This window comes from Hymenobacter ginkgonis, from assembly GCF_009755225.1.
GTDB classification, from domain to species: domain Bacteria; phylum Bacteroidota; class Bacteroidia; order Cytophagales; family Hymenobacteraceae; genus Hymenobacter; species Hymenobacter ginkgonis.
Genome location: NZ_WQKZ01000001.1, coordinates 1380827 through 1437149, shown reverse-complemented (window position 1 = coordinate 1437149; position 56323 = coordinate 1380827). Strand labels below are relative to the sequence as shown.

Genomic DNA, 56323 nt, shown 5'->3' with positions numbered 1-56323 from the left:
CCGCGCCAGCTGGTACCGCTGTGAGGCGGGCCGCCCCACCATTGGCTACGGCCACGTGATTCAAAAAGGGGAGGAGCGCTACTACACCGTCAAAATTTCGGAAGCGGAGGCCAGCACCCTGCTGCGCCAGGACGTGGATAAGCAGTACGGGGCGCACGTGGCCAGCCGCGTGCACCGCGATGTGACGCAGCACCAGTTCGACGCGATGGTATCGCTCTGCTACAACATCGGTACCGGGGGCTTTGATAAGTCGAGCGTGCTGGCCCTGGCCAACGCCGGTGCCTCGTCTCCCACGGTCATTAAAACGGCCTTCGGGCTCTGGAACAAAGTCACTGACCCTAACACCAAGCTTAAGCGCGTGAGCCCGGGCCTGACCGCCCGCCGCAGCCGCGAAGCTGCTTTATACCTGCAACCATGAGAACTAGAATACTTTACCTGGTAGGTGTGGCGAGCTTGGCCCTGGCCAGCTGCGCCACCACGCACACTCCCTCAGCCGACGTGCTGCCCTCGGTCACCCAGGTGCAGCCCCCGGACTCGCTAGCCCTGCGTGTGGTGCTGCCCATCGACCTGCTGGCCCTGGGCTTGCCCCCCTACCTGGTACCGGCCCCGGCCGGCTCGACCCCGCGCCAGCGCCGCCAGTGGCAGAAAGCCCAGGCCCAGAACCTGGCTCACGCCGGCGTGCTGCCGGCCAAAATCAAAAACAGCAGCGTAGCCACGGCCCCGGGCGCGGTGGCTATCACGCGGCCGGCCTCGATGGTGGCCACCGGCGCCAGTACAGCGACCGATGCCCGCAAGGCCGGCACCCGGGGCGGCTCCGTAGCGGTCGGGGCGGGGGCGGTGGCCACGAGCACCCGTGCCGGCGCGTCGTGGTGGTGGTACCTGGTCGCCGTTATCGCCGGCGCGGTCGGCTGGGAGGTGCTCACCTCGCAGGTTACCCCCCTGCGGCTGCTGCTGAAGTGGCGAAAATTAACTTAAAAGGTAAGTTTTAGGCAGGCCCCTACCCCCTACAGGTAGGGGTTTTCTGCTAGCTATCTTAAAAAAACCCTACATTTAGCCTTATGCAGAAAGTGGAATTCATTGTAGAGCGCACAGGAACAGGCTTTTCAGCCTATGCTATTGACTATGAGGTGTACACCGTAGGTGAAACGCTGGAGGAGCTAAATGCGAACATGGTAGATGCGATGAACCTGCACCTAGAGGAAAAAGGGCTGGTCGTAACCGAAGAAGACCTGGTGGTGAATTTGAAGTAGTCTCCGCTACTTCAGCTAGTGGTGCTGGCCAGTATCCCACAAGCAACTACTATACTGTCATAAGCAGTATGGCATTTTACATATTGTAAACGGTGATTTGCAATATGTAAAAGCCCCCTATCTCTTCCCCCTAATTGTTTGGTGCAGGCCTCTATACTTACTTTGCTACATGAGCTTTCTTTCAACTCGTCCCCTCTATTGGCTGGTAGGTTTTGCTGGGCTAACAGCTTGTCAAGAAAAAACAGGTGAGACGACCCAAGTTACCGCTAAACAGGAGCCTACAACCAGCCTAGTAGTCCAACCTACGGTTAATAAAGTGTCGGTTACTTCCCTGAATGATTCAGCCAATCAGCAGTTGGTGCTGGGACTAGGTGGGGCCTGGATAAACACGACGTACGCCGCGTATTTACGCAAAACCCATTCCCCTCGTCAAGCGGATGGGCACTGGGGAAGTAGTGGTATCACCGAGCTACTCTTAGACTCCCGGTCCTACAAAGGCGATAGTATGGCCCTATCGCTGGGGGCCGCCAATCATGAGGGTCTACCCCTGCGTTACGTCCACCTGCGTCTAGAACCCGGGCTTACCGCTTGGCCAACCACTACTGAGGAGTCGGAGAGCGAGGCTGACCTACTCGAAACGAGCCTACGCTATCACGTAAATCAGGGAGATACGCTCCTCTATCTCGACCAACGTCAGAGGACTACGCACCGGGTTACGACCACCGCTTTTCGGAAGCTACGCAGTAGTTTAAACACGAGCCGCCCCTTCGATGACGGATTAGCTCCTTTCATCAATGGGCTGACCTTCGCGGGCTCGCAGCTAGTAACGGACTCTACGGGGCATACCTACCCCGTGCGTTTGCTGGCTACCGGCCAGGTACAGGGCTGGCCAGGGTATAGCCGGTACGAAGTCAATACTGATTTCGTTGGCCCTTTCCACGAGCTAGACACTGTATTCTTCGATATCAACCAGAAAACGCAACAAGAATGGGCTTTTACTAAGCAGGGCGATACCGTTCGGCTGTATGCGGTGCATGACGACACCGTGACCTATAAGCGTCAGCGTGGCCGCCTCTGCTACACCTTAGTTCGGCAGAGCAAATGAGGCCATAAAAGTGGTAACTAATTCGATAAATAAAAGTAACCTTGTCTCAGAAAAGTGCTAGCTAATATCGTAAAACTAGCAGGGTTAAAAACCGCACTGATTCCAAGGATTGTCCGGTATGTAATGTTATGTTAAGTGGCTTTGCTAAGGAAACAAGATTTACCAAATAATAGACAAATCCTTTATTTTATCTAATTTAGCTTGCTATTTATATTCAACAACTAATGAAAATAGAGGTAATTATCATTCTGTCAAAAGCCTACTACCAAGAAGTATACGAAGAATGGTTGCGCTTCCGCAGCAAAGGGAAGCGCTGGCAACTGCAAGTCGGTTTGCTCTTATTTGGAGTAGCGTTCTTGCTAGCAATGATGTGTGGACCTCGGCTAGCCGACCTATGGTTCATCCCTTTCTGCTTTGTATTAGCAGGTATTTACGAAATAGGCTCCTTCTTTTACACGCGTCGGCAATGGCTACACAGTAGAAATGAGAGTAGCTTAGTTAATCAACGGGTAACATTATTGTTTGAGCCCCAAGTGATTACGCATAATGGGCCATTTGCTCAAGGGCAATTGCTATGGACTGGCATACGGGAAGTAAAAGAGACGGCACGCGGGCTCTTCCTAATTCCAGAGAATGGCAGCAGCATCTACTTACCAAAAACGGCCTTTGCCTCGCCTGAGCAATTTCAAACCCTGCTCCAGCATGCTAAGACAAAAGGGGCGAGCTTGTAACGTTTCTTAAACCAACGTTTAGGTAAGGTGACAAGCTCGGCGAACTGGCATAGCGTTTAATGCAAAGTTAACTATACTTTGAGCTTGTAGCGCCCACTACGATAAGTGCTGCTTTTTCGTCCTACTCCTGCTTGCCTCATGCTGCCATCTTGGGAACATGGCAGACTACCAAGATGAGTTTAAGCGCATCCTCGACGAGGAAGTGGGCAGCTACGCCGCTAAGGCCTTGCAGCTGCTAGCCGCGGCCGTGCAGGCCAAGGGGCTCGTGCTCACGGAGGAGCTACTTAACTCCCTGCGCACGGAGGTAGTGGGCGCGACCGCGCAGCACGTGGCCGTGATGGGGGTGCTCTTCGAGCAGTACGGCCGCATCAAGGATATGAAGGGCCTCAACCGCACGAAGGCCCCGCCCATCGAAGAGATTGAGGCCTACGTCAAGAAGGTGGGCCTGAGTCACTTCGATTATATCCCCGGCTACACCGACCGCTCCAAAGTGTCACCCGTGAGCAGCCGGGCCATCAACCGCATCGCCTGGGGCATTGCCCGGGCCAAGCTGCGCGATAACGCCCAGGTCAGGCCCAAGTCCTGGTTCAGCAAAACTTTTTACAAATCCATCAACGGCTTCATCGACGCGGTAACTACCCGCTACAAAGCCGCGACTGGCACCCACCTAGCGGCTACGCTCAAAGTTTGATATGGCACAAGTTAGACAGGATAACGTCCAGATAAAACTGGAAATAGACGGGTCGCAGTCCAAAACGGAACTCGACAACCTCACCCGCAAAGCCGACTTGCTCCAGCAGGGCTTGAAGGAAATGAAGCGCGGTACCAGCGAGTACATCGCGGCCAATAAAGAATTGTGGGAGGTGAACACCCGCATGACGGAACTGCGCAATGAAATCGGCTTATCGGGCTTGTCTATCAATCAGCTAGGTAAGCTGAGTAACCAGCTCAACCGCGAGATAAAAGACCTGGTACCGGGCACGCAGGCGTTTATCAATAAGAGCAAAGAATTGGTTGAGGTAGGCAATCAGCTCGACAAGGTGCGCGCCGACGCCAAGGGCGTGAAGGAAGAAATGGGCAGCGCCGGTGGGGGAGTAGGGGACTTCATCAAAAAGGCGGTGGGCTTCGCGGGTATTTCGCTGGGGGTCGATGCCGTGGTGGATAGCGTGAAGGAAATTGGCAAGGAGATTTTTGCCACCACCGCCAAGTTTGAAACCTTTGAGGCGGTGCTCACCACGGCCCTGGGCGACAAGTCGGCCGCGCAGTATGCCATGAGTCAGATTGCCGACCTGGCGGCTAAAACGCCATTCTCGGTCGATGAGCTAACGGCCAGCTACGTCAAGTTTGTGAACCGCGGCATCGTGCCCAGCACGGCCGAGATGCAGAAGCTGGCCGACGTAGCCGCTTCGCAGGGCAAGAGTTTCGACCAGCTCACGGAGGCCGTGCTCGATGCCGGCACCGGCGAGTTCGAGCGCCTCAAAGAATTCGGCATCCAGGCCAGCAAGTCCGGCGACCAGGTGGAGTTGTCGTTCAAGGGCGTGACCAAAACCGTAGCCAACACGCCCACGGCCATCAACGCGGCCCTGGTGGGCTTCGGGGAGCTAAACGGGGTGATGGGCTCCACGGCCTCTATCTCGGCCACGCTGGACGGGCAAACCTCGAACCTGGGTGATACGGTAGACCAGCTGGAGGTGCAGATTGGCCAGGGCCTACGCCCGGCCTTCGTGCTGCTGCTCACCGCGGCCGGGCAGTTTCTGGATTTTCTCAAAAACTCGAAGGGGCCGCTCACTTCGTTTATTAATTACTTCCTCGACCTCTACAACCAGTCGCTGGCCGTGCGCGTGGTGGTGCAGGGCCTGGGGCTGGGCTTTCAGAACGCCTACGCCCTGATTAAGGGCGTACTGGGCTTTTTGGTAACCGACCTGGTGGCAGCTGGCAAGGTGATAAAGGGCACGTTTACCCTCGACTTCGGCCTGATTAAGCAGGGGTTGACCGAGGGGGCCCAGGGCCTGGTGGATGCCGTGAAAAAGACGGGCACCAGCATGGGCCAGAACTTCAAAGGGGCACTCACGCAGGCCGCCAGCACCGACAAGGTGGCCCTGCTCGGCGTGTCGGACGCCGATGCCAAGGCGGCGGCTGATTCCTTTGATAAGGCAGCTGCCCGCGTAGGGGCCGGGGCCAAGCAAAAAGCGGCAGCGGATGCGGCTAAGAAGCTGAGCCTGGAGCAGCTCAAAGACCGGGAAGCGGATATTCGGGCGGCCCTGGCCCTGGTGGCTAGTGGCTCCGCCGAGGAGCTGCGCCTCAAAAAGCTCGATGTGGCGGCCAAGCGCGACATTGAGCTAGCTGATGAGAAGGTCACGGCCTCGGAGCGCAAAGTGATTCGGGCCGATGCGGTAGCCGCCCTGCGCAAGCTCGACGAGGAGTACCAGAAAAAGCAGCTCGACCAGGCCAAAAAAGCGGCTGCCGAGCAGGCTGACGTCGAAAAGAAGATTGCCGACCTCAAGGCCGGGCTGCTCACGGACGAAACCGAAAAGCGTATCCAGCAGCTGACGGCTGCTGCCGAAAAGGAGAAGGCGTCAGCGAAGGGCACGGCCGAGCAAATCGCCGAGCAGCGCCAGCTCATCGAGCAGAAGCTGGCGGTGGATGTGGCGGCGGAGCGGCAGAAGCTGGCGCTCAAGCAAGGCGAGGAAGCGCTTGATATAGAGAAGCGTAACAACGAGCTTATCAAAGATGAGTGGGAGCGCCGGGCGGCCGAACTGCGCACGGCAGCTGCCAGCGAGGCGCTCAAAATTCTCGATACCGATACCCGGGCGGCCGAGAAGCGCCGGCTCATTCAGGCCAAGCTCCAGCAGGACTTGGTAGCCCTGGAGCGCGACCGGGTGGCCCAGCAGCAGGAAATTGCCGAGCGCATCGCGGCCATCGACGACAACATTGCCCTGGCCCGCATCAACCGGCGCCGGCAGCAGTCAGCGGACTTCAGCCTGGAGCGCGCCAAGGCCGATGCCGACGAGCAGGCCGTGCGCAAAGCGGCCCTCGACCGGCAGTATGCAGAGGATTTCTTTCAGGAAGGACTGAACACGGAGCAGAAGCTGGCCGTTACCCGCCAGTACCTGCAAAACAAGGAAGACCTCGAAAACGAGTTTGCTGACCGGGCCCAGGAGCGCACCAAAGCGGGGATAGCAACTGGGCTGGAGATGCAGGCCACGGCCCTGCAAACGGTGGCCGATTTCCAGAAAATTGCCAGCGATAAGGAGCTAGCCAAACTCGATAAGGATAAAAAGCAGCGCCTCGCCAAGCTGGATGCCGAGTACAAGGCGGGTACGGTCAGCAAAGACCAGTACGAGGCGCAAAAGGCGGATATTGAGGCCAACTACGACGCCAAAACCCGGCAAATCAAAAAGGAAGCGGCCGAGAAGGAAAAGGAACTCAACATTGCCCAGGCCGTGATTCAGACTGCCCTTTCCATCGTAAAGGCTTCGCCCAACGTGCCGCTCATGGTTGCGGCGGGCGTGACGGGCGCGGCCAGCGTAGCTAAAATTATTGCGACCCCCATTCCTGAGTTTGCAAAGGGTGGGGTAGTGGGCGGCCCCCAGCCCACCTGGCGCGAAAAGGTGCGACAGTTTGCTGCTGGGGGGCGCATCAACTCGCGCGCCGGCGTGGCCGACGTGGGCCAGCGCCACTCGGGCGGGGGCATTCGCATGGTCGATGGAGCCACCGGCGAGCACCTGGGCGAGTGGGAAAAGGGCGAGCCCTACATGATTCTGAGCCGCGACACCTACGCCAACAACAAGTACCTGGTCGATGAGCTGATAGATACCAGTCTCTACCGGGGCGGGGCCCCGGTGCGTCCGCGGCCCGGCTACTTCGAGGATGGCGGGGTTTCCGGTGGCGCACTCCCGGCCGCGCCGGCTGGCGGCAACGCGGCCGGCCAGGAGCTGGTGCAGGCGGTGAACCGGGTAGAAGAGGCCGTGCGCGCCTTGCCGAGCCGGCAATACATTGCCTGGGGGCAGCAGGATACGGCCAGCGTGGAGGAGGCGCTTAATGACCGCGCCGACGACCGGCAGCGCGCCCAAATTAAGTAAGGGCTTGCCACCCTTTTTGCCACCCTTTTCAGTTTAGACAAAGAAAAAGGCCCTTCTTGCTACCAAGAAGGGCCTTTTTGCTAAACGATTGCGGTCTGGACGGGACTCGAACCCGCGACCTCCGCCGTGACAGGGCGGCATTCTAACCAACTGAACTACCAAACCGTTTACCAAGCCGGGGAGCGATGTGCTTTTCCGTTTTGGTGATACAAAGGTAGGGCAAAGAATCCGGGCCCCGCAAGCTTCGGTCCAAAAAAAGGGCCAAAAAACCAGTTTGCGGGAGCTTGAGGGTTGTTTTTCAGGCTGATTAATTTTCTGCCGGGCGGGCAGCAGGTTTGGCTTTACCTTTGCCGCCCGGCATTTTAGCGACTTCTACAAGCAAAATTTATTTGCGGAGCCACTTGCCTACTACCCCGTAACCAGCAAACCCACCTTATGCTGCTCGATTTTGAACAACCCATCGCGGCCCTTGAAGATAAGCTGCGCCAAATGCAACAGCTCGCCCAGGACAGCGACGTAGAAGTGACCGAGGCCGTAGCGGCCTTAGAAACCAAAATCCAGACTCTTAAAAAAGAAACGTACGCCAACCTCACCCGTTGGCAGCGCGTGCAGCTTTCGCGCCATCCCGAGCGCCCCTATACCCTCGACTATATCGCGGGTATGGCTACCAAATTTGTGGAATTGCACGGCGACCGTACTGTGGGCGACGACAAGGCGATGGTCGGCGGCTTTGGCGAAATTGATGGCCAGCCCGTGATGTTTATTGGGCAGCAAAAGGGGCATAACACCAAGCAGCGGCAGTTTCGCAACTTTGGTATGCCCAACCCGGAGGGCTACCGCAAGGCCTTGCGCCTGATGAAGTTGGCTGAGAAGTTCAACGTGCCCATTGTCACGCTTATTGATACGCCCGGCGCATTTCCGGGCCTGGAGGCCGAGGAACGCGGGCAGGGCGAGGCAATTGCGCGTAACCTTAAGGAGATGTTTATGCTCAAAGTGCCGGTCGTCTGCATCATCATTGGCGAAGGCGCCAGCGGCGGGGCCTTGGGTATTGCCATTGGCGACCGGGTGCTGATGCTAGAAAATACTTGGTATTCAGTGATTTCGCCTGAGTCGTGCAGCAGTATTTTGTGGCGCTCGTGGGATTATAAAGAGCAGGCCGCCGAAGCCCTCAAACTCACGGCTACCGATATGCAAACGGCGGGCCTCGTGGATGGCATTGTTAAGGAGCCGCTGGGCGGGGCGCATACCGATGCACCCCAGATGATAGACACCCTGAAAAAAACGCTGCTGGAGACGCTGCGAGAACTCGCCGCAGTCCCCGCTGCCGAGCGTATTTCGCAACGCATCGACAAGTTTTCGGCGATGGGGGTAGTGGTAGAATAGAAAGTAAAAGTGAACTGGGCAGCCTTGGCTTGCTGCCAGCTATAGTGTCAAACCTTCACTTTTGAATTCTAAAGATGACCATCCATCCCTTGGATACCGGCCTTTTTAAGCTCGACGGCGGCGCTATGTTTGGCGTGGTGCCCCGCAGCCTATGGCAGAAACTGAATCCGCCCGACGCCAACAACATGTGCACCTGGGCCATGCGCTGCCTGCTGGTAGAAGAGGGGGGTAGGCTCTTGCTCATCGACAATGGCATTGGCGAGAAGCAAGACGAGAAGTTTCGCGGGCACTTCTATTTGCATGGCGATGATTCGCTCGAAAAGTCTTTGCGCAAGCTAGGGTTGACGAGCGCCGACATTACGGACGTGTTTCTGACGCACTTGCACTTCGACCATTGCGGGGGTTCGGTGGTGCGGCGGCCTGATGGCACCCTGCAAACGGCCTTCGCTAATGCTACTTATTGGAGCAACGAGGCGCACTGGCAGTGGGCTACCCAGCCCAACGCCCGCGAGAAAGCCAGCTTCCTGCGCGAAAACATCTTGCCGATTCAGGAAAGCGGCCAGTTGCAGTTTGTGGACCCCACCGCGGGCGTGCCGGCGGCGCTGCCACAGTTCAGCGAGATTCTTTTTGCTAATGGCCACACCGAGAAAATGATGGTGCCGGTGCTGCAATATAAGGGCCGCACTTTGGCGTACATGGCCGATTTGCTGCCGAGCGCGGCCCACCTGCCCCTGCCCTACGTGATGAGCTACGACGTGCGACCGCTCCTCACGCTCGAAGAAAAAGAAGCGGTGCTGCGTCGCGCTGCCGAGGAAAATTGGGTGCTGCTCCTAGAGCACGACCCCTTGCACGAAGCCTGCACCGTACAGCTCACCGACAAAGGCGTGCGCCTGGCCGAAACGCTGCGGGTCGCCGATTTATAAAAGAAAAACCTTGCTGACTGGTTTTGGGCGGGGTAGGGGCAGCGAGCTTCTCTACCCCGCTAGGCTGGCGGTATTTACTTAATGTTGACCCCTAATAACGAGTCCCTACCCCCTGCGCTGGCCCTGGCCCTGTCGGGCGGCGGTGCCCGCGGCATTGCGCACCTGGGCGTGCTAGCGGCGCTCGACGAGCTGGCGCTGCCCGTGGTGCGGCTGGCGGGCGCCAGTTCGGGCGCCATTGCGGCTACGTTTTACGCGGCGGGATTTGCCCCGCGCGAGATTTTGCGGTTGCTGCTGGGTACCAATTTTATGGGGCTGACGCGGCCGGCCTTTAGCCGGCTAGGGCTGCTGGGGCTAGAAGCAGTGGAGCAACTGCTAGCGCGGCACCTGGGCACCAGCCTGGATTTCGAGTCCTTGCGGCTGCCGCTAACGCTGGTAGCCACCGATTTGGTGGCGGGCGAGTCGGTTTATTTCGCCACCGGGCCGCTGCTACCCCCGCTGCTGGCCTCGGCGGCGGTGCCCATTGTGTACCGAGCGGTGCAGTACCAGGGTCGGCAGCTAGTAGATGGCGGCCTGCTCAACAACTTGCCCGTGGAGCCGCTGCTGGGCCGCGCCGCCGAGCGCGTAGTAGGCGTGCACTGCAACCCGCTCAATACCGATGTGCGCGTTTCTAACCTGCGGCGCCTAGTGGAGCGCACCCTGCAACTGGCGCTGAGCACCAACGTGGCAGCTCGCAAAACGCAGTGCGACTTGCTACTCGAGCCACCTGCCTTGCGCACTTACCGCCCGCTTGACTACCGCAAGGCCGACGAGTTATTTGAAGTCGGCTACCGCTATACCCTGAGCCGCGCTGCCGACCTGCGTGCCCTCGTAGCTAGCCGCAACTAGGCGCCGTGCTAGCCGTTATTGGCTAGCTTTGGAAGTTAATTTTTGTTTTTTAAGTGAATGGCTGCCCGCAAAACCTCTACGTTCTGGTACTACATCGCTAAAACCATTTTTGGCGTAGCCGGCTGGAAGCAAACCGGCCAAGTGCCGCCCAGCATCAAGAAGTGCATGATGATTGCGGCCCCGCATACCAGCAATTGGGACCTCATTATGGCCCGCGCCGCCTTCTACATCATGGATTTGGACGTGCGCTTCACCGTGAAAAGTGAGTGGACCGAAAACCCACTGCTGGGCTGGCTTGTGAAAGCCATCGGCGCGCTGCCCGTCAACCGCAGCCGCAACAATAGCTTGGTCGATGGCATGGTGCAGCTCTTCAAGCAGTACGAAGAGCTCGTCATCCTCATCACGCCCGAGGGCACTCGCGCCTACCAGCCTAAGTGGCGCAAAGGCTTTTACTACGCTGCCCTAGAAGCGGGCGTACCCATCTTGCTTGGCTTTCTCGACTACCAGAAGCGCGAAGCGGGGGTAGGGCCCGTGTTCTGGCCCACCGGCGACTACGAGAAGGATTTGGAAGAAATCAAAGCTTTCTACCGCACCAAAAAGGGCCGCTTCCCCGAGCGCGGCGTGCGCTAGGGCTGTACTAGTCCCACAAACTAGAACGTCCTGCTGAGCCTGCCGAAGCATCTCGCTTGTGCCGCTAGGGTTATAATCCTAACAACTCGAGCGTTATGCTTCGGCAGGCTCAGCATAACGTTCTGTTTTAACTGCTTATGATAAGTAGAAGTGGTTTGGCTTAATCTTGCGTGAGCGCGTATGCTACTAGGTTGGCGCCCATGCGCAAGGCCGCGTCGTGCACGGCGGGCGTGTCTTCGGGGTAGGTTCCTACGTCTTCCCAGCCGTTGCCGAGGTCGCATTCGTAGGTATAAAAGCATACGAGTCGGCCTTTATAGACCAAGCCAAAGCCCTGCGGGCGCTTGCCATCGTGCTCGTGTACCTTAGGCAAGCCCTTCGGAAAAGGATACTTCTGGTGGTAGATGGGGTGCGAGAAGGGCAATTCCACGAACTCCAGTTCGGGAAAAACCTTCTTCATCTCGGGGCGGATAAACTTATCAAGCCCGTAGTTATCATCAATGTGCAGAAAGCCACCGCCAATGAGGTAGCGGCGCAGGTTTTGGGCCTCGGCGGTGGAGAAACTCACGTTGCCGTGCCCCGTCATGTGTAGGAAGGGGTAGGAAAGCAGTTCGGGCGCATCCAGCTCCACGGTGGCTTCGTCGGGGGCAATGTTGGTGTGCAGCGCCTGGTTGCAAAAGCTAATGAGGTTGGGCAGGCTCGTTTTGTTGGCGTACCAGTCGCCCCCACCGCCGTAGTGCAGCTTGGCAATCTGGTAGCTGGGCGCTACGAGAGGGGTAGCGGCAGTGGTAGTGAAAAGGAGAACGAGAATTGACAATTTTTTTAGCATATCGAAGAAATTAGCCAGTAAAATAGCTCAATTGCTAATTAGGTTTGCAGTATGAGGCGCTGCTTGGGCCTTAAGCTGCCCGGTAAAGCAAAGACATTTTACCGAAAATGGTGGTTCAGGTCCGCTAAGATTCCTAATGCTTACCCATGTCCGATGAGTACTAAACTCGAAAAGCTGCTAGCCGCTTACGAAGCGGAACGCGTTAGCCTTACCGCTGAAATGGAAGAATGCGTGGCCGAGATGGAGTATGGGAAAGCGCATTTATTCTTCAAAGGTTTGGCAAGAATGAATCAGCAGTTGCAGACGCTATACAATATGCAGGATAAAGGGTATGACGAAAAAGAAGACTTAGCGAATACGATTAAATTTTTGGAAGAGGGAATGACTGGTGAAGAGGCCTATATGCGCCAACGCTTCGCTGAGCTACTCGTCGAAAAAAAGGTAAGACTGGCTGAACTGAGTCAAGTGCCCGCTCAAAAGCCAACGGCCGGATATGCCGTGCGTGACGTTTTGAGTAAGGTTCTAGCCGGAAAAATCACAGGTTTTACGTTGGTATTTCATGAATCGCAATGCCTTAATTGCCACATTAAGCTGGTGCGCAGAACGCTTATTCTGACAATTCCTGAGATTCGCCGCCATAAGGAGAATTATACGTTGGAGAAGCGGCACATCAGAAAGCTCAAGCGCTTAGGATTTAAGGCGTATGATAATAAAGACAAGCTAATACTATTTGCGCCTTATTCTACTATGGAAGATGTACAGGCAATCCAGCGTATCCTAGCATGCATCACCTTTGAAGTTTTCTATTTTAAAGAACTGGAAGGCGAGACATTCATTAAATATAACCCATGACCAACGGCAAAGACCTCCTCGACCTCGGCTTCAAATCAGGCAAATGGTTTAAGGAAGCAATTGAGCACATCAACACCCACGAACTGAGCGGCGACGCCCTGCTGGCGTACCTACGCGCCGTAGGCCCGCCGCCCGAGATTCCGCTGCTGCCCACGCCGCTGCCTTTCTACGAGAATATCCGGGCCGACACGGCGGTGGAGCAGCAAAATATCGACTACGTGCGGCTATCGATGCAGCAGCTTATGCGCACGCCCACCGTGGTAACGGGCGCCGTGATGCCCGACGCTTGCCCAGCCGGGCCGTTGGGCACCATTCCGGTGGGCGGCGTGGTGGTGACGCGCAACGCCATCCACCCCGGCATGCACTCGGCCGATATTTGCTGCTCGGTGATGCTGACCAACTTAGGAAAAATCGACCCCAAAACGGTGCTCGACGTGGCCCAGCAGGTGACGCACTTCGGGCCGGGCGGCCGCCCGGCCGAGCGGCGGTACGCGCTGCCCGCCGACATCCTGGCCGAGTTTCGGGAGAATTCCTTTCTAAGCACCGAGAAAAGTATCAGCCTGGCGCAGGAGCACCTGGGTACGCAGGGCGATGGCAACCACTTTCTGTACGTGGGCACGTCGCGGGCTACCGGCGACACGATGCTCGTGACGCACCACGGTTCGCGGGGGGTAGGGGCCCGGCTCTACTCGGCGGGCATGAAAGTAGCCGAGCGCTTCCGCCAACAGCTTTCGCCCGCCACGGCTCCGGTTAATGCTTGGCTGCCCGCCGACTCGCCGGAGGGCCAGGCCTACTGGGCCGCGCTGCAAACCGTGCGTCGCTGGACTAAGCAAAACCATCTCTGCCTGCACGACGACATTGTGCAGCGCTTGAAAGCTGCCGTGCAGCAGCGCTATTGGAACGAGCACAATTTTGTGTTCAAGGCCGGCGACTTGTACTATCACGCCAAAGGTGCTACGCCGCTCGACCCGCAGTTTATGCCCGATATCACCGGCCCGCGCATTATCCCGCTGAACATGGCCGAGCCCATCCTTATTGTGGAAGGTGAAACCACTGCCAACAACCTGGGCTTTGCGCCGCATGGCGCGGGGCGCAACCTTAGCCGCACGCGCCACAAGTACAGCAAGGCCGCCAAAACCAACGAGGAATGGTTTGCAGAAGAAACGCAAGGCATCGACGCCCGCTTTTTCTTCAACGAAATCGACATTTCGGAGCTGCCCAGCGCCTACAAAAACGCAGCGGAAGTGAAGCGCCAAATCACAGAGTTCAAGCTAGCTCGCACCATAGACGAAATTAAGCCCTACGGCTGCATCATGGCCGGCGACTGGGAAAAAAACGCGCCGTGGCGGGTAAAAAAGCGGCAGGAAAAGTGATGAAATATATTATACCAATTCATTTTCGTGAAGATGGGTATTTGACTGAGCTTATTCAGCAAAAATTCTCTACTTCACTTATGAGTAATTGCAAGTGGGTGAAGCTCATTGCCGCCTTGGTTGGTAATTGGTGCGAGATAAAGCAATGTTTGGTCAAGCCAATATGGGACGAGGAAAATCCAACTCGGCAATTACTTATTGCTAAGCATACAACCTATGGCTTTGATTATTACGCCAGTGCAATAGAATCGATGGTTCTAGGTAATCCAAGAGGCTGGTATGCTTACAAAGAAATTGAATGGCTCGACTTTCCTCGATTGGTGATACTGGATGAAGGGGCACCTCCCATCGTGCAGGATTTAGTAGCTAGTAAAACTATTATTGACAAAGCAGGCCAGTATACTATTGAGTTAACGCAAGATAACTTGCGGCTTTATGCTTACTTAAAATAATACTGTATACACAAGCTATTCGCGCGCAATGTGTGCGGTGAATACTGCTGCCAATGCCGCCGTTTCGGTGCGCAGGCGCGAAGCGCCGAGCGTGACGGGACGGATGCCGCGGCTAAGCGCCAGCTCAATTTCGGCTGGCGAAAAATCGCCTTCGGGGCCAATGAGTACGCAACAGCCAGGTCCTACCCCCGCTACCTGAGATAGGGCCGTGCGCTCGCCGGCTTCGAGGTGAGCGATGAAAGTAGTTTCGGGCGTTAAGCCCGGCACAAACTTCTCAAAATCAATTAATTCATCGAGTTGCGGCAAGTAAGCTTGGCCCGACTGCTTAAGGGCACTGATGGCGATTTTCTCCAGGCGCTCTAGCTTCAGTTCGCGGCGCTCGGAGCGGGCGCAGCGCAGAAAGGTGAGGCGCTCGATGCCGACTTCAACGGCTTTTTCGACCAGCCACTCCATGCGGTCGAGGTTTTTGGTCGGTGCCACGGCCACGTGCGTGTAGTAGGGGCGAGGCGCGATAAACAGTTGGCTCTGAATAAGTAAAGCGCAGCGCTTCGGATTGGCATCGGCAATAGTGGCGGCGTACACGGTGCCCCGGCCATCTACTAGGGTTACGGGCGCGCCGGGGGGTAGACGCAGCACCCGAACGGCGTGCTTGCTTTCTTCTTCGGAAAGCGTGAAGGTGGGCTGGCCAGAGAACAGCGTGGAAGCAAAACAGGTGAGCATAGCAGGCAAAAACGAATCTGCGAAGGTAACTGTGCTGGCCATTGCTAAAATAAGTGCCGAACTAGTATAAATATTTTGTTAAAATATGGAACTATCACGCGGCAATAGTAAGTTTGCTGAAAATCTAGTAGAATTCTAAGACTAGATATGCGCTTACCTAGACCACCTATGAAAAGCAATTTGTACACCGCTCTTTCTCTGCTAGTTAGCAGTGGCCTAAGCCAAACAACTTGGGCGCAAACTGCGCCGCCAGCCCAAAATGCTACGGAGCTGACGCGCGAAATGAGCAACCGCCTGCACCTCAACGAAGGCGAATACGTGAAGCTCTACACGCTGAACCGTACGCGGTTGACCTTGCAGGATGAAATAGAGCGCAATACCAAGAATGATTCGGCAGCTCGCACGGCCCAACTGGCGGAGCTACAGTCACAGTACGAGCAAGAGTGTGGCCGCATTATGTCGCCCACGCAGCTTAGCCAATTGCTACAGCAGGAGACCAGCCAATTGGTTGACGGCAGCAGCACGTAGAACCCGCGCTTCTTTTCCCTCGCTATGATAACACTTATAAGAAGAGTCCGCTGGTTTATCCGGCGGGCTCTTTTTTTGGGGCAGTATGTAGCTATTGCGCGGCAGTGGGGGTAGGCACTGGGTCAACCATAAACTCGGTGACGGTGCCCAGCGGCCCAAAATGCAGCGTGAGGCGCGGTGCCCCGGAGCGGGGGTGGCGCGGGCCACACTGCGTGCCGGGGGTAAGGTAGTAGTAGTATACTTTTTCGGTTTGCACCTGCAATTCTTCCTCGTCGGGCTGGCCGAGCAGTGCCGTTACATCGTCGGCCCGTGCTTCGTAGAGGGTAGCGCGGGCGGCCAGTAGGGGCGGCAACAAGGCTACTCGCTGGCCTCGGCAGGCGTAGGGGTCGGCGCGCCAAGCGGCGGCAGCAAAGCCGGGTATATTGGGCAGGGCGTGGCCGCAGCTGGCTAGCAATAGGCTGGCCCCCAAGGCGCTAGCCAACCGGCCAGCAGCCTGAAATAGGAACGTAGAAGGCACCATAAAAGGAGGTTTGGTGGTGGCAAAAGCGGCTACCACCTTTACGAAGCTACTGCCCAAAGCAATTTGCGGCTAGGCCATGCGGCTGTGTAAGGGTAGGTCGCTGGCCGGCCTCTGTGATAACCCGGCCGGCGCTGGCCCGTTTATAGAGCCGCATTTTGCGTTGGAGCTTGCTCCATGCCACCCGCCTCTTTTTCACTACCCCCATGCGCCTAAATTTTCGCTTCATTATCGCCTTAGTTATTGCGGCCGTCACGCTGTTTGGCTATTTTTTCAATACTTCAACCAACCCGGTGACGGGTGAAAAGCAGCACGTGAATATGACGGCTGCCCAAGAAATAGCCTTAGGCGTGCAGGCCGCGCCCGAAATGGAACAGCAATACGGCGGCGAAAGCGCTGACCCTCGCGCCACGGCGGCCGTGCAGCAGGTGGGCCAGCAAATAGTAAAAGCCAATGGCCTCGACCAGAAAACGGAGTACCGCTACCAGTTTCACCTCTTGGCAGATGACCAGACTATCAACGCTTTTGCCCTGCCCGGCGGGCAAGTGTTTATTACCCAGGGGCTGCTTAAAAACCTGACTACCGAAGCCCAACTGGCTGGGGTGCTGGCCCACGAGGTAGGCCACGTGGTGGGCCGGCACTCGGCCGAGCAAGTGGCCCAAAGCCAGCTAACGCAGGGCCTGACTGGCGCCGCTGCCATTGCTTCTTACGACCCCAATAACCCTGGTAGCAGCGTAGCTCGTGCCGCCGCCGCCGCCATGATTGCCAAGCTGGTAACCCTGCGCTACGGCCGCAACGATGAGCTGGAAGCCGATGACTTTGCTGTGAAGCTTACCCCCCGCGCCGGCTACGACCCCAGCGCCATGATTAACGTGATGCAAATGCTAGACCGGCAAGGGGGCGGCAGCCGCCAGCCCGAGTTTCTGAGCACCCACCCTAACCCCGGCAACCGCATTGAAGAACTGCAAAAAGACATTCAGCAGCAATTCCCGCAGGGCGTACCAGCAGGCCTGAAAAAATAGTCGAAAACACTAGGTAGTACCAGTGAATAGGTGTTCCTAGTACTACTTGTTCAGGCTAAGCTGTGGCAATTTGTTCTTCCTAAAAAGCCCCGCCGGAGCAATCCGGCGAGGCTTTTTATTTGCTAGGAAACCAAGAGTTAGTTCACTACGAGGCGCTTGGCAACCAAGCCTGCGGCTGTGGTAGCTTGCACCGTATAAATGCCGGCTGCTACGCCAGCCAGGGGCAACTCAATGCTATCGGGGCTGCTGGGCGCCACAGTGCGAGTAAGCACTGCTTGACCTAGCACATTGACTACCTGCACCGTAGCAGCCGACGCCCCGCGCAGGGCTTGCGGCAGCAGCAGCGTGGCTGCGCCGTGGGCTGGGCTGGGGTACACGGCTACCAGCGCAGCCACGGTGGCCGAGGCAGTAGCCAGCGGCGCCGACGTACTAAACAGCACCGAGTAGCGGCCCGTGTTGGGGGCCGTCGTCAGGTTCAAGCTGAGGGAGGGGGTAGTGGTGAGGTCGGTGTAGGTGCCGAGCACGGCATCGCGTAGGTAGGCGCGGTAGCCCGTAGGCAAGTTGCTAAGCGTCACGGCTCGCAGCGTGTAGGTACCAGCCGTAGTCGTGGATAAACGCAAGGGAACAGTCACGGCGGCCCCCGTTAGGGCGGGTAGGCCGTTGATGGCCAACAGGTCGGTGCCGACTTCCGAGGCTAAGGTCAGGCCGTTGAGGAAGGGTAGGGCGTAGGCATCGTAGGCATTATCGAAGCCCGCGGTGGCACCGCTCTCAAAGTATATGTCGGCTTGCGAAGCCCGCGAACCGGCGCTCAGTTCGAGCAGTAGCTGGGGGCGCACGTCGGCGGTGGTACGCTGGAAAGGGGCGTCGCTGCCGTCGGTTAGGCGCTGGGCATTTGTGAAATTGATGCTGCCCGACGTACCCACCGCGGCATTGCGCACGAAAAAGCCCTGCGCCACCGGAAGCACGTTGGTGCCGCCGTTGGTGCCCTGCCCATTCACGTAACTAGCGTAGCTGCCGCCAAACTGGCTGGTGCTTTTAAAGACGTATACCGCGCTGGCTAGGCCGCTGAGGCCGGTGCTGGCCACCTGGTTCCAGTCGAGGGGGCTGGGGTAGGGATTGCCCAGCAGCTGCCAGCCAGCAGTGGCTTTGGCGCTGCGGCCCTGGGCGGGCGTGCTCACGTTGCCGGTGGTGAGCTGGCCCACAAAATCGACCAGTTCGGTACCTTTCAAATTCACCGCGAAACCCTGGCCCACGGGCATGGCTTCGTTGAGGCTGGCTGGCGAGTAAAAGCCCTTGTCAAAATCTGACGTAATGGTGGTGGCCGGTGAGCTTTCGTACTGCGCCTGGCTATAGCCCAATACTGTGGGAAAGGGCGTAACCTGGCTTGGCGTGGGGCTGGTATTATACGCTTCATTGACCACGGGCGTGAACGTGGGAGTGGCCAAATCGCTAAGCGTGGTATTGCTCACTGGGGCCGCGTAATAGCGGTAGCCCAGGTCCGCGTTGCTTGAGGCGATGTTGCGCTGCACCGTAGCGGCACCGGTAGCGACGCCGCCGCTATTCACCACGAAGGCCGTGCCAGCGGCATTCGAGAGCAGCGTAAAAGGCTGGCCAGTAGCAATGTTGAGGTTGCCGGTTAGGGTAAGGGCGCGCTGCACGGCCGCGGCCCCGCTCACGGTGGCGCCCGCCGGGCCTACGCGCAGGTTTTGGAACTGCGAAAGGTTGGCCCCGCTGATATCTTGCCCGGTGCTGCCAACCAGGGCCACCGTACCCGTTCCGCTGCCGGCCACGCTACCGTCGTTGTTTACAAAGTTGCCGTACACGCTCAGCGTGCCGCCGTCGGCAGTGGTCAGCACTGCGGGCAGGCCCGTGTCGCCCGCGCCGAGCACCACCGAGCGCGCCTGCTGGGCATTGCTTACGGTGGGCTGGCGGGGCACCGTGGCGCCGGGCCCCGGAATAAATACATCAACTCCGCTCGTGGGCACTAGGTTGGTGCTCCAGTTGCCGGGCGTGCCCCAGTCGGTGCTCACGGCACCGGTCCACAAGCTCAGGCCGGGGGTAGGGGCCGCCGCAATATTGGTAAAGCGCAGGCCGACCCGGCCAATAATATTGCCCAGCAGCGTAGCCCGGCCGCTGCCCAAATCCAACGTGTAGAGGTTGGAGCTGCCCGGGCTGCCCGCCGTGGGGCCGGTTAGCTCCAGCAAGTAAGCTGTGTTAATTCGCGTGTTTGGGTCGGTAAACACGTCCAGGTCGAACGTGGCATCGCCGATGCCAAAACTCGTGGCCGTCGCACTAGCCGCCAGCGTTACGCCGGCCACGGCCGTCAACGTGCCGTTGGTGATGGGCGGGGCGCTCACGGTGCTTTGCGTGGCCAGCACCCCGTTGTTGGGCGTTTGGTCGAGGTCGTACAATGTCGTGCCTACCAGGCCCGGCACGACGTTAGTGTAGGCGACCGCCCCAATAAGCGGGGGGGTAGGGGGCGGCACAGCGTTGCCGGTAGTGGCATAAGTAAGTGTGGCATCGGTAGCCACCAAAGCGCCGGTATTGGGGTTGAGGCGGTAGTTCGCGCGGTTTGGCCCCGTAACGCGAATGCGGTCCACGCGCGGGTTGAAGTCGAAGCCAATGCCCGTGGCCAAGCCATACCCGTTGAGGTCGGTGCGTACGCTGGTGCCCAGCGCCAGGGTAAGGGCCCCGCCCACCGGCGCCGCTACCACCGCAGTCGGGCTGATAGCCAGCACGTAGAGCTGGGCGTTGCTGGTAGTAGCCGCACTGTTGTAGCCCAGCGCATACACCTGCCCGGTATTGGGGCGCACATCGAGGCCTACCAGCTGCTGGCCAGTTGCCACACCCGCGATAACCAGCGGCAGCGGCCCGGCAGTAGTTAGCGTGGGGCTGGCAGGGTTTAGCTGCGCAAGTACCTGGGTGCCGGTAGCGTAGGCCCCATACGTGGTAGTGACCGTGCCGAGCCCATAAACCGTGGTGGCCTGGCAGTACGCCGCCGTAGGCCCGGCCAGCAGCCCCACGCTCAGCGCTACGGCGCGCAGGTGCCGGGTGCTAAGAAAACCAGGGAAAAAGTGTGCCATAAAATACTGAAGGTTAGGATAACTAAGCATGCGTCGGCCCGCGGCCGGCAATACCCGCGAGGTACGTATTCTGCCGCCCTGGGGATGGGCAAAATCAGCTGGTTTCCCAAGTATTTTTAGCACCTGCTACAGAGGCGTTTTTTTCGCCCTAAAACTGCGGGGGCTGCAGGTTTTTGAAGTGGCCATTCAGGCGCACGCGCTCCTTGAGGCGCTCGGCTTCGAGCACGGCGGGCAGTAGGCGCTCGAGGTGCTCGCGCACCATTTCCTGGCGCTCCTGCTCGGCGGTAGTGCCCAGCAACTGGTACTCTTGCTCGGTGCTGAGGCCGATGTGGTGGGCCACGTCGAAAATATGAAAATCGGGTTCCAGTTGCAGCAGCAGCTTGCGCAGGCCCAGCGCCTCGTAGAGCTTGCGCACCTGCTCGGCAATGACGGCCCGCAGGGCCGGGTCGGCTACCTCATCCTGCGTTATCTCGTCGATTTGGCCAGCGGCATAAAGCTTGCCCGGCGCCTGCCGATAAAACTGCCGCACCCGAAAAATGCCTACCGCCTCGGTGCGGATGTCCATCTCGCCGTCGGGATGGGTTTTCTCCACGCTCAGCAGGCGCATTTCGGTGCCCAACTCCTGCACCGCATTATCTAGAAAGGGCGGAATACCGAACGTAATACCCTCCGTGAAGCAATCGCGCACCAGCTGCCGGTAGCGCGGCTCAAAGATGTGCAGGTTGAGTTTTTCGCCCGGAAAAGCGACGAGGTTGAGCGGGAAAAGCGGAAGTAGACGCATAGTGAGCCAAGAATACGCCCGCTGGCCAAATGTTTATGCGCAGCCCGCACGAGGCGTTTCCTTAAATATAATCTATAACCCAGGCAGTGCCTAGTAACCGGCTAACTTTCAGGCCTCTCAGCCGTTTGAAAAACAGCCTCGAAAACTTGGTTGTCCGGGTCTCCGCTTCCCGCTAGGGGGTAGGGCTTCCAGGTCGGGCGCAGTCCCTACCCCTCCCCGCTGGCCGCGCCTCGTCAGCTTGCTTTATTATGCCACAGCTTCCGCACCACGAACACCACCTCACAAGCTCGGCCGCGCTCCAAGATATTGTTATTGGGCTCTCTGATGGGCTGACGGTACCGTTTGCCCTAGCCGCCGGGCTTAGCGGGGCGGTGCAGTCGTCGGGCCTGGTTATCACGGCCGGGCTGGCCGAAATTGTGGCGGGCTCCATTGCCATGGGCCTGGGCGGCTACCTCGCTGGCCGCACCGAAGTAGACCACTACGCCGCCGAGCTAGCCCGCGAGCACGAAGAAGTGCGCACCGTGCCCACCACCGAGCGCCGCGAAGTGCAGGAGCTGTTCGTCGAAATGGGCCTCTCCGAAGCCACCGCCACCCAAGCTACCAACGAGCTGGTGCAAGACCCCGCGCAGTGGGTGAAATTTATGATGAAGTACGAGCTGGGCCTCGAAGAGCCCGACCCCAAGCAGGCACCCAAAAGCGCCCTCACCATTGCCGGGGCCTACGCCGTGGGGGGCCTCCTCCCGCTGAGTGCCTACTTTGCCACGGCCACCCCGCAGGCGGGGCTGCTGTGGTCGGCCGTAAGTACCCTAGTGTGCTTGCTGGTGTTTGGCTACTTCAAAAGCCGCCTCACGGGCCAGGCGCCGGTGGCCGGCGCCCTCAAAATGGCCGCTACTGGCGCCGCGGCAGCCGGAGCTGCCTTCTACGTGGCTCGGTTGGTGCAAGGCAGCTAACGGGAAGTTAAAGTGCCTTCTAAAACACTTCGCCTAGGTTGAAAAACACGCCTTGCGAGCCCTGGATACCCCAGGCGTAATCGACGGACAGGTAAGACCCCACCTGCTTGTTGAGGCATAGCCGGATGCCGGTGCCGCCCGCCGGAGCCACCCGCCCGTAGCCGGTGGCCGGGTCGCGGGCCGACTGGCCATTCACGAATACTACCTCCCCCAGCACCCGCGAGCGGGTCAGGTTAAAGCGGTATTCGGCCTCGGCGTAGGCCAGACTGGTGCCCCGAAAGCGGCCCTGAATGTAGCCGCGGCCCGTCACGCTGTACGTGTCCCAGCCCGTGGCGGGTAGGTCGAGGTAGGGCGCCGCCTGGCCCACTATAAAGTCGCCGTAGAGCCAAAAAGCCAGCACGTTGCCCGCGGGGCCAGCCCGCAGGTAGCGCCGCGCATCTACCTGCGCAAAGCGGTAGGTTTGGTCAGAGCCCAGGGCTTGCATATTGGCCCGCAGCGCTAAAAACAGATACGACTCGCCGGCGGCAGGGCGCAGCCCATTGGCGCGGGTATCGCGCAGCACCGATGCCACCAGCCCCGACGATGTGGAGCGCCCCACAATGCCGCGCTGGTAGCCCGAAATGGCCTTTACCTGCTGGCCCTGCTGGTCTATACTTTGGATGTTCCAGCGCGAATCCAGAAAATAGCCTACCCCCGCGTAAAGATGGCTCGCAGCCCCCACCCGGTGATAGTAGCTTTGGTGAATACGCAACAGGTTGTAATCCATGGCGATAAAATCCTCGGCGTCGGAGTTGCTGCCCAGGCCGTAGGTGCGCTGCGGGTAGTGCAGCAGGCGGTAGTCGGCCAGCCACAGGCTGTGGTTGTTGCGGGTCCAGAGCGGCCCGTTCAGGGCCAGAATAATTTGCTGGTTCTGCGTGTACGTGAGCGTAGTAGAGAGCGTAGAAAGGTTGGCCCCCGCCCGCTGAAACGCCAGGCTGGCCGTGACGGAAGCCAGCAGCCGCGCCTCCAGGGTGTAGGCCACGGCCGGCAGTATTACCAGTTCGTGCTTCTTGCGGGGCCGGGCGCTGTCGGTGGCCGCCGTTGGCTTGGGCCGCAAGCTCGGCACTAAGGCCCCCACCAAGTCCCGCACGTCTTGGGTAGGAGGCGGGGGGGTAGGCGCCTGTGCCCACCCTGGGCGGGCGGCGAGCAGCAACCAAACCGCCACTGCCAAGCGCAAAAAAAATATTGCCCCGTAGGGTAGAGGTGTCGTCAATTGATAAATGGCTAGTGTTTGAAGCCGGTAAGCCGCCCAAAATTACCATACTTCCCCATGGCCTCGCCAAGCAAAAGCGTCGCCAGAAGCTTTACCCCACTGAGGCGGCCTCTACCTTTTCACTAGCTAGCATGCCACTACCGGCACAGGTTACGCCTGGTGTTCGGGCACGAAGCGTAAACTGCGCGTTACAGTATATATAATATATACTAAAAGCTGCTTGCCTGACTTCAGCAAGCCTGGCAAGCAGCTTTTTCTCTAATGAAGTGGAGGCGGTCAGCCCACCTTTTGGCGATGAAACGGGCAGGCTTTGCGCGGCGCCACAGCAGGCATTTCGAACGGCGGCGTATCGAGCGATAAAATTTGCGCTCGGTAGGCAGTGGGTAGCAGGCTGGTGCGCAGCCACTGGCTGAGCGCTAGGCGCTGGGTATGGCGATACACGAGCAGGGGTAGGGGCAGCCACGACCAGCGCCCCAGGCCCAGCAACTGGCGCACCAGCGGTGGCACCACCAGCGCCTGGGCCTGGCGCAGCAAGTAGTACCGCAAGCCGCCCAAGTGCTTGTGGTACTGGCGGTAAAGGTCGGTGGTGTAGGGGCTAGCTTCCAGGTCGTGGGCCAGGTGCTGCTGGCGGGCCACCAGCCACGCGGCGTAGGTAGCGGGCAGGTTGGGCACGCCCATACGCTGGCCCACGCGGCCAAATGTCTCGGCCACTTCGGCTTTTTCCGCCTCACTTAGCGGCCGCTCCAGCGCTTCAAACGCTTGAATGGAGTAGGCGATGAGCAGAAATAAGACATCGCGGTAGGCCCAGGCTGGAATGGCCACGCCGCGCTTGGCCTCGACTGCTGCATGAATGGCGGCAATGCTATCGATGGCCCGCTCGGCCCCCGCGCGGTCGGCAAATACGATGCGGCGTGCATACTCAACCGTCGAAAACAGCCGCCCCAACGGGTCAGCCGGCAGCCGGCCCGTGAAGTAAAGCCAGTCCACCGCCTTATTGAGGGCAAATTCGGCCGCCGCCCCGGCAAAAATGAATAGCACGGTATCGGCTTTGCCCCAAATGCGCCGCACGATGGAGGTAGGAGCCACGAAGTAATCCATTAGAAGAAAAGCCAAAGCCGGCTGCTGATTAAAAGTTCTTTGAAATACAAAGTTAACGCAACATTTGTTTCTGTGTCGCTATTGCTCCTTAAGGTGAATGCGCGACTTAGTTAACTTATTCTCGCTACTTCGCTACGCCGGGCAGCGGGCCTGGGCAGAAGTGGGCCGCGCACAAAATCAGCCTTAGCGAGCCGCCGACAGCCTAATGGTGATAGCTACGCTGAGTTTAGCCTTCGATGTTGATTAGGCTAATGCCCGCGGCTTTTTCGCCCAACGCAAAGCCCCCTACCGGCCACAAAGGGGGTAGGGGGCTCGAGAGAAAAAATCGTTGTTGCGGCAAACTTTAGTATTAGCGGTCGCCGGTAGCTTTTATAAACCGCGTGCTTTTGCCCGTGGCCGCATCCTGCAGAAAGTAACTGCCAGCCGGCAGGTTGCGCACGTCTATTTGCTGCTGGTTGAGCACCATATCAACGTGCTGTACTTGGCGCCCCAACTGGTCGAGCACTACAAAATGAGCGCCTGCCGGGCCGGTTACGGTTAGCGTTTCGGTAGCAGGGCTAGGGTAGGCGGCCAAAGCAGCGCTTTGTGGCTCGGTGGCAAGCACCACTACCGGGCCGTAGGTAGCAGTACCGTCCTGGTCTACCTGGCGCAGGCGGTAGTAGCTGAGGCGGGCGGGCGTAGCATCCACAAACTGGTAGTGGCGCGCCTGGGTGCTGGTGCCGGCGCTCTGCACCTGGCCCAGCGCGCGGAAAGTATCGGGCGAGTCATCGGCCCGCTCCACCACGAAGTAGTCGGCGTTAAGCTCCGAAGCCGTATCCCAGGTTAGGGCCGCGCCGGTCGAGGTAGCCTTGGCCTGGAAAGTCAGCAACGTTACGGGCAGGGGGGTGACGCTGGTATAAGCCTCATAAAACTCGATGTCTTTGCCCAAGGCAGCCAGCGAAATATAGTCTACCTGTATTTGGTCAAAAGCCTTGGTAGGCGTAAAAGTCAGGTTTTTTACATCCGTATTCTGCAGCGCTAGCGAGAGTACATCACTAGCAATGTTGAAGCGTTCCAGTTCTTGGGTGCCCATGAAGGTACGGATGCTGGCCGTGCCCAGCAGGGCCAGTGCAAGCACGTTATCGGTTTTCAGGTACACACCGGCCGGCTTGCCAGCTGCCGCGAGGCTCTTAAACTTCACGCGCAGCATGGGCGAAGTCAGTAGTAGGGTGGGCTTGAGGATGGCCTTGGTGGTGAGGTCGCCATCGGCTGCGTCATCAGGCGTATCTATTAGGCCTGATTTGCTGGTAACTGCAGCGCCGTATTGTGTTTGGGCGGCACTTGGGTGAGCCGCGAAACCAAGTAAAAAGAGAAACAGGAAAGCGATGCGTGAGGGTAAAGATATATTGTACATAAGCAGGGGCGGAGGTATAGCAAGGCATTCGGTAGTACAAACAATCTGCCAAAGTCTTTTTTATAAATATTGTACAGTTAATTACTTGCCTAGTATTATCCTCTAGTAATTAGCCGTTCCATGCCGGGAGTGGCAATCCCTAAAAGGGAGCATAAATAGGATTAAATTAATTTTGTGTAGGCCCGCCTAATAGCTTTATGGTCGGCCCCAAGCTTAGCTATAAGCCGAGCCCGAGCACGGAAGTGAGCATGGTAGGTAGCCCTCATCTCCCTAGGCCCAGCTAGGCTACCCTAGGCCTCAGCCCCAAAGTGGGGGGTAGGCTGTAATGCCAGCGCCGCTTGGGCGATGTAGCCAGGGCTACGGCACCTGAGTTTTAACTCCTATCTTGCCGGCGCTTCTTTCACCTTTTTCACCTCACTATCAGGCGGCTGTCTACCCCCCTATGTTTCCCCTCATCTTGCTGGGCTTGCTCGCCCTCACGCTGTTTCTGAGCTACGTTATCGTGCCACAGGGTACGGTGGCCGTCGTGACGGTTTTTGGCAAATACCGGCGCGTGATGATGCCGGGCCTCAATTTCAAGCTGCCTTTTATTGAGAACGTCTACAAGCGTATCTCTATCCAGAACCGCTCGCTGGAGCTTGAATTTCAAGCTATTACCATCGACCAGGCCAACGTTAATTTTAAGGCCATGCTGGTGTACGCGGTGTTTGACCAAAGTGAGGAAGCCATCAAGCGCGTGGCCTTCAAGTTTGTGGATGAGCGCAGCCTGATGCAGGCGCTGGTGCGCACCGTGGAGGGCAGCATTCGGGCCTTTGTCGCCACGCAGCGCCAGGCAGCAGTGCTGAGCTTGCGCGGCGAAATAGTGCTGCACGTGAAGGACCAGCTCGACGAAACGCTCGAAAGCTGGGGCTACCACCTTATCGACTTGCAGCTCAACGACATTGCCTTCGACGAGGAAATCATGCGCTCGATGGCCAAAGTAGTAGCTTCTAATAACCTGAAAGCCGCCGCCGAAAACGAGGGCCAGGCGCTACTCATCACCAAAACCAAAGCTGCCGAGGCCGAAGGCAACGCCATTAAGATTTCGGCCGAAGCCGAAAAAATTGCGGCCCAGCTGCGTGGGCAGGGGGTAGCCCTGTTCCGCGAGGAAGTAACTAAGGGCATGGCCCACGCTGTGCAAGAGCTGGCCGACAACAACCTAGACCCCTCGCTGGTGTACTTCTCGATGTGGACCGAGGCCATTAAGCACTTTGCTGAGCAGGGCAAGGGCAACGTCATCTTCCTGGACGGTTCCAACGAAGGCCTCGAAAAGAGCATGCAACAAATGCTGGCTTTGCAGCATCTCGACCGGCCTGCCAACCGTTAGAGGGGGTAGGCGCTCACCCTTCAAACCCATCCCATCATGCGGAAATTGCTACTCTGCCTTTGTGGTTTAGGCTGGGCCTCCCAAGGCTGGGCGCAGCAGGCTGATAGCTTGGCCCCGGCCCCAAAAGCGGCCGCAGTATGGTGGGTCAACTCCAGTACCTCGGCTGCGGGTGAGTGCACCGAAGTGCTGACGTGCGATAGCCTGCGCGGCGTGGTGCGCATTTTTTATCCATCGGGTAGGCTGAAGTCCTATACTTCTTTTATGGATATTGCCCGGTGCCTGCCCTTTGGCGTGGCCACTACGTGGTATGAGAATGGCCAGCTCTGGACGCAGCAAGCCTACCAGGCCGGCCGGCGCGAGGGGGAGTTGCTAGTATATTACCCCGATGGCGCCTTAAAACGTCGCAGTAGTTATGTGGAAGGTAAAGAGCAGATTGGTAGTTGCTTTGCACTCGATGGGCAACCCATAGGTTACTCCGTTTATGAGCAAACTCCCTTGTATCCTGGTGGGGAAGCTATGCTGCAAAAAGACGTGGTGCGCCAGCTGCGGCAATATTGCCGCGAGTGCAATGACCAATACGTATTGCCCCGCACTCTACCCGTAAAAGTCTTGTTTAAAGTAGCTGAAGATGGGAGTATTCATGACCCTGAACTGGTGAACCTACCAGCGCTGACCAAGGCCATGAGTACTTATTGGGGGACTGATATGACGATTGCCATCCTCAAGGAAAAAGTATTGGAAACATTGCGGCACCTGCCCAGGCCCTTTACGCCAGGCTGGCGCGATGGGCAGGTAGTAACAGCCTATTACCAGCAGTCGGTCAATATTGCTTTTCTACCCCTTTGCCAGGCCAATAAGAGGACGCCAATCGCAAGGCCTTAATGAGGACACGTAGTAGACTATTTTGAGAGCCGCTTGGCTTTATCGGAGCAATTTATGTGCGGCCTTTTCAAATAAAAGTTCCTAAACAGGCATCCCGCGTATCTTTGGGGCCATCAAAGCAGGCTGTCGCTCTTTCAGAACAGCCTGCTTTGGCGCGTAGCAATAGCAGTTACGGGGGAGCTTACCCCCAAAATAAATTTTATGTTAAGCGCGGCCCTTACGTAGCCGTAGCCACCAGAAATCCGTAGAGTGCTTGCAAAATCGCTGTCGAGCTTTGGGGATTAGCCAGCTACAGCGGCGGATAGTTGCTTCCATTTGTCACCTTTCGGCCGGGGCCACATTTTCCCGGCTTTTTTTCACTCTTTATGAAACACCTCCTATTCAAAACTGCCCTATGTGCGGCGGGAGTATTGGCTGCGGCACCCCGCATCCATGCTCAAACGGCTGACCGTAAGTGGGGAGTTAGCGGTTACGCAACAACGCTCGAATATCGCGGCGACTTGGGTAACAACTACTTCACTACGCGCAACGCTACCTACGGCGGCGGCCTCACCCTGAGCCACTACCTCAGCAAAGGCATCGACATCAACCTGTCGGCCAACCAAGCTACCCTGCGCTACCCCGGCGAGAGCGGCACGTTCACGGCTGGGGGCTCGGCCCTCACCAACGGCCGGCGCTTCTACGCCAACGTCAGCACGTTCGGCCTTGGCTTCAAATTTAAGCTCAACAATGGCTGGGCACTGAAAGAAGATGCGGTCATTCAGCCCTACATCTTGCTTCAGCCGGGCTTCGCTTACATCTACACCGACCGCTATACGGGCACTTACTCCGGCAACCAGGTTCTGCGCAGCATGAATTACGGGGCGTTTGATGGCCAGGCCGCATTGGGTTTGACTTTCCGCGTGACGGATGGCTTTAGCCTCTTTGCGCAGGCTGGCCAGCACGTTATCTTCCGCGATGACGAGCGCCTCGATGGCGTAAGCACTGGCGAGGATGGCTTCTTTAATAAGCGTGACCAGTACCTCCAGTTTTCGGCTGGCGTAACCGCCAACTTCGGTAAGGGTAAAGACACGGACGGCGACGGCGTATCCGACCGCAAAGACAAGTGCCCCGACACGCCTACCGGCGTGAAAGTGGATGAAAATGGCTGCCCACTCGATACCGACGGTGACGGCGTAGCCGACTACCAGGATAAGTGCCCCGACGTGAAAGGCCTGGCTGCCCTGCAAGGCTGCCCCGACGCCGACGGGGACGGCGTAGCCGACAACGACGACAAGTGCCCCAACACCCCAGCCGGCGTGCGCGTCGATGCTTCGGGCTGCCCGGTTGACTCGGATGGTGACGGCGTAGCCGACTACCAGGATAAGTGCCCCGGCACCCCAGCGGGCGTGAAAGTAGACGCGACTGGTTGCCCGCTCGACCGCGATGGCGACGGCGTGCCGGACTTCCAGGACCGCTGCCCCGACCGTGCCGGCCCCGCCAGCAACAAAGGCTGCCCCGAGATTAAGGCCGAGGCTAAGAAAATCCTCAACGAGGCTACCAAGTACATCAACTTCGACTTCAATAAGGCTACGTTGAAATCTTCGTCGTACCCCAAGCTGGAGCAGATGGTGCAGATTATGAACGACTACCCGGACTATAGCCTCAGCATTGCCGGCCACACCGACAGCAAAGGCGCCGACGACTACAACCTGCGCCTGAGCTACGAGCGCGCCGCCGCTGCCCGCAAGTATATGCTGAGCAAAGGCATCCCGGCTGAGCGCATCGAAGCCCGCGGCTATGGCGAAACCAAGCCCATTGCCGACAACAAAACGGCCGCTGGCCAGGCTCTGAACCGTCGCGTTGACTTCGACCCCTACCTGACGGGCGAAACCAACGCCGCCGAAGCCAAGTATGGCCCCGCCCCGAGCATCTCGGAGCTGCGCGCTACAGGCCAGAAGCTGCCCGGCAAGAAAACGACGGGCACCGGCGCTCCTCGCAGCCGCAAGGCCCCAGCAAAAAAGGCATCTGCTCGCAAAAAATAAGCGACCTGAACCTATTCGGCTGAAGTGAAAAGCAGCTCGCTCCCCTGGAGCGAGCTGCTTTTTTTTGAGGGGGGTAGGCGCCCGCTGGAGGGCAATAGTCTGCCCGCCTGGGCATGAGCCGCCGGGCGCCGGGCGAGCAACAAGCGCCCTACCCATCCCAAATGAGGGGGCCGCCAGCGGCGGGGCTCCCCAAATCGGTTTTAACTTGCACCCCGGTTGCGGCTTCCACGGTCGCCACTGATTATTTCTGCTCTTATGGACGAAGCACTGCTTGCTCAATACCAGACCGTAGTTGGCCTGGAAGTACACGCCCAACTGCTGACGCACAGCAAGATGTACTCCTCAGATGAGAATGAGTACGGGTCGCTACCCAACACCAATCTCTCGGTTATTACCCTGGGCCACCCCGGCACGCTACCCCGCGTAAACCGCACGGCTGTAGATTTTGCGCTGAAAATGGGCCTGGCCACTAACTGCCAGATTACCCGCGAAAACCTATTTGCCCGCAAAAATTACTTCTACCCCGACCTGCCCAAGGGCTACCAGATTACGCAGGATAAAACGCCGATTTGCCACAACGGGCACCTCGATATTCGGCTGGCTGATGGCAGCACCCGCCGCATTGGCATCACGCGCATCCACATGGAAGAAGATGCGGGCAAGAGCATGCACTTGGCCGGCGAAACGGAAACCCTGGTAGACTTGAACCGCGCCGGTGTGCCACTCATCGAGATTGTGAGTGAACCCGACATTCGCACTGAGGAAGAGGCTTACGCCTATCTGGCCGAAATCAAGAAGCTGGTCGAGTACCTTGGCATCTGCGACGGCAACATGGAGGAAGGGTCGCTGCGCTGCGATGCCAACGTGAGCGTGATGAAAAAAGGCGCCACCGCATACGGCACCAAAGTGGAGGTCAAGAACATGAACTCCTTCCGCAATGTGCAGCGCGCTATTGAGTACGAAGTGCGCCGCCAGATTGAGATTCTGGAAAACGGTAGCGAAGTAGATTCTGAAACCCGGGGCTTTGACGCGGCCAGTGGCACCACCAGTGGCCAGCGCTCTAAGGAAACCCTCAACGACTACCGCTACTTTCCCGAGCCCGACCTACCCCCCTTGCTCGTGGACGATGCTTGGTTGCACCGCGTGCAGGCCGAGCTGCCGGCCCTGCCGCAGCAGCTCTACGCCCGCTTCACGGGCGAGCTGGGCCTCAACGATTACGACGCTTCAGTGCTGGTAGACCAGAAGGAAGTGGCCCAGTACTTCGACGAACTGTCGCGCCTCACGCCCAACGCTAAAGCCGGTGCCAACTGGGTAATGGGCCCGGTAAAATCGTACCTCAACGAGCGGGCGCTGGAAATGAGCGACTTCCCGCTCGACCCCGGCCAGCTTGCGGGCATCATTGAACTAATTGATGCAGGCAAGCTTAATTACTCGGTGGCTTCCAAGCAGTTATTTCCGTATTTGCTAGAGCACCCGACGGCCAATGCCACCGGTGCGGCGGAGGCATTGGGCTTGCTCACTAAAGCTGATGCGGGCGAGTTGGAGGCGCTGGTGCAGCAAGTGCTGGCCGCCAATCCTGCCAAGGTAGCCGAGTACCGGGCTGGCAAAAAATCGCTCACCGGCATGTTTATGGGCGAGCTCATGAAGCTGACGGGGGGTAAGGCCGACCCCAAGCTGGCCAACCAGTTGCTGCGCCAGGGCCTCGACGGCTAAGGCAGTAGAAGTGGGATGCGCGTTAGGCTATCGTCGGCTGCTAGTTGATAGACTTACCCAACGCGCATCCTGCAAGTGGCTGGAACTAGCCGGCCCAGTTTTGGTTTACAGAGCCGCAACTGCGCCGCATGCGGCGCACTTTCCTTGTTGTCAATGACCCAGTTTATGAAACCAACCCTCGTGGCCGCCGCTCTGCTCGGCCTGACCAATGCCTGCCAGAACGCCAGCGCCGCCGAAGGATACGAAATCAACGGCCAGTTCAAGAACGTGCCGGTGGGCACTACGCTGCATCTCTCGGAGCTAACCAGCAGCCAGTTTGTGGAGCGCGGCACGGCCAAAACCGACGCCCAGGGTAAGTTCACCTTTAAGGGCACGCTGCCGGTAGCGGCGGCCGTCTATCAGCTCAAAGTAGACGAGCCCAACCAGGTGCTGCTGGTGCTCGACAACAAGTCGCGCGTGACGCTGGCTGGCGACGCCAAAAGCCTACCCGCCACTTATTCGGTGAAGGGCTCGAAAGACTCGGAGCTGATGCAACAACTCACCCGCCACCTCACAGCGAGTAAAGTGCAGATGGAGGCCTTGGGCAAGCGCTACAACGCGGCCGGCCAAGCGGGCCAAACCGATTCGCTGCCCGCTATTGAGAAGCGGTTTTATGTGGTGCAAGGACGGTCGGCGGCCCGTACCCGCTCGCTTATTCGCCGCGAGGCTACTTCAGTGGCCGCTGGCTTTGCCACGCTAAGCTTCGTCAATCCTGACGAAGACTTTGCCTTTGCCGATTCTATCGCGGCGGTGCAGCGTAAGGCGCAGCCGGGCTCGCCCTTCACGCAGGCGCTCACCGAGCGGCTAGAGCCGCTGCGGGCTACCGCCATTGGCACCAACGCCCCCGAAATCAACCTGGCTACGCCGGGTGGCACGCCTTTGTCGCTCAAGAGTTTGCGCGGTAAGTATGTGCTCGTAGATTTCTGGGCTAGCTGGTGTGGCCCCTGCCGCCAAGAAAACCCGAACGTAGTAAAAGCCTACAACCAGTTTAAGGACAAGGGCAAAGGCTTCACGGTTTATAGCGTGTCGCTCGACGATGATAAGGACCGCTGGACTAAAGCCATTGCCGCCGACGGCTTGCTGTGGCCCAACCACGTATCAGACCTGAAAAAGTGGCAAAACGCCGCCGCCTCGGCCTACGGGGTGCAGGCTATTCCGCAGTCGTTTTTGCTCGACCCCACTGGTAAAATCATCGCCAAGAACTTGCGCGGCGAAGCGCTCCAAGCCAAACTCGCTGAAGTGCTGAAATAGATGATTGACAAGTAGTTCGCAAAAAAGCCCGTCTGCTAACAGACGGGCTTTTTTGTGAACTACCCACGACCTCCGTGGCGTGGCAAAAGGAAGTTTATGCGTGCAGGAACATGCGCTGCAAGCCTCCCCAAAGGCGTTTTTTTAGGCTCACATCGTATTCAATCAGCTCGACTTCAGCCCCGGCCAGGTAAGCCAGGTTTACTGTAGGAAACTGCACCGGCTCGTATATCTGGGTGGTGCGCACGGCTACGTCGAGTAGGTTTTTGCCGAAAGCCAGGATGTGGGTAGCGGCAATTTCTTTGCGCAGGTTTTGCAGGGCCACGGGGTAGGGGCCATCCACGTTTACCAGCACCACATCGGCCATCACTAAGTTGATGGCTTGCAGTAACTTATTTAAGAAAACGTTGCGCGTCAGCTTGATGAATTGCTCGGGGGGTAGGCGCACTAGCACCACCACGCCCTGGGCGTTGCTGCCCAGTGTAGTAAACGTAGTAAGCAAATAAGGGGCTACCGGCGCTGGCGCAGTAGGGGGCGCTACGGGCGGCGGTGCTACGGCTGGCGCCGGGGGGGGGGTAGGCCGAACTACTGGGGGCTCGGGCGGCGAGGCAATGGGTGCCGCAGCCACGGGTACCGACGCAGCCACGGGTGGCGTAACTGGCGCCGAAACCACCGGCGCAGGGGCAGCAGCCGGCGTACTCAGGCCGGCTAAAGAAGGCAGCTTGCCCGGCGCGCTGACGGGTGCGGCCAAAGTTGGCGCCAGTGGTGCCGCTGCGGCTATGGGTAGGGCCGCAGCTAGTGGTGTCGGTGCGGGGGTAGGCGTTGCCGCCGCTACTGCTTCGGTTGGTTGCTCGGGCGCCCCTAGGGGCATGTAGAGCGTAACGTTGGTGTAGAAATTCTGGAGGAAGGCCAGCTTGGCCGCTTGGTCGTCAGCCATTTATCGGTTTGAATTAGGGTAGTTCAAATAAGGCTTTCAGCTCGGCAGCATCGGTGGGATGCATGCGGCCGGCCAGCACTAAGCGCAGCTGGCGGCGGCGCAGAGCACCATCGAAGAGGGCGATTTCCTCAACCGTTTCGGGCACCGCCTCGGGTACGTCGATGGGCCGGCCCGACTGGTCAACGGCCACGAAGGTGAAAAACGCCTCGTTGGTTTTCATCTTCGTGCCGCTCGGAATGTCCTCGGCCCACACGTCGATGTGCACTTCCATACTCGAACTAAAGGCGCGCGTGACCTGCGCCTGCAACGTCACCACGTTGCCCAGCCGAATGGAATCGCGAAACGACACGTTATCGACCGACGCCGTAACCACGATGCGGTTGGAGTGCTTCTGGGCGGCAATGGCGGCGGCAATGTCCATGAGGTGCATCATGCGGCCGCCCATCAGGTTGTTGAGGGTGTTGGTATCGTTGGGCAATACCAGCTCGGTCATGATAACGTACGAGTCGGATACGGGGCGTTGCTTGCGCACTGGTCAAGGGGGTTAGGAAGTAAAAAGGATGCCTTAGGAGTTGGGTGGGAGATGCGCAAAGGTAAGCCCGCTAGGTAGCGTGGCGCGGGCCGCTCGTTAGCATTCGGCTACACTACCGGCGGGCGCCTACTACCTGGCTGCATACCTCATCGCTTATCCTTGCCAACCCGCCGCGCCACGCAACGGCACAAAGCGGCAGTCGCCCAGCTCCTCGCGCACGAAGGCTTCGGGGCCCTCACGGGTGATGCGCAGCAGTTGCTGCCGGCCGGGGTCGGTGGTGCCCACTGGCACCACCAGCCGCCCGCCAATGCGCAGCTGCCGCAGCAAAGCGGGGGGTAGGGCCGGCGCGCCGGCCGTCACCAAAATGCGGTCGAACGGCGCTAAGGCTGGCAGGCCCAGCGAGCCATCGCCCAGGTGCAGGCCCGTTGTGGGCAGGCCCAGCGCCGCTAGCCGCTGCCGGCCGCGCTCGTACAGCACGGCGTTAAACTCAATGCTTTGCACGCCGGTAGTGAGTTGGCACAGCACCGCAAACTGGTAGCCCGAGCCCGTACCGATTTCCAGTACTTGGTGGCCGGGCTGCACGCCCAGCAACTCGGTTTGGTAGGCTACCATGGTGGGCTGCGAAATCGTTTGGCCCTCGCCAATGGGGAAGGCCTTATCTTGATAAGCGTGGGTTTCGAAGGCCGGCTCAAAAAATAAGTGGCGCGGCACGGCTCCTAAGGCGGCCAGCACCCGCTCATCGCGAATGCCCCGCTGCTCGCGCAGCAGCGCTACCAGTGCCCGGCGCTGCCCTCGCTGACGATAAGAATCTTGAAGAGGTTGAATGATAGCAAATTGACTAGTGATAAAAAAGAGGTGGCTCCCGCTTGGTAGCAGCCGGCCGCAAACCGAATAGGCGATTATATCCGCAGAACCGCCGCAAATTTTGGGCAGTTTGGCGCTTTTTCCCCCAAAACTGGCCCGCGGCCCTATTTTTGCGCACCTCGCTGCGAAAATACTAGCTACTCACCCTACCCCTTGCTGCTGCTCCGACGATTTCAGTTTCTTAAGCTCGTTGCCGCCGATTTTGGGTCTGCACTGCTGGCTTGGGTAGCGTTTTTTTTGCTGCGCAAATACCTGCTGAGCGAGATTACGGGCTACCACTTCACCGAGGGTGTGCTGTTCTACCTGTCTGGGGCGGCCGTCATGATTGCCCTGTTCTGGATGGCGCTCTACACGTTGCTGGGCGAGTACCGCGATATTTTCCGAAAGTCGCGCCTCACCGAGATTATCCGCTTGGCGCGGGTCTCGCTGTTGGGCACCATCGTCATCTTCTTTGCGCTGCTGCTTGACGACCAAGGCGTTGATAACTACCACGCCTACTACAAAACCTTTGCGGCCTACTACCTGCTGCATTTCACTATTACGGCGGTGCTGCGGACCTGGGCCGTTAGCAGCGTGCAAAAGCTGGTGCGGCGCGGCATTATTTCCTTTCCTACCCTGCTGGTTGGCTCCAACATGCTAGCCCTTAGCACCTTTGAGGAATTACAGCTGACGGGCCGGCACCTGGGGCTGCGGCTAGTAGGCTTTACGCCGGTGGGCGAAACGGTGGATGCCACGCTGGCGCGCTCCCTGCCCGCGCCGGGCTCGTACCAGCAGCTGCCGGCCCTTATTCGCAGCCTCGCCATCGAGCAAGTAGTTATCGCCATCGAGCCGAGCGAGCATCGCCGCATCCAGGAAATCCTGAGTTTGCTGGAGGGCTCGCCAGCCCGCATCAGCGTCTTGCCCGACTTGTACCAGATGCTGCTAGGCTCGGTGAAGGTCAACCACATATTCGGAACACCGCTCATCGAAATCAAGCAAGATTTGCTGCCCGTGTGGCAGCAGGTGCTCAAGCGGGTGCTCGACGTGGGCTGCTCCATCTTGTTTATGATTTTGGCCAGCCCGGTCTATTTGTTCACGGCGCTCATGGTAAAGTGGTCGTCGCCGGGGCCAATTTTTTATTACCAAGAGCGCATTGGCAAAAACGGGCACCCCTTCAAAATCATCAAATTTCGGTCGATGTACGTCGATGCCGAAAAGATGGGCCCGGCCCTGAGCTTCGATTTTGACCCGCGCACTACCAAGTGGGGCCGCTTTATGCGCAAGGTGCGCCTCGACGAATTTCCGCAGTTCTGGAACGTGCTGAAGGGCGACATGAGCATTGTGGGACCGCGCCCCGAACGGCAGTTTTTCATCGACCAGATTGTGCTAATCGCGCCCCATTACCGCCACTTACACCGCGTGCGCCCTGGCCTCACCTCGCTGGGCCAAGTCAAATATGGCTATGCCGAAACCGTGGCCCAAATGGTCGAGCGCCTTAAATTCGACATCTTGTACATCGAAAACATGAGCCTGGCCATGGATTTTCGGGTGCTCCTCTACACCCTCAAAATTATCATGGAGGGTAGAGGTAAGTAAAACACAGTTGTAGAAGAATTGCGCGGATGCAGCCTCCGCAACTAGTAGGTAACGCCATCTTTTCTGTGCGTTTGTGGTTCTATACTCGCAGCTTATCGGATTGGGCTAAAACCAAGCTTCGGTGATACCGCCCCACCCGATTTTGCGAAATCTGTTTAAATCAGCGATTCATGTTTACCGGAATAATTGAAGTATTGGGCACCGTAGTTGCCGTCGAAAAAGAAGGCACTAACCGCCATTTTACCGTGCAGTCGCCGTTTGCCAGCGAGCTGAAAATCGACCAGAGCGTGGCCCACGACGGCGTGTGCCTTACGGTGGTAGCCTTGGATGAGGCCGCGGGTACCCACACCGTCACGGCTATTGATGAAACTCTGAAAAAGACCAATTTAGGCCAGTGGCAGCCCGGTCGCCACATCAATCTAGAGCGCTGCCTGGCCGCCGGTGGGCGTTTTGATGGCCACATTGTGCAGGGCCACGTCGATGCCACTGCCGAGTGCCTAAGCGTAGAAGACCAAAACGGCTCATGGGTGTTCCGTTTTCGCCACGAGCCAGGCCCGCAGCGCCTGACGGTGGAGAAAGGCTCCATCACAGTTAACGGCGTGAGCCTGACTTGTTTTGACAGCGAACCCGATGCCTTTTCGGTCGCCATAATCCCGTACACTTATGAGCACACCGGCTTTCACCAGCTGCAAGCCGGCGAAGTCGTGAACCTGGAGTTTGACATTGTGGGCAAGTACGTGGCCCGGCTGCTTGGCAAGGGGTAGGGGCAAGAGCAACGCTTTGATAGGCAACTGCGTAAGCTAGCTACACTTGTTTTACTCGAGTACTTATGTCGAAGCGCGAAGAAATAGAGCCGAACCCCGGCGACAAACGCTACATCCGCCGCGATAAAGAGGGCAAAATCACGACTTCGGTTGATTTAAACGACTCCCTTTCGCGCGACGACCAGCACAACGCCAAGAAAACCAGCAAGCCTGGCCAGGGCGACCACGGCGACGGCCACACCGGCAACCGCAAACCCGCTAAATAAGCCCTTAGCACAACGCCCCGCTACTCACAGTAGCGGGGCGTTGTGCTTCAGCTACCAACTGGTTAGGAGGCAGTTGGCCACAGGCGCGGAGCCCAGCGCTGGAACGCCGTTGCGGCTGCCGCGCCCAGTGCTGCGCCCACTACCCAGCCGCCAAGTACGTCGCCGGGGTAATGGGCGGCTAAGTACACGCGGCTATATGAAATCACCGCGGCCCAAATAAATACCCCGATTTTAAGGCCTTTATAGCGCCCGCTGGGCAAGGTTAGCAGCAGGAATACGGCCAGCCCCATGGCGTTGGCCGCGTGCGACGACATGAAGCCAAACTGTCCGCCGCAGCCATCGGGTAGGTAGAGCTGCGCCGCCAGGTCGGCGGCGTGGCAGGGCCTGGGGCGGGCTGCCCAAGGCTTAAAAATGCGGCTGGTAATGCTGTCAGCCAGCGCCACGGTGGCAGCCAGCAGCGGCAGCAGCAGCTTGGTGCGGTGGCGAAAATGATAAATCAACCAGCCCAATAGCACCGCATAAAATGGGAACCAGACCTTTATTTGGGACGCAAAGCCCATTATGGCGTCCAGGATGGGCGTGTGGGCGTGGTTGATGGCCAGCAGCAGCCGGTGGTCGAGGTCGCGCAGCGTTTCAAGCATGGGCGGCAGTGGTCCAATCGACGCCCTTGCGGAGCCAGGCAAGCGTAGCGGCTTCGGGGGTGCCGGGCGCGGGCGCGGCGGGGTTGTAGCTCCAGCCGCAACGGGGGGGTAGGCTCATGAGGATGCTTTCGGTGCGGCCGCCGGTTTCGAGGCCAAAGCGAGTGCCGCGGTCGAAGGCCAGGTTGAATTCGGCGTAGCGATTGCGGCGCAGGGTTTGCCAGGCTTCTTCGCGCTCGGTGAAGGGTAGGGCGTGGTTTTCACGCATAATCAGCGTGTAGGCAGGACCAAACAGCTCGGCCACGTCCTGCACAAAGGTGAATAATTCGGCCACGCCGCCATCCTGGCCCACGGTCAGGCGGTCGAAGAAAATGCCGCCTACCCCCCGCGTTTCCTGGCGGTGCGGCAGGTAGAAGTAGTCGTCGGCCCAGCGCGTAAACTTGGGGTAGTAAGCGGGGTTGTGCTGGTCGCACACGGCTTTAAGCTGCGCGTGGAAACGCTGCGCCTGGCGCTCATCCACGTAAATAGGCGTGAGGTCGATGCCGCCGCCAAACCACGCCTCGCCGTTGCCGGCCTCGAAGTAGCGCACGTTCATGTGGATGATGGGTACGCGGGGGCTGCGCGGGTGCAGCACCACCGACACGCCGGTGGCGAAAAAGTGCGGGTCGGGCAGGTGCAGCTGGCGGGCGGCGGCGGGACTTAGCTCGCCCTCGACAGCCGAAAACCCTACCCCTCCTTTCTCCAAGATGACCCCGCCTTCGAGTACCCGCGAGTGGCCGCCGCCGCCCCCGGGCCGTTGCCAGTCATCCTGGCCAAAGCGGGCTGGGCCGCCGTCGGCAGTTTCGAGCTGCTGGCAAAGACGCGTTTGAAAATCCTGAAGCCAAGTGGCAATATCGGTGCGGGTAAGGGCCATTTTATGCAATAAACAGGGGGCAAGGAGCCGCAAATAGGTGGCGGTACCGGGTGGTAGCGTCGCTAAGCAACAAGCAGTTACCCCGGCGCCTGGCGCGCGAGGTAGGGCTGCCTGCCGGCAAAGGTCGGGCAGGGGCGTAATTTTACCTTCCTTATTCGCTCTACCCGCCCACACTACATGCTAGTTGCTCCTCCCGCGTCCGTCGCGGCGGCTTCGGCCGTGCCCGAAGTCGTTTTGCTGCGCCGTGCCTACTTGCTCATGCATACGGCTGCCGAAATGGCCGCTCTGTACGAAGCTCAAAAAACCGTGGCCGCCCGCTACGTGCACGCCACTGCCCGCGGCCACGAAGCCGTGCAGTTGGCGGCGGCCTTCCTACTCACCGGGGCCGACTACGCCGCGCCCTACTACCGCGACGATGCCCTGCTGCTGGGCCTGGGCCTACGGCCTTACGAGCTGATGCTCCAGCTGTTGGCCAAGCGCGACGACCCTTTCAGCGGTGGTCGCACCTACTACAGCCACCCCTCGCTGCGGCGTGAGGGCCTGCCCGTCATTCCGCACCAAAGCTCGGCTACGGGCATGCAGGCTATTCCGGCCACCGGCATGGCCCACGCCATTCAATATTTAGAGTATGTGAAGAGTGAAAAGCTGACGGCTGGCGGGGCGCCGGCCGCGGCGCCGGACCCTACCCCCCCCGTCAACCCGCTGGTGCTCTGCTCCATCGGCGATGGGGCCATGACGGAAGGCGAAGTGAGCGAGGCCCTGCAAATGGCGGTGCTGCACCGCCTGCCCATTGTGTACCTGGTGCAGGACAACGACTGGGGCATCTCGGCCACGGGCGAAGAAATGCGCGCCATGGACGCCTACGAGTTTGCCGCGGGCTTTCCGGGCCTGCACCGGGTGCGGGTCGATGGCGCCGACTTTGTGTCCTCCTACAACGGGCTGAGCGAGGCCTTCGAGCACGTGCGCCAGCGCGGCGGCCCGGCCTTGGTGCACGCCAAATGCCCGCTGCTGGGCCACCACACCAGCGGCGTGCGCCGCGAGTGGTACCGCGGCGACGACCTGGCCACCCACCAGCAGCAAGACCCGCTGCCCCGCCTGCACCGCCGCCTGCTGCAAGCCGGCGCCCTCGAAAAAGACCTGATTGCGCTGGCCGCCCGCGCCCGTGCCACCGTGGCCGCCGACTGGGCCCTGGCCTTGGCTGCGCCCGACCCCGACCCCGCCACTTTCGCCGACCACGAATTTGCGCCGCCCGCCGTGCTGGCAGAAGCTGGCGAGCGCGCCCCCGCCGGCGCCGACAAAGTGCTGATGGTAGATGCCGCCCTGCACGCTGTGGACGACATTTTGCGCGAGTTTCCGGAGGCCTTGTTCTACGGCCAGGACGTGGGCGGCGAACTGGGCGGCGTGTTCCGCGAAGCGGCCCTGCTGGCCAAAAAATACGGCGACCGGCGGGTGTTCAACACGCCCATTCAGGAGGCGTACATTGTGGGCAGCACGGCGGGCATGGCCGCCGTTGGCGCCCGGCCGATTGTCGAGATTCAGTTTGCCGACTACATCTGGCCAGCCCTTAATCAACTGGTGGAGGAGTTGAGCAAGAGCTGCTACCTGAGCATGGGCAAGTTTCCGGTGCCAGCCCTCATTCGGGTGCCGGTGGGCGCGTATGGTGGCGGTGGGCCCTACCACTCGGGTTCCATCGAGAGCACGCTGCTTACCATTCGGGGCATCAAAGTGGTGTACCCGAGCAACGCGGCCGATATGAAGGGCCTGCTGCGGTCGGCCTTCCTCGACCCCAACCCGGTGGTGCTATTAGAGCACAAAGGCCTATACTGGAGCAAAGTGCCCGGCACCGAAGACGCCAAAACGATTGAGCCGGCCGCGGGCTACGTCATTCCGCTGGGCAAGGCCGCCGTGGCCCAGGCCGCCGCGCCCGACCGGCTGCGCGCTGGCGATACCTGCGTTGTCATCACCTACGGCATGGGCGTGCACTGGGCCACGGCGGCCAGCCGCGTGTACCCCGGCCGCGTGGAAGTGCTCGACCTGCGCACCCTCAACCCCCTCGACTGGGAGGGCGTGCTGGCCGCCGTGGCCCGCCACGGCAAAATACTGGTGCTCACCGAAGAACCGCTCCTCAATAGCTTCGCCGAAAGCCTGGCCGGGCGCATCCAAACCCAATGCTTTTTGCAGCTTGATGCACCCGTGTACACGCTCGGCGCAGCCAACCTGCCAGCCATTGCGCTCAACGTGGAGCTGGAAAAGCAAATGCTGCCCAGTGCCGCCAAGGTAGCCAAAGTGCTCGGCGAGCTGCTGGGCTATTAACTGAGGGTAGGGTAGGCAACGTAATAAAATAACGTCCTGCTCAGCTAGTCGAAGCAGCTCGGCAGGACGTTTGAAGGGGGTAGAGGAAGCACTGAGCGGCCGCCTTGCTATAGGCCAGCTCAGCTGCTACCCTACGCCAGCAGCGGCTCGGCCCGGAAACCGGCTTCTTCCACCAGCTCGGCTATTTGGGTGGGGGTGAGGGAGGTATCGACGCTCAGGATTTTATCGGGGGTAGTGGTATCGACCTGCCAGGCCGTGATGGCGGGCTCGGCATTGAGCGTGGGCGTGACGGCGCGCAGGCAGTTGGCGCAGTTGATGGTGGTTTTGAAGCGATGAGTAGCCATAACGAGAAAAAACAAGTGGCCCGCATGGGGCGGATACCTAACCAACAACCCGCCCCGGTGGTTGGTGCGCACCGGCGGGGGTAGGGCTAGAAAGGGTAGCCGATGCCGATGTTGACCACCGTTTGGTTGGTGGTTTGGCGCAGGGCGCGCCGAATCAGCCAGGGCTCGTCGTCGGTGGGGTCGTAAACCTTGGTGGCGATGTCGAAACGCAGGATGAGGAAGGTGAAATCCATGCGGATGCCGATGCCCGAACCCACCGCAAACTGCTTGGCAAACCGGTCGAACCGAAACTCGGCACCCGGCCGGTTGGTATCGGGCTGCAAGGTCCAGACGTTGCCAAAGTCCGTAAATAGCGCACCCTTGATAAACGAATACACCGGAAACCGGTATTCGGCCGAGCCTTCGAGCAGCAGTTCGCCGGGCTGCTCGGTGTAGTAGTCGCGCTGGCCGGCCGCATCGCCCGTAGTGAAGCGCGTGGCGTAGGAGCCGGTGCCCAGGCGGCGCGGGCTCCAGGCGCGCACGCTGTTGGAGCCGCCCACAAAGAAGTACTTATCATACGGAATCGTGAAGCGCTCCACGCCCGGCTGGTCGGGGTCGGGCGTGCGGGTGAGGGCGTGGGCTACCCCCCCGTTGAGGCGCCAGGCAAAATAAGTTTGAGGGCTGAGCTTGTAGTAGCGCCGGTAATCGGCCGAGATTTTGGCGAAATTATACACGGCTAGGCCGGTACTGGTAAACCAAGATTCGTTGCTATACAGACCACGCGTGAGGCCGCCCACCTCGGCAAACAGGCGCAGGTAGTGGGCATTGCGCGTCTGGTTGAGGTCGTTGGAATTATAAATCGAGGTAAAGCTAAAACTCGGCTCGTACACCGACCGGAACGACTGGTAGAGCGGGCTACCCTGGGTGGTGCGCAGGTTTTCGAGCAAGCCCCGGTAGAAGTCGCTGATGTAGGGCGTATTGACCAAGCCAATGTCAACGGGCGTAAACACATACTGCTGATAGGCAGAAGTTTGCCAGAGATAATCGAAGGTAAATTCGGCGTTGGTACGTGTGTAGTAGGGGGTGCGCGTGTAGGTGTAGGAGAGCGCAAAACGGGTGCGCGGCTGGTCATCGCGCAGGAAATTGCCCGCCCGAAACGGCACCAGAAACTGCGGCACGATGAGCGCCGCGGTGGCCCCGAGCTGGGTGGTGTACTGCGCGTCGGGGTTGGCTTCCGTCGATTCGCCGGCCCGCACCAGCTGGCCTTCCAGGCCCACGCGGCCGCTGAGCTCCAGCACCTCGGCCCCCCCAAAAGGATTACGCCACTTTAGGCGCAAGTTGCCAAACGGCCCCGGCAGGCCCGCTACGTAGGTGCCGCCAAACTCGGCCGTTTCGGAAAAGCGCGGGCTGGGCGAGGCCGTAATAATGGCGTCGAGGTAGTTGGGCGGCGCCAGGGGGGTAGGCACGCGGGGCAGGGCTTGCAGCACGGGCCGGCCCGTGCTATCGGGTGCCGCTTCGGCCGCCGAGTCGCGGGCCGCGGCCGCCACCTTGCGGTAGCTCACGGTGTTAAACCGGAACATGTCGAGGTTCGAGAGCAGGCGCTGGGTGCGCTGGGTGCGGTCCTGGTTGTAGAGCTGGCCAGGGCGGATGGTGACCTGCCGGGCCAGCACCCGCGCGCTGAATTGCAGCGGCCCACGGCTGGCAAACACCACCGAATCTTCGCGCACGGTATCGCGCGGGGCCAAGCGGCCGAACGTGCCGCGCAGGCGCCGCGCCGTAAGCGAGTCCGACACAGCGGCCGGCGTCACGCCCGCAGGCATGTTGGCCGTCGAGATGCGGCCGGTGCTACCCGGTGCCAGCGGCTGGGTGGTGGCGGTGGTATCGCGGGGGGTAGCGGCGGCGGTGGGGGGTAGGCCCCGGCGGCCGCGGCGCAGGCGGGCGGTGTCACCGGTAGCGGCGCGCAGCGCCTGCGCCCGGCCAGCATCCGTGAGCACCACCACCTGGCGCAGCTCGTAGCGGCGGTGGCCGCCGGGCGGGGTAGCCACCAGCAGCTTGAGCCGCACCTGGCCTTTTTCGAAGCTCGTATCGGCCTCTAGGGTAATGAACTGGGTGCGAAAATCGTAATAGCCCGAGTTTTTTAGCAAGGTTTCGAGGCGCTGGCGCTCCTGGCCAATCAAGTCCTCGTTGTAAGCGTCGCCGGGGTGCAGCAGCGAGGCACCCTGGCCCCGCGCAATCACCTGCGCCACGCCCGAGTCGGGGATGCTGCGCGTAAGCTGCCCCAGCCGGAAGCCCAGGCCCTCCTGCACGGTGTAGGTGACGGCCACGCGGCGGTGCAGGCGCTGGCCCGCCGAGTCGCGCAGCGGTATGTAGTGCTGGGGGCGGTGGCGAAGCCCCAGTAGGCGCAGGGTGCCGCCCACCACCGATTCGGCCGCGCGGGCCGAGTCGGTATAGCTGGCCGTGGCCCGGAAATACCCTTGCGAGTGCAGGTAGGTCGTGAGCTGGTCGATGGTGCGGCGGCTCAGCGTGGCGTCGTATATCACCGGGGGCTCGCCCAAACGCATAATGGAGTTGCCTTTTTCGAGGGCCGTGCGCTTGCGCGTGAGCAGGCGGTCGCGGCGGCCCGCCAGCTTGCCAATCTTGGCCGAGTCGGTGCCCGCCGCCGCCAGCTGGTCGGCAAACCGGGCTTTGATGGTGGCAATGCGCCGCTCAATGCGGGTCGAATCGTAAAAAGAATGCCCTAGCTGGTAAATTCCCAGCTTCGGCAGCGGCAAGTTTCGATTCGGTTTTTGCTGCACCAGCGTCAGCAAACGCTCCTGCTGGGCAGGCGTCAGGTCGTGGCTTTGCACCGTTATCTTGGTGAGCAAGCGCTCGTTGGGCTTCAGCAGCCGCAGGGGCGAGCAGCCCACGGCCACCAGCAGCGCCGCCAAGGGCGCCAGCCCCAGCAGGGCCGCCACCGAAGACGCGAGCCGTTGCCGGCCTTTACTTTGTTGTTGAGATGGTTTCAAAAGCTCTAGCCAAATACGTACGGTCGCTGCAGCAGCGCAAATATCGGCAGCGCCACGCGGCCTTCCTGGTTGAAGGAGCCAAAAGCGTGCTAGAACTCCTGGGCTCGGGCCTGCGCATCGAGCATCTGCTCGCCACGCCTGCCTTTACCGAGCAGCTGGACAGCACCCGGGCCCTACCCCCCGGCGTGCCCCTGCACCTCGCCACCGAAGATGAGCTGACCCAACTTGGCACCCTGCAAACCAACGCCGCGGCCCTGGCCGTAGTGCAGCGCCCCACCGAGCCGGCCCTACCCTCCACGCTGCCCACCAGCCGCCTCGTGCTAGCCCTCGACAACGTGGCCGACCCCGGCAACCTCGGCACGCTTTGGCGCTTGGCCGATTGGTACGGCCTGCCTGGCCTGGTGCTGTCCGAAAATTGCGCCGACCCTTTTAACCCTAAAGCTGTGGCCGCCAGCATGGGGGCCTTTGGCCGGGTGCCCGTGTGGGCCGACCGTGACCTGGCCGCCTGGCTGGCGGAGTTGCCGCAGACCGCACCCGTGTTCGGGGCTGATTTAGAAGGGGATAATGTGCACAAGCTAACCCTGGCCCCGGCCGGCGTGCTGGTAATGGGTAGCGAGTCGCACGGCCTCAGCCCCGCGGTGGCCGCGCAGCTCACGCGCCGGCTGCACATTCCGCACGGGCCGGGGGGTAGGGCCGAAAGCCTGAACGTGGCCGTGTCGGCCGCCATTCTGCTAGATAATTTTTTTCGGAACGAGTAGCAGAATGGTAGGGTAGAGTGGCGAAACAAAGAAGAACGTCATGCTGAACGTAGTGAAGCATCTTTACCGCTTCGTTAATTATTAACCCCATCAGCGTGGTAAAGATGCTTCGACAGGCGGACGCCAGATGAGTCTGACGTTCTTTTAGTAGTATGACAAGGGTAAGCCGCACTACTTTTTAATTCCCGAAAAAGCGCACGCCGAAGCTCAGCGTCTGGGCTTGCGGGCCGTGGCCGTCGCGGAAGAGGTCGTTGAGGTTGTATTTCGCAAAGAAGGTCAGCGATTTATAGCCCAATACGCCTTGCAGGCCATACTGCCAATCGGTGAGGTTGTACGAGCCGTAGTCCTTGTCTTTGTAGGTGCTACCCTCCTCAAAATACTTGAGCTTGGTCCAGCTGCCCAGGCGGTAGCCCACGAAGCCGCCCGCGCCCAGCGTGAGCGTGTGGTGCTGGTGGTCGTCGCGCAGGTTGAGCTGAAACATGAGCGGCACGGTGAAAGTGGACGTGGCCAGCTTAGTTTTTTGGTACTGGCGGCCGCTGGTTTCGGATATCACGGCGGTTAGGCCGTTCACATTCACCCACTTGTTGTTGCCTTCGAGCATGTAGTTGTTGAAGGCAAACTCGGGTCCGCCCACGAGATAGAGCGGGCTGCGCCGGCCGCCCAGCCGCTGCTTGTAGTTGAAACCCAGGTTGACGTAGCGGGAGCCAAAGGTGCGCAGCTCGGGCTGGTTAGCCCCGCCTTTGTTCGTCAACGCATTGAGGCCCAAATCAAAGATGAAGTCCGTGGACGAAGACTTGCGGTCCCAGCGCGCCTGGCGCATCGAGTCGCGCTCGGCCTGGCGGTCGGCCCGGCTGGCCGCGGCACGGGGCTGGTCGTTGCTCTTGCCGTCGATGTTGACCACGACGCCAAACTTCTTTTCCAGCAGTACCTCCACCTTATTGCTGGGCCCGTAGGCGCCAGAATAGCCCGCTTTGGCCTTGTGAGTGGTGATGCGCACCTCCTCGGGCAGGCCCTGGCCGGGATTGTCCTGATTGGGGAAAAATTGCGTTGTCACGCGGTCGGTCTTGGCTGATTTGGCCGCGTCATCGGCCCGCCGAATGTAGCCGCCCAGCCGCGCCACCAACGAGTCGAGGTGGTATTGCGGCAGCTCGCGCAGCTGCCGGGCATCGCGCACTACCAGCGTCATGGTGGCTTTATTGGGCAGGCGCACCACAATGGTGTCGGTAGGCGCGGGGGGTAGGGCACGGGCCGGGGCAGCCGTAGCAGCGGCGCCAACTAGGGCCACAAAAGCAGCAGAAAAAAGGGTAGGTTTCATGGTGAAAAAAGGCAAAAAGGTGAGGGTAAGCGCGGAGTAACATTCCGCGCCTCAGGTAAAAAGCAAGTTTAGGATGCTAGGCAGCGAGCCGCCGCCGCTTACAGTTGGATGGTTTTTGACACCACGCGGCCGCCCAAGCGGGCCTGCACCGTCACGGTTTCGGGCAAGCCCGTGGCCTCGGCGAAGCTGGCCGGCTCGCCGTGCACCAGGTGGTCGGCCTGGCGCAGCAGGCCCCCCAGCCGCAGGCGGGGCCGGCGCGTGGCTGGGTCCGGGGCGGTGGTGGCGGCTACCACGGCCGGCGCAGCCGGTGGGGTAGGCTCGGTGCCGCGCCGCACGTCTACTTCAATCACGTCGGGTAGGGAGGTGGGGGTAGGGTTGGCAGCAACAAGTACCGCCGGATTGTCGCGGGTGGCGGGTGCTACCGTCGTAGCAAGCGCCGTCTGCGAAGTCATATCAGGCTGGTTGGCCGGGAGTTTCCGCTTCCCGGTAGTGGCCAGTTGGGGCGTGGCCGCGTCCGGCCGCATCCCCAGCAATTGGTGGCTGCCCACTGCCCGGCGCGCCGTAGCGGTGCGGTGCGGCGGGGTAGTGGTGGCCATCGGGGTGCTAGATGTAGGAGGGGGGGTAGGGGTTGCCTGGGCAGAGAAATATTTCTGCTTTTTTTCGCGAGCCGCCTGCGTAGTGGTAGCAAGCAGTTCTTGCGGAGCTGAATCTGACTGATTAGCGCTTGGAACTGCCGCCTGCTGGGCATTCGCATGTGCCTGAGTGGCAGGGGCCAGCTGCTGGCTGGCCGCACCGGTAGTTGCCAAGGTAGTGCCGGCTTGGCGCTGGTAGCCGCTGCGCCACAGCAGCCCTGCCCCGCCCGCCAGCAGCAAAAGCAGCACCGCTGCAGCCGAGTATTGCCACCAGGCCACCACCCGACGCCGGCGCGGCTGCGGGCGCAGGTGCTCATCCTCCAGGCGCTCCCACAGCTCGCGGGGGGGGAGGGAGGCGTGGCTGCCCAGCCGCGTCCGAAACAGCGCATCGAGCCGCTCGGCCTCGGCCAATTCAGCTAGCCGCTGCTGCAAGTCGGGGCTGGGGGGGGTAGGGTGCCCACCCAGCTGCTGGCGAAATAGGTCGTCGATATCATCGGTAGCCATCGGTATTATCACTGATTAACGTTAGCGAGCGGCTGTGCTTAAGACCAAGCGGCGCTGGAGCATGGCCCGCGCCTTGCTGAGCTGCGACTTGCTGGTGCCCTCCGTGATGCCTAGCGTTTCGGCAATTTCGAGGTGCGAATAGCCCTCCAGCGCGTAGAGGTTGAACACGGTGCGGTAGCCAATGGGCAATTCTTGCAGCAGGGCCAGCAGCTCGTCGGCTTGCAGCTGCATGTCGGCGGTGGCGGGGGTAGCAGCCAGGTTTTCGGGCTGCGCAAACTCCTCAAACGACAGGTGCAGCGGCTCGCGGCGGCGCAGCTCCATCAGGGCCTCGTTCACCATGATGCGCCGCACCCAGCCCTCAAAGCTGCCCTCTTGCCGAAACGTGGGCAAGGCCCGAAATACTTTAGCAAAACCCAGCAGGAGAGCTTCTTCCGCATCCTCCTGGCGCTTGAGGTAGCGGCGGCACACTGTCAGCATCAGCCCCGCAAATTGGTTGTAGAGCTGGCGCTGGGCGCGCGGGTCGCCCCGTAGGCAGGCAGCGATGAGGTCAGCGTCGTTCACAGCGTAAGGTAGGGGTAGGGCAGAGGCAAAAAGGTAGTTGGGACGCTAGATGCAGGCAAGGGGGTAGGGGTTGCCTGGTGCAAAAGAAATAATAGAGAAGCACGTCATGCTGAACAACGGGAAGCAGCTCTACCAAACCGATAAACGAAACGGTAGAGCTGCTTCACCTTGTCCAGCATGACGTACTTCTTAATATACCACTCCCAAGATTTATGTCACCCCAAAGGATAACCCAGAACTAAGGGCGCCACCGAAACGACTGGTCATCCAGCGCCCGCATGGTGCACAAAATACCGTCGAGGTGGTCGCACTCGTGTTGCAATAACTCTGCTACCGCGCCCTGCACGGGCCAGTGCTGCGGCTGCCACTGCGCATCGCGATAGGTTACGGTCACGGCTTCGTGCCGCTGCACGCGCACCAGGAGGTTCGGGAAACACATGCAATCGTCCCAGAGCTCGAACATAGCCGGGCTACACGCGCTCAGTGCGGGGTTGAGTAGCACGATGGGCTGGCCGTCGAGGTGCAGGTACACCAGGCGTTTCATGATGCCGAGCTGCGGGGCCGCAATGCCACGCCCGAAGCCGTAGCGCGCCCGTACTTCCTGCATTACCTGGTGCAGGTCGCTGACCCAGCCGGCTACCAGCGGCAGGTCGGCCTCGGTCACGGGCGCGCAAACTTCGTAGAGGCGCGGGTCGCCGAGGAGCACCAGGTCGGCCAGGGTTTTCATCGGTGGCAGGAAAATGCTTTCGTTAATCGCGGTAATTCAGGGCCGGTTTACGGTCGCCGAGCAGGGGCTTGTACACGTAGCCGCCCACTTTCTGCTTAAGCTCAATTTTAGCTTTGTCTAGCAACTCGGGGCTGGTGAACAGGTCGATAGCGGTGAGCGTCATGGTTTTGGCGGCCACCATCATACCCTTGGTGCCGATTTCCTTGCCGCTGCACGCCACGGCCTGCCAGCTGTGGGCGGGCGTGCCGGGTATCCAGGTGGCGGCCGTGAGGCCCACGGTCGGCACCACGTAGCTGACGTCGCCCACGTCGCTGCTGCCGCCTAAGTCGTGGGCGCTGTAGGGCTCGACTACGGCCGCCTGCGCCACGGGCGGCGCGGGCGCCCCCAACGAGGCCTGAATCTGCTGGCCGAAGGCGACTTCTTCCGGGGTGTAGGTCACGCCGCCCACTTGCTCTAGGTTGGTTTGCAGGGCGTGGGCCAGGGTTTCATTCAGAAGCAAGTCGTGGGTGCCGCCCACAATTTCGTAGTCCATGGTGGTGCCGGTGCCCAGCGCGGCGCCCTCGGCCGCCTTCACCACGCGCTCGAACACGGCTTGCACAATAGCCCGGTCGGGGTGGCGCACGTAGTAGTACACCTCAGCAAAATCGGGCACCACATTAGGCGCCTTGCCGCCATTGGTGATGACGTAGTGGATGCGCGTTTCTTGGGGCACGTGCTCACGCATCATGTTGACCATATTGTCCATCGCCTCCACGCCATCGAGGGCGCTGCGCCCGCGCTCGGGGGCACCAGCCGCGTGCGCGGCTATGCCACGAAACCGAAATTTGGCCGACGAATTGGCAATGTACTTGCCCGCCATGGTCCCGTTCGCGCTGCCCGGGTGCCAGTGCACCACCGCGTCCACGCCGTTGAAAAGGCCTGCGCGCACCATGTACACCTTGCCGCTACCCCCCTCCTCGGCCGGGCAGCCGTACACTTTCACGGTGCCGTGCAGCTTGCCTTCCTTCAGCAGCTTTTGCAGCTCAAGCCCGGTGGCCACGCTGGCGGTGCCAAATAGATTGTGGCCGCAGCCGTGGCCCGCATCCTGGCCGGCAATGGGGGTTTTGGTGGCCACGGCCTGCTGGGCCAGGCCCGGTAGCGCGTCAAACTCAGCCAGGATGCCAATCACCGGCTGGCCACTGCCATAGGTGGCCACGAAGGCCGTCGGGATGCCCGCTACCCCCGCCTGCACCGCAAAACCGTGGTCGCGCAGCGTTTTTTGCAGCAGCGCCGAGCTTTGAGTTTCCTTGTAGCCCACCTCGGCAAAGCCCCAAATGCGCTGGGCCAGCTGGCGGTAGTCGGCGTAGTGCGCTTGCAGCTCCTGCATGGCCTGGGCCTTCAGGGGCTCCACCGGAGGGGTAGGCGCTGCTGGCCGAAAGGCCAGCAGCCCGGCGCCGAGTAGCCCCAGTAAGTAGGGTTTTGTCATCTGATTTAAGTAACTGGGTAATCGCTCAAAAGTAGCCGATTCTCCTTGGTTCTTACGAGCTATCAGCCAAGTATTTACTGAAATATTGCCAAGCTATGGTTACTGAGCCCTGCCGCTTACGCAGTAGAAACGCTGCCCATTTATTGCTTTTAACACTTGCCCTAACCGGCAGGCTGGAGGTAGGGCAGGCAAGCAAAAAGCCCCGGCTGGTGGCCGGGGCTTATGCGCTGAACAACAGCATGCCTGCTAGTTGAGTAGTTGCCGTAGGTAGTTAAGGCAGTAGCGTAGCAGTCAGCCTACTTTTCGTACTGGCCTACGCTCAGCATTACCAGCGTGCAGGCCTCTTCGGTTAGAATGCCTTGGGCCTGGGCTTTTTGCTCTAGCTCGGGGTTTTCGGTGCCGGGGTTGAAGATGATGCGGCGCGGCTTGAGGCCCAGGATATAGTCGTACCAAGCGGGCTGGTTTTGGGGGCCGACGTAAAGCGTAACGGTATCGATGCCCGCCTCGGTAGGGCGGTCGAGGCGAATGTCGAGGCCCGCCACTTGGCCTTTGCGAATACCCACGGGCACTACCTCATGGCCGTGGCTTTTGAGCTGGTGAATGGCGCGGTAGGCATAGCGCGCAGGATTGTCGGTAGCACCGAGGACGAGGGTTTTCATGGTAGTAGAAGTTAAAAGGAACGCCCGCTGAGCAGGCATGACAACGACAAACGAATTTTAGCGCCCTGCGGATACAGCCACCGCTTCGGCCACGCGCTCGCCGTCCATGGCGGCGCTCACAATGCCGCCCGCGTAGCCCGCACCCTCGCCGCACGGAAACAGGCCCGCTACCACCGGGTGGCGCAGGGTATCATTGTCGCGCGGAATGCGCACCGGGGCCGACGTGCGGCTCTCTACCCCCACAATTTGGGCCGAGTTGGTAGCGAAGCCGGGAATTTTGCGGCCAAATGCGCGGAAGCCCTGCCGCAGCCGCTCGCTGAGCGCGGAGCCGAGCACGGCGTCCATCTCGATGCTGACCAGGCCAGGTTGGTAGCTGGTTTCGAGTAGGGTAGGCGACAGCTTCTTTTGCAGAAAATCGCCGAGGCGCTGGGCTGGCGCCAGTTGGGTATTGCCGGCCAGCTGGCAGGCGCGCTGCTCGATTTCCTGCTGCAAGTGCAAGCCGGCCAAGGGGCCATAGGTAGCCACGTCCATGTCGCGCAGCTCCACGGCGGCCACGATGCCCGAATTGGCAAAGCGCGAATCGCGGCGGCTCGGGCTCATGCCGTTTACCACAACTTCGCCGGGTGCAGTGGCCGCTGGCACAATGAAGCCGCCCGGGCACATGCAGAATGAAAACACGCCGCGCTGCTCCTGCTGCACCTTGGTTTGCTCCACCAGGGCGTAGCTGGCGGCCGGCAGCAGCCCACGCTCGGGCCGCCCGTACTGCGCCTGGTCGATGAGGGCCTGCGGATGCTCGACGCGCACGCCCAGCGCAAATGGCTTGGCCTCAATGCCTACCCCCCGCTGGTGCAGCAGCGCGTAGATGTCGCGCGCCGAGTGGCCAGTGGCCAAAATAGTGGCTTCGGCCTCGATGGCCTCGCCGGTATGCGTGACTACGCCGCGCAAATGGTTGTTTTCCAGAATAAAATCTGTCACCCGCGTTTCAAACCGCACCTCGCCGCCGGCCTCCAGCACGGCGTCGCGCAGGCTTTGCACCACGGCCGGCAGCTTGTTGGTGCCAATGTGCGGATGGGCATCGACCAGAATATCGGGGGTAGCGCCGTGCTGCACCAGCCGCCGCAAGATGCGGCCCACGTCGCCGCGCTTGGTCGCACGGGTGTAGAGCTTACCGTCCGAATACGTGCCCGCGCCGCCTTCGCCGAAGCAGTAGTTCGAGTCGGGGTTTACCACGTGGTCCTTATTAAGCGCCGCCAAATCGCGGCGGCGAGTACGCACGTCTTTGCCGCGCTCCAGCACAATCGGCTTAATGCCCAACTCAATGCAACGCAGTGCGGCAAACAAACCGGCCGGACCTGCGCCCACCACTAGCACCCGGCGCCGGGCCTGGCTGACATGGGGATACGCAAACCAAGGCCCCAGCAACTCGCGCGTCGGCGCGGGGGTAGTGCGGTCGTACACATCGGCCCGCAGCCGGATGAGCGGTCGGCGGCCCCGCGCATCGAGCGAGCGCTTGCGGATGTGCACAAAATCGGCCTCGCCGGGGCGCAGGCCCGCGGCAGCCAGAATAGCCTCGTAGCGGGCCAGCTCGTTGTAGGCCACCTCGGGGGGTAGGGCCAGGTCTAGTTCTTGTTTCATAAAGGAGGCGAACGGGAGTTAACCGTTAAGCCCGGCAAAATTACGATGGAGGAGCGGGATAGGCGGTTTTGGGGATGTAACGAAATCGAGTTACCGCTTATACTTGTGGTTATTATGATAGCAATAGGATGATAATCATTGCTGCTGACACAATGGATAGTGGCTATTATACTATGAATGGTATTAAATTTTAGAAATTGTATTTTATGAGATTCAAATTTTTACTCGCTACAACAATCTCTCTTTTCATTTTTAGTTGCAAACAGACAGTTGATAACCGGCTTTGTAATAATCATTTTATTCAGGGTATTAATAAAACTTACGATTTTGATTTTGACAGCGCATTAAAAGAATTAGATGCCGCAACTGCTGAAAACCCAAAAAATGCACATGCTTTTATCGTAAAAGGTAGCATTAACTTATTGAAAGGCGAATATAACGAGGCTGTTGTGGAGTATAGCAAATCAATAGATATTGACCCACACTCTGTTTTCGGTTATTACCACAGAGCATCTGCATATGCAGCATTAGGGGAACATGCAAAAGCTATAAAGGATATAAATACAGTCATTGAACTAAAGCCAAATTTTTCTTATGCTTATTATATGCGAGCATCATACAGAAATGGTGTTGGAGATTTAGCTGGAGCTACTAAAGACATAAGTAAAATGCTTTCATTAGACCCAAGATATAAAATGGCCTATTACTACAGAGGTTATTTGTACGGAAAACAAAAATATTATCAACTTGCACTTGAAGATTTCAACAAAGCTATTGAATTGAAAATTGATTATGCTAATGTCTACGCGTTAAGAGGGGTTTGTGAATATCAATTAGGGCAAAAAGAGAAGGCGTGCAGTGATTTCCTCAAAGGAGAAAATTTGGGTGATAGTTCGGCAAAAGACTATTCAATTAAATATTGCAAATAAATTCATTTTGACCAATTAAATTGCTTCGCGCAAGTGCGTGTTGACGTTAGCGCAGTCAGTGATATTGCTTTTTGAGCTTTCGCTATAAGTAGATGAGCTTCTGTTGAATACTATCCTTTATACCGATTCTTTACAAAGCAACTTTAAGCGAAGAAGGAACCCGCGCCTTACCCGACCCGCTCGCTACATTTGGCGCTATGTCTGCCTCCCCGCTTCGCTCCATTATTTCCGGCTCCATCGGCAACCTGGTGGAGTGGTTTGATTGGTACACGTACTCCGCCTTCGCCCTGTATTTCGCGCCGGTCTTTTTCCCGAAGGCCAGCGCTACGGCACAGCTGCTAAACACGGCCGCCATCTTCGCGGTGGGCTTTTTGATGCGGCCGCTGGGCGCGGCGTTGCTCGGTGCCTACGCCGACCGCCGGGGTAGGCGGGCCGCCCTGCTGCTCTCGGTGCAATTGATGGCGGGCGGCTCGCTGCTTATTGCTTTAGCGCCCGGCTACGCTACCATTGGGCTGGGTGCGCCAGCCTTGCTGTTGCTGGCGCGGTTGCTGCAAGGCATTAGCGTGGGCGGCGAGTACGGCACCTCGGCTACCTACCTCTCCGAAATGGCGGGGGCCCGCCACCGGGGCTTTTGGTCGAGCTTCCAATACCTAACCTTGATGGGCGGCCAGCTGCTGGCCCTAACGGTGCAACTGACCTTGCAGCAGTTTTTGACGCCCGCCGAAATGACGACCTGGGGCTGGCGCGTGCCGTTTGTGCTGGGTGCCGGCGCCGCGCTGGGCGCCCTCTACCTACGCCAGCACATGCGCGAAACCACCGCCTTCGAGCAAGAAAAAACGGAAGCGCCCGTTGCGCGCGCTGCCCAGCCTTCGGCCATGCAGCAACTGCTGGCCTACCCCCGCGAAACCCTTACGGTGGTAGGCCTCACGCTGGGCGGCACGCTGGCCTTCTACACGTTCACGACCTACGCGCAGAAGTTTTTAGTGAATACCAGCGGCTTCAGCAAGGAGCAGGCCACGTTGATTTCGTTCGGGGCAATGGCGGTGGCGCTGCTATTTCAGCCGCTGCTAGGTGCCATTTCGGATGGGGTAGGGCGGCGGCCGGTATTGCTGTTTTTTGGCATCGGGGCCACGCTGGGCACCGTACCGCTGCTGCGGCTGCTGGCCCATACGAACAGCACCTGGGTGGCGTTTGGCTTGCTGGTGGCGGCGCTATTTGTGGTGAGTGCCTACACAAGTATTTCAGCCATCGTCAAGGCCGAATTATTTCCGACCCACATTCGGGCGCTGGGGGTAGGGCTGCCTTACGCGCTCACGGTGGCTATTTTTGGCGGCACTGCCGAGTACCTAGCGCTCTTTGCTAAGGAGCAAGGCCGCGAGGAGTGGTTTTATTGGTACGTAACGGGCTGTGCCCTGCTCTCGCTACTCGTATACTGGCGCATGGGCGAGCCCAGGGAGCGCGGGCACTTAGACAGCTCAGCGCCCGCCAGCAGCGTGCCCCTAAACGTGAGCAAGCGCGTTTAGGGGCATACGTTAAACTAATTGCCGGCCTCCCGGCTTACCTGCTTACACCTTAATTCCCTTCACTCATGCGTTTCTTTTCGCCTACCCCCTTCGTAGCTGCCCTTGCCGGCGCGGCCCTGCTTTTTGGTTCCCATACGGCACAGGCGCAGGGTACAATGCCCGAAGACAAATCTAAGCGCCCGAGCCCGCCGGCCGTGGTGAAAACCACCGTAGGCAGCACCGACGTTACCATCGACTACAGCCGCCCCTCGCTGAAGAGCCGCGAAGCATTCGGCGATAAAACCCCGCTGGCGCCTGCCGGCGAGGTGTGGCGCACCGGCGCCAACGAGGCCACCACGTTCACTGTGAGCAAGCCCGTCAAAATCGAAGGCCAAACG

At 59.6% G+C, this 56323-nt stretch carries 52 protein-coding genes and 1 tRNA gene (2 of these 53 cut by a window edge); 30 read left to right on the top strand and 23 right to left on the bottom strand.

Translation table 11 applies throughout. The features are described from left to right. From GO988_RS05780 to GO988_RS05750, 7 genes are all read left to right on the top strand, one after another. On the top strand, nt 1-418 hold the 3' portion of the coding sequence (locus GO988_RS05780) for a lysozyme (RefSeq protein WP_157562620.1). 50 nt of this gene lie to the left of the window's left edge; the window shows 418 of its 468 coding nt (coding positions 51-468); its start codon lies beyond the left edge, outside the window; it ends in the stop codon at nt 416-418. After that, complete coding sequence (locus GO988_RS05775) at nt 415-975, top strand: hypothetical protein (protein ID WP_157562618.1); 561 nt, start codon at nt 415-417, stop codon at nt 973-975. The genes GO988_RS05780 and GO988_RS05775 overlap by 4 nt, the downstream gene beginning before the upstream one ends. Nucleotides 976-1058: 83 nt before the next feature. Then, nucleotides 1059-1250, top strand: a complete 192-nt coding sequence (locus GO988_RS05770) for a hypothetical protein (RefSeq protein WP_157562616.1) — start codon at nt 1059-1061, stop codon at nt 1248-1250. Between the two features lie 505 nt (nt 1251-1755). After that, nucleotides 1756-2355: a hypothetical protein gene (locus tag GO988_RS05765; protein WP_157562614.1), complete on the top strand. Its 600-nt coding sequence runs from the start codon at nt 1756-1758 to the stop codon at nt 2353-2355. A gap of 224 nt (nt 2356-2579) precedes the next feature. Next, nucleotides 2580-3086 (top strand): YcxB family protein, encoded by a 507-nt coding sequence (locus tag GO988_RS05760; protein WP_157562612.1) that lies wholly within the window; start codon nt 2580-2582, stop codon nt 3084-3086. A gap of 157 nt (nt 3087-3243) precedes the next feature. Then, a complete protein-coding gene (locus tag GO988_RS05755; RefSeq protein WP_157562610.1) occupies nt 3244-3777 on the top strand; it encodes a hypothetical protein in 534 nt (177 codons plus the stop codon). Nucleotide 3778: 1 nt separating this feature from the next. Next, nucleotides 3779-7168: a hypothetical protein gene (locus GO988_RS05750; RefSeq protein ID WP_157562607.1), complete on the top strand. Its 3390-nt coding sequence runs from the start codon at nt 3779-3781 to the stop codon at nt 7166-7168. Nucleotides 7169-7259: 91 nt separating this feature from the next. Here the strand turns inward: GO988_RS05750 and GO988_RS05745 are convergent. Beyond that, nucleotides 7260-7333 (bottom strand) — tRNA-Asp (locus tag GO988_RS05745). A 270-nt stretch (nt 7334-7603) separates the two neighbouring features. Here GO988_RS05745 and GO988_RS05740 point away from each other — a divergent pair. From GO988_RS05740 to GO988_RS05725, 4 genes are all read left to right on the top strand, one after another. Continuing rightward, nucleotides 7604-8551, top strand: a complete 948-nt coding sequence (locus tag GO988_RS05740; protein WP_157562605.1) for an acetyl-CoA carboxylase carboxyltransferase subunit alpha — start codon at nt 7604-7606, stop codon at nt 8549-8551. Between the two features lie 74 nt (nt 8552-8625). Further along, a complete protein-coding gene (locus GO988_RS05735; RefSeq protein WP_157562603.1) occupies nt 8626-9474 on the top strand; it encodes an MBL fold metallo-hydrolase in 849 nt (282 codons plus the stop codon). Between the two features lie 81 nt (nt 9475-9555). Further along, nucleotides 9556-10359 (top strand): patatin-like phospholipase family protein, encoded by an 804-nt coding sequence (locus tag GO988_RS05730; protein ID WP_157562600.1) that lies wholly within the window; start codon nt 9556-9558, stop codon nt 10357-10359. A 57-nt stretch (nt 10360-10416) separates the two neighbouring features. Continuing rightward, nucleotides 10417-10989, top strand: coding sequence for a 1-acyl-sn-glycerol-3-phosphate acyltransferase (locus GO988_RS05725; RefSeq protein WP_157562598.1), 573 nt, complete (start codon nt 10417-10419; stop codon nt 10987-10989). Nucleotides 10990-11149: 160 nt separating this feature from the next. On the opposite strand, the gene GO988_RS05720 is transcribed toward GO988_RS05725, so the two are convergent. Then, nucleotides 11150-11815, bottom strand: a complete 666-nt coding sequence (locus GO988_RS05720) for a DUF4159 domain-containing protein (protein WP_157562596.1) — start codon at nt 11813-11815, stop codon at nt 11150-11152. Between the two features lie 153 nt (nt 11816-11968). Between GO988_RS05720 and GO988_RS05715 the strand changes: the two genes are divergently transcribed. From GO988_RS05715 to GO988_RS05705, 3 genes are read left to right on the top strand one after another with little or no spacing between them, the layout of a single operon-like run. Further along, nucleotides 11969-12667 carry a hypothetical protein gene (locus tag GO988_RS05715; RefSeq protein WP_157562594.1) on the top strand — a complete coding sequence of 233 codons (699 nt, stop codon included), beginning with the start codon at nt 11969-11971 and terminating at the stop codon, nt 12665-12667. Beyond that, nucleotides 12664-14040 (top strand): RtcB family protein, encoded by a 1377-nt coding sequence (locus GO988_RS05710; RefSeq protein WP_157562592.1) that lies wholly within the window; start codon nt 12664-12666, stop codon nt 14038-14040. Before GO988_RS05715 ends, GO988_RS05710 begins: the two co-directional genes overlap by 4 nt. Continuing rightward, a complete protein-coding gene (locus tag GO988_RS05705) occupies nt 14010-14492 on the top strand; it encodes a hypothetical protein (RefSeq protein ID WP_157562590.1) in 483 nt (160 codons plus the stop codon). The genes GO988_RS05710 and GO988_RS05705 overlap by 31 nt, the downstream gene beginning before the upstream one ends. 15 nt (nt 14493-14507) lie before the next feature. On the opposite strand, the gene GO988_RS05700 is transcribed toward GO988_RS05705, so the two are convergent. Further along, on the bottom strand, nt 14508-15212 hold the full coding sequence (locus GO988_RS05700; protein WP_157562588.1) for an RsmE family RNA methyltransferase: 705 nt from the start codon (nt 15210-15212) through the stop codon (nt 14508-14510). 168 nt (nt 15213-15380) lie between these two features. On the opposite strand from GO988_RS05700, the gene GO988_RS05695 reads away from it, so the two are divergent. Then, on the top strand, nt 15381-15740 hold the full coding sequence (locus GO988_RS05695; protein ID WP_157562585.1) for a hypothetical protein: 360 nt from the start codon (nt 15381-15383) through the stop codon (nt 15738-15740). A 91-nt stretch (nt 15741-15831) separates the two neighbouring features. Here GO988_RS05695 and GO988_RS05690 read toward each other — a convergent pair whose 3' ends face one another. Then, the gene (locus tag GO988_RS05690; protein ID WP_157562583.1) at nt 15832-16260 is read right to left on the bottom strand and encodes a hypothetical protein; all 429 of its coding nucleotides are present in this window, start codon (nt 16258-16260) and stop codon (nt 15832-15834) included. Between the two features lie 203 nt (nt 16261-16463). Between GO988_RS05690 and GO988_RS05685 the strand changes: the two genes are divergently transcribed. Next, on the top strand, nt 16464-17279 hold the full coding sequence (locus GO988_RS05685; protein ID WP_157562581.1) for a M48 family metallopeptidase: 816 nt from the start codon (nt 16464-16466) through the stop codon (nt 17277-17279). A 137-nt stretch (nt 17280-17416) separates the two neighbouring features. On the opposite strand, the gene GO988_RS05680 is transcribed toward GO988_RS05685, so the two are convergent. Together GO988_RS05680 and GO988_RS05675 are read right to left on the bottom strand one after the other, a co-directional pair. Continuing rightward, entirely contained in the window at nt 17417-20362 is a 2946-nt protein-coding gene (locus GO988_RS05680; RefSeq protein WP_198172515.1) for a DUF4394 domain-containing protein, read from the bottom strand. 148 nt (nt 20363-20510) lie between these two features. After that, nucleotides 20511-21143, bottom strand: a complete 633-nt coding sequence (locus tag GO988_RS05675) for an LON peptidase substrate-binding domain-containing protein (protein ID WP_157562577.1) — start codon at nt 21141-21143, stop codon at nt 20511-20513. Nucleotides 21144-21391: 248 nt separating this feature from the next. On the opposite strand from GO988_RS05675, the gene GO988_RS05670 reads away from it, so the two are divergent. After that, the gene (locus GO988_RS05670; protein WP_157562575.1) at nt 21392-22093 is read left to right on the top strand and encodes a VIT1/CCC1 transporter family protein; all 702 of its coding nucleotides are present in this window, start codon (nt 21392-21394) and stop codon (nt 22091-22093) included. 19 nt (nt 22094-22112) lie between these two features. On the opposite strand, the gene GO988_RS05665 is transcribed toward GO988_RS05670, so the two are convergent. The 3 genes from GO988_RS05665 to GO988_RS05655 form a co-directional block, all read right to left on the bottom strand. Then, the gene (locus GO988_RS05665) at nt 22113-23297 is read right to left on the bottom strand and encodes a BamA/TamA family outer membrane protein (protein ID WP_157562573.1); all 1185 of its coding nucleotides are present in this window, start codon (nt 23295-23297) and stop codon (nt 22113-22115) included. Between the two features lie 324 nt (nt 23298-23621). Next, nucleotides 23622-24458, bottom strand: a complete 837-nt coding sequence (locus GO988_RS05660; protein ID WP_317164795.1) for an oxygenase MpaB family protein — start codon at nt 24456-24458, stop codon at nt 23622-23624. Between the two features lie 334 nt (nt 24459-24792). Then, nucleotides 24793-25836: a T9SS type A sorting domain-containing protein gene (locus tag GO988_RS05655; protein WP_157562571.1), complete on the bottom strand. Its 1044-nt coding sequence runs from the start codon at nt 25834-25836 to the stop codon at nt 24793-24795. A 442-nt stretch (nt 25837-26278) separates the two neighbouring features. Between GO988_RS05655 and GO988_RS05650 the strand changes: the two genes are divergently transcribed. The 5 genes from GO988_RS05650 to GO988_RS05630 all read left to right on the top strand — a co-directional run bounded on the left by GO988_RS05650 (nt 26279) and on the right by GO988_RS05630 (nt 33111). Then, complete coding sequence (locus tag GO988_RS05650; protein ID WP_157562569.1) at nt 26279-27202, top strand: SPFH domain-containing protein; 924 nt, start codon at nt 26279-26281, stop codon at nt 27200-27202. A 36-nt stretch (nt 27203-27238) separates the two neighbouring features. Next, on the top strand, nt 27239-28084 hold the full coding sequence (locus GO988_RS05645; RefSeq protein ID WP_157562567.1) for a toxin-antitoxin system YwqK family antitoxin: 846 nt from the start codon (nt 27239-27241) through the stop codon (nt 28082-28084). A gap of 365 nt (nt 28085-28449) precedes the next feature. After that, nucleotides 28450-30108, top strand: a complete 1659-nt coding sequence (locus GO988_RS24560) for an OmpA family protein (RefSeq protein ID WP_157562565.1) — start codon at nt 28450-28452, stop codon at nt 30106-30108. Between the two features lie 255 nt (nt 30109-30363). Then, nucleotides 30364-31821 carry an Asp-tRNA(Asn)/Glu-tRNA(Gln) amidotransferase subunit GatB gene (gene gatB / locus GO988_RS05635; RefSeq protein ID WP_157562563.1) on the top strand — a complete coding sequence of 486 codons (1458 nt, stop codon included), beginning with the start codon at nt 30364-30366 and terminating at the stop codon, nt 31819-31821. 165 nt (nt 31822-31986) lie between these two features. Continuing rightward, nucleotides 31987-33111, top strand: a complete 1125-nt coding sequence (locus GO988_RS05630; protein ID WP_198172513.1) for a TlpA disulfide reductase family protein — start codon at nt 31987-31989, stop codon at nt 33109-33111. 94 nt (nt 33112-33205) lie between these two features. Here the strand turns inward: GO988_RS05630 and GO988_RS05625 are convergent, their stop codons facing one another. The 3 genes from GO988_RS05625 to GO988_RS05615 all read right to left on the bottom strand — a co-directional run bounded on the left by GO988_RS05625 (nt 33206) and on the right by GO988_RS05615 (nt 35402). Beyond that, complete coding sequence (locus GO988_RS05625; RefSeq protein ID WP_157562557.1) at nt 33206-34045, bottom strand: hypothetical protein; 840 nt, start codon at nt 34043-34045, stop codon at nt 33206-33208. Nucleotides 34046-34058: 13 nt separating this feature from the next. Further along, entirely contained in the window at nt 34059-34538 is a 480-nt protein-coding gene (locus GO988_RS05620; protein WP_157562889.1) for an acyl-CoA thioesterase, read from the bottom strand. Between the two features lie 192 nt (nt 34539-34730). Next, complete coding sequence (locus tag GO988_RS05615; RefSeq protein ID WP_317164799.1) at nt 34731-35402, bottom strand: protein-L-isoaspartate(D-aspartate) O-methyltransferase; 672 nt, start codon at nt 35400-35402, stop codon at nt 34731-34733. A gap of 192 nt (nt 35403-35594) precedes the next feature. On the opposite strand from GO988_RS05615, the gene GO988_RS05610 reads away from it, so the two are divergent. The 3 genes from GO988_RS05610 (at nt 35595) to GO988_RS05600 (ending at nt 38046) form a co-directional block, all read left to right on the top strand. Next, nucleotides 35595-37016: a sugar transferase gene (locus GO988_RS05610; RefSeq protein WP_232341371.1), complete on the top strand. Its 1422-nt coding sequence runs from the start codon at nt 35595-35597 to the stop codon at nt 37014-37016. A 170-nt stretch (nt 37017-37186) separates the two neighbouring features. Then, nucleotides 37187-37780, top strand: a complete 594-nt coding sequence (locus tag GO988_RS05605) for a riboflavin synthase (RefSeq protein ID WP_157562552.1) — start codon at nt 37187-37189, stop codon at nt 37778-37780. A 65-nt stretch (nt 37781-37845) separates the two neighbouring features. Then, nucleotides 37846-38046: a hypothetical protein gene (locus GO988_RS05600; RefSeq protein ID WP_157562550.1), complete on the top strand. Its 201-nt coding sequence runs from the start codon at nt 37846-37848 to the stop codon at nt 38044-38046. 62 nt (nt 38047-38108) lie between these two features. On the opposite strand, the gene GO988_RS05595 is transcribed toward GO988_RS05600, so the two are convergent. Then, nucleotides 38109-38687, bottom strand: a complete 579-nt coding sequence (locus tag GO988_RS05595) for a phosphatase PAP2 family protein (RefSeq protein WP_157562547.1) — start codon at nt 38685-38687, stop codon at nt 38109-38111. Then, entirely contained in the window at nt 38680-39597 is a 918-nt protein-coding gene (gene hemF / locus GO988_RS05590) for an oxygen-dependent coproporphyrinogen oxidase (protein ID WP_157562546.1), read from the bottom strand. Before hemF ends, GO988_RS05595 begins: the two co-directional genes overlap by 8 nt. Nucleotides 39598-39774: 177 nt before the next feature. Here hemF and GO988_RS05585 point away from each other — a divergent pair, with 177 nt between their 5' ends. Then, the gene (locus tag GO988_RS05585; protein WP_157562544.1) at nt 39775-41910 is read left to right on the top strand and encodes an alpha-ketoacid dehydrogenase subunit alpha/beta; all 2136 of its coding nucleotides are present in this window, start codon (nt 39775-39777) and stop codon (nt 41908-41910) included. Between the two features lie 131 nt (nt 41911-42041). Here the strand turns inward: GO988_RS05585 and GO988_RS05580 are convergent, their stop codons facing one another. Further along, nucleotides 42042-42254, bottom strand: a complete 213-nt coding sequence (locus tag GO988_RS05580) for a heavy-metal-associated domain-containing protein (RefSeq protein WP_157562542.1) — start codon at nt 42252-42254, stop codon at nt 42042-42044. Between the two features lie 86 nt (nt 42255-42340). Next, nucleotides 42341-45238 carry a BamA/TamA family outer membrane protein gene (locus GO988_RS05575; protein ID WP_157562539.1) on the bottom strand — a complete coding sequence of 966 codons (2898 nt, stop codon included), beginning with the start codon at nt 45236-45238 and terminating at the stop codon, nt 42341-42343. On the opposite strand from GO988_RS05575, the gene GO988_RS05570 reads away from it, so the two are divergent. Next, nucleotides 45229-45996 carry a TrmH family RNA methyltransferase gene (locus tag GO988_RS05570; protein WP_157562537.1) on the top strand — a complete coding sequence of 256 codons (768 nt, stop codon included), beginning with the start codon at nt 45229-45231 and terminating at the stop codon, nt 45994-45996. The genes GO988_RS05575 and GO988_RS05570 overlap by 10 nt on opposite strands. A gap of 178 nt (nt 45997-46174) precedes the next feature. Here the strand turns inward: GO988_RS05570 and GO988_RS05565 are convergent, their stop codons facing one another. The 7 genes from GO988_RS05565 to GO988_RS05535 all read right to left on the bottom strand — a co-directional run bounded on the left by GO988_RS05565 (nt 46175) and on the right by GO988_RS05535 (nt 53494). Continuing rightward, nucleotides 46175-47311, bottom strand: a complete 1137-nt coding sequence (locus GO988_RS05565) for an outer membrane beta-barrel protein (protein ID WP_157562535.1) — start codon at nt 47309-47311, stop codon at nt 46175-46177. A 98-nt stretch (nt 47312-47409) separates the two neighbouring features. Beyond that, nucleotides 47410-48447 carry a hypothetical protein gene (locus GO988_RS05560; protein WP_157562532.1) on the bottom strand — a complete coding sequence of 346 codons (1038 nt, stop codon included), beginning with the start codon at nt 48445-48447 and terminating at the stop codon, nt 47410-47412. 21 nt (nt 48448-48468) lie between these two features. Then, nucleotides 48469-49008, bottom strand: a complete 540-nt coding sequence (locus GO988_RS05555; protein WP_317164794.1) for an RNA polymerase sigma factor — start codon at nt 49006-49008, stop codon at nt 48469-48471. 238 nt (nt 49009-49246) lie between these two features. After that, nucleotides 49247-49735 (bottom strand): peptide deformylase, encoded by a 489-nt coding sequence (locus GO988_RS05550; protein WP_157562530.1) that lies wholly within the window; start codon nt 49733-49735, stop codon nt 49247-49249. Between the two features lie 22 nt (nt 49736-49757). Beyond that, nucleotides 49758-51200 carry an amidohydrolase gene (locus GO988_RS05545; protein WP_157562528.1) on the bottom strand — a complete coding sequence of 481 codons (1443 nt, stop codon included), beginning with the start codon at nt 51198-51200 and terminating at the stop codon, nt 49758-49760. Between the two features lie 296 nt (nt 51201-51496). Continuing rightward, nucleotides 51497-51859: a CoA-binding protein gene (locus GO988_RS05540; protein WP_157562526.1), complete on the bottom strand. Its 363-nt coding sequence runs from the start codon at nt 51857-51859 to the stop codon at nt 51497-51499. Nucleotides 51860-51916: 57 nt separating this feature from the next. Further along, nucleotides 51917-53494 (bottom strand): NAD(P)/FAD-dependent oxidoreductase, encoded by a 1578-nt coding sequence (locus tag GO988_RS05535; RefSeq protein ID WP_157562524.1) that lies wholly within the window; start codon nt 53492-53494, stop codon nt 51917-51919. Nucleotides 53495-53700: 206 nt separating this feature from the next. Here GO988_RS05535 and GO988_RS05530 point away from each other — a divergent pair, with 206 nt between their 5' ends. The 3 genes from GO988_RS05530 to GO988_RS05520 form a co-directional block, all read left to right on the top strand. Continuing rightward, entirely contained in the window at nt 53701-54423 is a 723-nt protein-coding gene (locus GO988_RS05530) for a tetratricopeptide repeat protein (protein WP_157562522.1), read from the top strand. A gap of 197 nt (nt 54424-54620) precedes the next feature. After that, nucleotides 54621-55946, top strand: a complete 1326-nt coding sequence (locus tag GO988_RS05525) for an MFS transporter (protein ID WP_157562520.1) — start codon at nt 54621-54623, stop codon at nt 55944-55946. Between the two features lie 65 nt (nt 55947-56011). Next, a protein-coding gene (locus GO988_RS05520) for a DUF2911 domain-containing protein (protein ID WP_232341370.1) crosses the window boundary here: on the top strand, nt 56012-56323 show its 5' portion. Its footprint extends 243 nt past the window's final position; the window shows 312 of its 555 coding nt (coding positions 1-312); its start codon is at nt 56012-56014; its stop codon lies beyond the right edge, outside the window.

Bases quoted from the DNA above. Each gene is read 5' to 3' on its own strand.
- GO988_RS05595 (WP_157562547.1), bottom strand. From the start codon at position 38,687: ATGCTTGAAACGCTGCGCGACCTCGACCACCGGCTGCTGCTGGCCATC.
- GO988_RS05625 (WP_157562557.1), bottom strand. From the start codon at position 34,045: ATGGCTGACGACCAAGCGGCCAAGCTGGCCTTCCTCCAGAATTTCTAC.
- hemF (WP_157562546.1), bottom strand. From the start codon at position 39,597: ATGGCCCTTACCCGCACCGATATTGCCACTTGGCTTCAGGATTTTCAA.
- GO988_RS05725 (WP_157562598.1), top strand. From the start codon at position 10,417: ATGGCTGCCCGCAAAACCTCTACGTTCTGGTACTACATCGCTAAAACC.
- GO988_RS05730 (WP_157562600.1), top strand. From the start codon at position 9,556: ATGTTGACCCCTAATAACGAGTCCCTACCCCCTGCGCTGGCCCTGGCC.
- GO988_RS05695 (WP_157562585.1), top strand. From the start codon at position 15,381: ATGAAAAGCAATTTGTACACCGCTCTTTCTCTGCTAGTTAGCAGTGGC.
- GO988_RS05545 (WP_157562528.1), bottom strand. From the start codon at position 51,200: ATGACAAAACCCTACTTACTGGGGCTACTCGGCGCCGGGCTGCTGGCC.
- GO988_RS05775 (WP_157562618.1), top strand. From the start codon at position 415: ATGAGAACTAGAATACTTTACCTGGTAGGTGTGGCGAGCTTGGCCCTG.
- GO988_RS24560 (WP_157562565.1), top strand. From the start codon at position 28,450: ATGAAACACCTCCTATTCAAAACTGCCCTATGTGCGGCGGGAGTATTG.
- GO988_RS05620 (WP_157562889.1), bottom strand. From the start codon at position 34,538: ATGACCGAGCTGGTATTGCCCAACGATACCAACACCCTCAACAACCTG.
- GO988_RS05645 (WP_157562567.1), top strand. From the start codon at position 27,239: ATGCGGAAATTGCTACTCTGCCTTTGTGGTTTAGGCTGGGCCTCCCAA.
- GO988_RS05585 (WP_157562544.1), top strand. From the start codon at position 39,775: ATGCTAGTTGCTCCTCCCGCGTCCGTCGCGGCGGCTTCGGCCGTGCCC.
- GO988_RS05535 (WP_157562524.1), bottom strand. From the start codon at position 53,494: ATGAAACAAGAACTAGACCTGGCCCTACCCCCCGAGGTGGCCTACAAC.
- GO988_RS05755 (WP_157562610.1), top strand. From the start codon at position 3,244: ATGGCAGACTACCAAGATGAGTTTAAGCGCATCCTCGACGAGGAAGTG.
- GO988_RS05550 (WP_157562530.1), bottom strand. From the start codon at position 49,735: ATGAAAACCCTGGCCGACCTGGTGCTCCTCGGCGACCCGCGCCTCTAC.
- GO988_RS05675 (WP_157562577.1), bottom strand. From the start codon at position 21,143: ATGCGTCTACTTCCGCTTTTCCCGCTCAACCTCGTCGCTTTTCCGGGC.
- GO988_RS05685 (WP_157562581.1), top strand. From the start codon at position 16,464: ATGCGCCTAAATTTTCGCTTCATTATCGCCTTAGTTATTGCGGCCGTC.
- GO988_RS05710 (WP_157562592.1), top strand. From the start codon at position 12,664: ATGACCAACGGCAAAGACCTCCTCGACCTCGGCTTCAAATCAGGCAAA.
- GO988_RS05765 (WP_157562614.1), top strand. From the start codon at position 1,756: ATGGCCCTATCGCTGGGGGCCGCCAATCATGAGGGTCTACCCCTGCGT.
- GO988_RS05720 (WP_157562596.1), bottom strand. From the start codon at position 11,815: ATGCTAAAAAAATTGTCAATTCTCGTTCTCCTTTTCACTACCACTGCC.
- GO988_RS05690 (WP_157562583.1), bottom strand. From the start codon at position 16,260: ATGGTGCCTTCTACGTTCCTATTTCAGGCTGCTGGCCGGTTGGCTAGC.
- GO988_RS05715 (WP_157562594.1), top strand. From the start codon at position 11,969: ATGAGTACTAAACTCGAAAAGCTGCTAGCCGCTTACGAAGCGGAACGC.
- GO988_RS05650 (WP_157562569.1), top strand. From the start codon at position 26,279: ATGTTTCCCCTCATCTTGCTGGGCTTGCTCGCCCTCACGCTGTTTCTG.
- GO988_RS05580 (WP_157562542.1), bottom strand. From the start codon at position 42,254: ATGGCTACTCATCGCTTCAAAACCACCATCAACTGCGCCAACTGCCTG.
- GO988_RS05605 (WP_157562552.1), top strand. From the start codon at position 37,187: ATGTTTACCGGAATAATTGAAGTATTGGGCACCGTAGTTGCCGTCGAA.
- GO988_RS05655 (WP_157562571.1), bottom strand. From the start codon at position 25,836: ATGTACAATATATCTTTACCCTCACGCATCGCTTTCCTGTTTCTCTTT.
- GO988_RS05630 (WP_198172513.1), top strand. From the start codon at position 31,987: ATGAAACCAACCCTCGTGGCCGCCGCTCTGCTCGGCCTGACCAATGCC.
- GO988_RS05530 (WP_157562522.1), top strand. From the start codon at position 53,701: ATGAGATTCAAATTTTTACTCGCTACAACAATCTCTCTTTTCATTTTT.
- gatB (WP_157562563.1), top strand. From the start codon at position 30,364: ATGGACGAAGCACTGCTTGCTCAATACCAGACCGTAGTTGGCCTGGAA.
- GO988_RS05700 (WP_157562588.1), bottom strand. From the start codon at position 15,212: ATGCTCACCTGTTTTGCTTCCACGCTGTTCTCTGGCCAGCCCACCTTC.
- GO988_RS05770 (WP_157562616.1), top strand. From the start codon at position 1,059: ATGCAGAAAGTGGAATTCATTGTAGAGCGCACAGGAACAGGCTTTTCA.
- GO988_RS05750 (WP_157562607.1), top strand. From the start codon at position 3,779: ATGGCACAAGTTAGACAGGATAACGTCCAGATAAAACTGGAAATAGAC.
- GO988_RS05735 (WP_157562603.1), top strand. From the start codon at position 8,626: ATGACCATCCATCCCTTGGATACCGGCCTTTTTAAGCTCGACGGCGGC.
- GO988_RS05670 (WP_157562575.1), top strand. From the start codon at position 21,392: ATGCCACAGCTTCCGCACCACGAACACCACCTCACAAGCTCGGCCGCG.
- GO988_RS05560 (WP_157562532.1), bottom strand. From the start codon at position 48,447: ATGGCTACCGATGATATCGACGACCTATTTCGCCAGCAGCTGGGTGGG.
- GO988_RS05565 (WP_157562535.1), bottom strand. From the start codon at position 47,311: ATGAAACCTACCCTTTTTTCTGCTGCTTTTGTGGCCCTAGTTGGCGCC.
- GO988_RS05570 (WP_157562537.1), top strand. From the start codon at position 45,229: ATGGTTTCAAAAGCTCTAGCCAAATACGTACGGTCGCTGCAGCAGCGC.
- GO988_RS05740 (WP_157562605.1), top strand. From the start codon at position 7,604: ATGCTGCTCGATTTTGAACAACCCATCGCGGCCCTTGAAGATAAGCTG.
- GO988_RS05600 (WP_157562550.1), top strand. From the start codon at position 37,846: ATGTCGAAGCGCGAAGAAATAGAGCCGAACCCCGGCGACAAACGCTAC.
- GO988_RS05760 (WP_157562612.1), top strand. From the start codon at position 2,580: ATGAAAATAGAGGTAATTATCATTCTGTCAAAAGCCTACTACCAAGAA.
- GO988_RS05540 (WP_157562526.1), bottom strand. From the start codon at position 51,859: ATGAAAACCCTCGTCCTCGGTGCTACCGACAATCCTGCGCGCTATGCC.
- GO988_RS05680 (WP_198172515.1), bottom strand. From the start codon at position 20,362: ATGGCACACTTTTTCCCTGGTTTTCTTAGCACCCGGCACCTGCGCGCC.
- GO988_RS05525 (WP_157562520.1), top strand. From the start codon at position 54,621: ATGTCTGCCTCCCCGCTTCGCTCCATTATTTCCGGCTCCATCGGCAAC.